The following is a 55199-nucleotide window of genomic DNA, read 5'->3' on the forward strand; positions in this document are numbered from 1 at the left end:
GATCCACAGCAGGCGCGACGGCGATGCCGCATCGAGCCAGTCGGCCAGCAGCAGCGTGGTGGTGTTGTAGGCAGCGTGCAGCGCGATGCACGGAATGAGCGAGCGCGTACGTTCGTAGAGCCAGCCGAGCACCGTGCCCATCACGAGGCCGACCACGAACTGGTAGATGTTCATGTGCGCCGCGCCGAAGAGCAGCGCCGACATGAAGATCGCCTGCCATCGCGGATAGCGCTGCAGGAAGCCGCGCAGCACGATGCCGCGGAACAGCATCTCCTCGAGCAGCGGCGCCATGACGCACACCGCGAGCACGGCGGCGACGCTGCCGTCGGCCATGCGGCTGAACATGGCTTCTTCCCATGCCGAGGGCGGCAGGATGCGCATCATCAGGTTGAGCGCCGAGGTGATCGTCAGCAGCAGCGCGGGCACGAGCAGCAGCGCCGGCGGCACCACCAGCATCAGCGTCGCGCCGGCAGAGGCCCGCGACTGATGGAAGAGCTCGCGGTAGGTGAGCTTCTGCGAGTGCATCAGCACCGCGAACACGCAGCCGTTGCCCAGCACGGCCGCGAGCACGCCGATCTGCATGCTGCTGAGGTCGAGCCATCCGTTGGCGTCGCGCAGCGCGGCGCCGATGACGAGCTCGACCAGGAACAGCGCCACGAACAAGAGGACGGCCTGCGTCGCCGAGGGAAAGGCGGCGCTTTTCGGGGAAGGCATGGGACGGGCGGGAGGGCGCGGAAGGAGGGTGGCGCGGATGTTACGCGACCGGCTGCATCAGGTCGGCTCGACCGCTGCGGCGGTGCTGCGCGCCTGCGCCGCCGGCCGCGTGTAGCGCCACGCGATCAGCACGCCGATGCCCAGGAACACCGCGGCAATGAAGAACGGCGCGCCCGGCAACTGCACTGGCGAGCCAGCGTCGATGAAGTAGCCGAAGCTGCCCGCGAACATCGCGGGCCCGACGATGCCGGCCACCGACACGAGGCTCGTCAGCGCGCCCTGCACCCGGCCCTGCTCGGCGGGCTCGACCTGCCGGGTGACGAGGGCCTGCGCCGCCGGTGCGGCGAAGGTCAGCAGCGTGCCGAAGGGAAGCGCGACCAGGAAGATCCAGGCCACGTCGGCAAAGCCGTAGATCACGAAGCCGAGCACGCCGCAGCCGAGCCCGAACAGCAGGGCGCTTCGCTCGCCGAAGCGCTTCACGCCCGGCCCGATCAGCAGCACGTTGATCAGTACGCTGAGCACGCCCACGAGGCCGAGCACCCAGCCCACGGTGTCTTCCTTCCAGCCGAACTGCCGGTCGGCGAACAGCACGAACACGCTCGGGTACACGTACTGCGCGAGGTTCATGAGGAAGATCACCGCCGCGAGGCCGAACACCTGCGGATAGCGCTTCAGCAGCACCAGCGAGCCTATCGGGTTGGCGTGCGACCAGTCGAACCGGGGGCTGCGCCGCTCAGGCGGCAGCGACTCGGGCAGCACGAACCATCCGTAGCAGACGTTGAGCATCGTCAGGCCGGCCGCGAACCAGAACGGCAGGCGCGGATCGATGTGGCTCAGCTGCCCGCCGAGCACCGGCCCGAGCACCAGGCCCGCGCCGAACGCCGCGCCCACGATGCCGTAGCTTTTGGCGCGCTCTTCCGGCGTCGTCACGTCGGCGATGTAGGCATTGGCCGCTGTGAGGCTGGCCGAGAACACGCCCGACACCACCCGGCCGATGAAGAGCCACGGCAGGCTGTCGGCCAGGGCCATGAACACGAAGTCGATGGCCAGCCCGAGGCACGACAGCAGGATCACCGGCCGCCGCCCGAAACGATCGGACAGGACGCCCTGGATGGGCGAGCAGATGAACTGGATCACCGCGAATGCCGTGCCGAACAACGCGATCCAGTACGCCGCCGTCGCGGTGCTGCCGCCGGCGAGGCGCTCCACCAGGTGCGGCAGGCCGGGAAGAATCAGCCCGAACGCCAGGAAGTCGATCAGGACGGTGACGAAGATGAAGGCGAGCGCGGCGCGGCGTGCTCGTGGTGCTTGAAGGGGCGAGTTCATCGCGGGGTCGTTCGGGCCCGTTGCTCAGCCGTTGTTGCGGCTCAGGTACTCGCCCACGCGGGGACGCGCCTCGCGGATGCCTCCCAGCCGGCCGAGCAGGCCGTCGAGCACGCCGAACATCAGCGCGAGGCTCTTGCGCAGGCGGTCGCGCTCGAAGATCAGCATGGGAAGGATCTGCTTCAGCGTATAGACGTTGATGAACAGGATCGCGGGGAAGGCACGCACATGAGCGAGCGAGAGATCGAGCGCGTTGCGCGTCAGGTAGTAGCGCCGCGCGGCCGGGTAGTTGATGACGTAGATCTTCCAGCCGAACAGCGACCGGGCCTGGAGGTCGCCGATCTGGTGCCGCAGCACGACGGCCGGATTCAGGTAGAGCGGCACTTCGCCGCGCAGCGCGCGCATGCAGTAGTCGGTGTCGACGTGGTCGATCACGTAGCGTTCGTCGAAGCGGCCGATTTGGGTCCACGCAGCGCGCGAAATCAGCGAGCCCGAAGAGATCATGAAGGCGCAGCGGACCAGCGGCTCGGTGAATGGCTTGCGCAGATCGAACTGGTAGACGCGCTTGCCCTCGAGGCCGAATTGCGGAATGAGCGCATCGAGGTTGGTGTCGTACACGAGCGGGCCGATCAGGAAGGCTGCTCCTTCATCTCGTTCGCCGGCTATCGCCGCTGCCTTGCACATGTCGTCGAAGTAGCCGGGCGGCAGCACCGAATCCTGGTCGAGCAGGAAGAAGAGTTCGGCGCGTTGCGCTTCGAGTTCGGCGATGCCGCAATTGAACGCTCCCGCGATGCCGCCGCGGTTGCCGTTGTGCAGCACGGTGATGCCCGGGCCGGCGAGCGCGCCGTGCCAATTGCCTGCTTCGGGTGTGTTGTCGACCACGCAGAGGCGCGGGCACGATTGCGCGAGCGTACGGAGATTGGCCAGCTGCCCGTCGGTGGGGAAGTACGTGACGACGACTGCACCGAACGACAAGGACACCGCGTTTCTCCGGGGAGTGAAGGCTGGGCGTGAGCCTGAACCGACGGCGATTCTAAGCACCGCTACCTGCGTGAAAGAGCGGCTTCAGTAGGGTTTCGGCCCTTGTTCTTGTCCTTGTTGATACGGAAGTGTGAACCCGTGCTGCCCGTGCTTTCCGGCGCTATAGCGAATTCGTATCCATTCGGCGGATATTGCAGGCTGCTAACAGGTCATGAAATTTTTTGATGAGGTTTTCATCGAGCCTGCCGCAGGGTTTGCGACAGCGGCGCAAGCTCGATCCTCCCACTCCCGCCGGCCGCCGCGAGTTGCAACCCGAGCAGCGCCGTGTACTCGCGCTGCCGCGCGCTGCCGTGCGGATCGCCGGACACGATGCCGGTTGAGGGGTGGCACATGAGCACGTCGCCGGTGCGGCAGGCCGACAGCCAGTCCGACAGGCGCTGCTCGTGCTGCTCCATGTCCCCGGAGAAGTCGTAGACCCCCAGGAGCCGGCTGCTGGTGGGAATGCCGCGCTTCGCGGCCAATGCGTTCAGCCGAGAGCCGCCCAGCGAATGGATGACCCGGACCTTCAGCCGATCGGGGCCGTGGCGCCAGCCCGGCGCCGTGCTGCGTATCCACGGCGGCGCGTCCGCATAGCGCCGCACGATCTCTTCCACCAGCAGCTCGCGCACCACCGGGAACTGGTGCACGTGCCGGTGCCCGTCCACGAAGACGGGCGCACGGCCCATGGCGTCCTCGAAGCGTGTCAGCTGGTCGCGTATGTCGGCTTGCAGGCCGGGTGCGAACACCGTGCGCGTGTAGGTCCGCGCGAGCAGTCCGCCCAGTCCGGGCTCGGGGGCGCCGGCACGAGCGGGCCGGGTGAGGTCCAGATGCAGGCCGGCGTCGAACTGTGCAGGGTCGAGGCGCCTGAGCATCCTCGCGCCGGCCAGCCAGGCTTCGCGGCGCACCATGCCGCCGGTCGCGGAGATCTTTCCCTGTTCGGCGAGATCGAGGACGGCCGAGTTGATGCCCGCGCTCATGCCGAAGTCATCGGCGCAGATGCAGAGGTAGCGAGGCGGCTCACTCATCGCCGTGCGTTCCCGGGGACTGTGCCGAAGCGGGTGCCGGCGCGAGCGGTGCATCCAGGCAGTGCGGATCGCCGGTGGGGCTGCCCGCGAAGCGCCAGGCGGCGAGGCCGTCGTTCACCGCCACCAGTTGCGCACGGAAGAGCCAGGGGTTCGCGAGCTGCGCCGTGTTCGAACCGACCAGCCAGGTGGTGCGGGGCACGCACAGCGTGTCCGCGAGCTGCGTGCGATCGACCAGCGTGCGCGCGGCGTGCGCCGGGTCGAACCGGGCGGCATCCGAGATCTCCTTGCGCCAGTTGTCGCGCGTGTCGAGGGCGGCGGCCTTCCAGTCGTCCGACACCAGCACCGGTTCGCGCAGGTTCCAGTAGAAGGGGATCTCGTAGTGGTAGCTGTCGAGCATCAGCACCTGGTCACCCGGTGCCACCGCTTGCCCAGCCGGCAGCTTCAGCCGCGTGCCCGGCGGCGAAGCATACATCGCGACGGCGATCACGCAGCCGATGCACACCACGGCCGCGGCCAGCGTGGTCGCGCGCACCCTTGGCAGCAGAGCCTCCAGCGAGCGGCCCGCCAGCACGCGCTGCGCGATCAGGTACGCCAGCGGCGGCAGCGCGGGCAGCACGTAGCCGACGAGCTTGGAGCGCGGCAGCGAGAAGAACACCACGATCACCGCGAGCCAGATCCACATCAGCCGGTCGATGTCGGGCTGGCGGTGCCGCGCGGAGTCGTCCGCCCCGCGAGGCACGAACACCCATGCGAACCATGGCAGCGTGAGACCGGCGAGCACCGGCAGGTAGAACCAGAAGCCATGCTCGTTGTTGAAGCCCGTGGACGCGAAGCGGCGGAAGTGCTGCGTGACGACGAAGTAGTCGAAGAACTCCGGGTACTTCATCTGCATGGCGACGAACCACGGGCCGGCCACGATCAGCAGGACGGCCCAGCCCGGCAGCCACAGCGCGAGCCGCAGCGCCGCGAGCCTGCGCGTTGCCGCGCACCACGCCGCGATCACCAGGGCGGGCAGCACGAGGCCGATCAGCCCCTTGGCCAGCAGCCCGGCCGCGGCGAACAGGTAGGCGCCGGCCAGCAGTGCCCGCCATGGCTCCTCGCGCTCCCTGGCCAGCGCCGCGCCGGCCGCCAGCAGCACCGTGCCCGAGATGCAGCCCGCCACCAGCATGTCGAGGTTCGCGAACTGCGCGCCGAGAAAGAAGAAGGGCGTGGTCACCAGCACCACCGTGGACAGCAGTGCCAGCCGCGCCGTCGACCACCGGCGCAGGAAGAGGAAGAGCGCCGCCGCCGCCGCGCCCCCGCCGAGGATCGAAGGCAGCCGTGCCGCCCACTCGACCGGACCAGTGACCGCCATCGCGGCCGCGCCGATCCAGTAGAAGAGCGGCGGCTTGTGGAAGAAGGGCAGTCCGTCGAGCCGGGGCACCAGCCAGTCGCCCGAGCGCAGCATTGCCAGGGCGACGCCGCCGTAGCGGCCTTCGTCGGGCGCCATCAGCGGGCGGATCCATGCCGTGGCCAGCAGCCAGGTGAGGAGAGCGACGATGAGCCATGACGGTTGAGGGACAGTCCACGATGCGGAGGTCGACCGTTTCATGTCTTCCCGGTCTCGAGTCCCGTGCCGCGTTCGTGGCGAACCACGTACAGCGGGCGTCCCTTGACCTCCTCGTAGATGCGCGCGATGTACTCGCCCACGATGCCGGTGGAGATCATCTGGATGCCGATGAAGAACATCAGGCTCACGACGATGGTGGTCCACCCCGAGACCTCGTTGCCGAACAGCAGGTAGTCGATGGCCACGTAGGCGCCGTAGGCGAATGCCGGCACCGCCAGCATCAGGCCGGCCACGCTGACCGCGCGCAGCGGCCATGTGGTGAAGGCCGTGAGCCCGTCGATGGCCAGCCGCACCAGGCGGCGCGCGTTGAAGGTGCTCTTGCCTTCGGCGCGCGGCGCGGGCGTGTAGGGCAGCGCCACCGCGCGGAAGCCGACCCAGGCGTACAGGCCCTTCATGAAGCGGCTGCGCTCGGGCAGGCTCATGAGCGCGTCGACCACCTTGCGGTCCATCAGCCGGAAGTCGCCCGCGTCCCTGGGCACGGCGAAGCGGTCCGACGCATTGAGCAGGTTGTAGAAGAGCCTGCTGCCGACCTGCTTGAAGCGGCTTTCGTCGCTGCGTTCCCGGCGCACCGCGTACACCACCTCCGCGCCGGCCGCCCACTGCGCGATCATGGTGTGGATGAGCTCGGGCGAGTGCTGCAGGTCACCGTCGAGCAGTACCACCGCATCGCCCGTGGCGGCGGCGAGGCCGGCGGTGAGCGCGGCTTCCTTGCCGAAGTTGCGCGACAGCGAGATGCAGCGAAAGCCCGAGAGTTCGCACCACGCCTCGGCCACGGCGGCAGTGTCGTCGGTGCTGCCGTCGTCCACCACGATGATCTCCCAGCGCATGTGCGTGGCCCAGAGGATGTCCTCCAGCAGCGGCAGCAGGTGCCGCAGGTTCGCCGCCTCGTTGAAACACGGGATCACGCAGGAGATGCTGCGCGCGCCGGCCGGCGGTGCGGACGCCACGGCGGTGTCCGTGAGCGGCGCGGGGGTGTCGGCCTGCGGCAGGCGGATCGGCGGTCGCGAATGCCTGCTGTTGTCGGTCGAAGAGATCATGGAAGCCTCCATGGCGAAGCGGCCGCGTTCGTGTTGTCGCGAGTGCGGCCGGCTGGCGACGTTGGAAAAGAAACGAATCGGTGCGCGAGCCTTTGCGCGACGGCGGCCAGGCCGGCAATCGCGGCTCCGAGCAACAGCCCGGCCGCGATGTCGATGGGGAAATGCACGCCCACGTAGACGCGTGCCCAGCCAGTGGCGGCGGCCAGCACCAGCAGCGGCACGCTCAACCTGCGCAGGCTCGGGCGCAGCAGGAAGGCCAGCGCCACCATGAACATCACGGTCGCGTGCGTGCTCGGCAGCGAACCACGGCCCGCGTGCTCGATGTACGAGGGAGCCAGCCCCAGCATGAAGGGGCGCGGCGTGTTCAGCGAGGTCGCGATCGCATGCGAGACCATCGACGCGAAGCCCGAGAGGGCCGCGACGATGAACAGATAGGCGCGGTCGGCGCGATGCCGCCACAGCGCGTAGACGAGAACGCCAGCGCACAGCCAGGCGCCCCAGAGCGCGAAGGCCGATGCGATGAAAAGCACCCACGGGGTCGGGTGGCTGCCGGCCGTGAGCCATTGGAAGAGCGAGAGGTTCAGCGCATTCATGACGCCACCTTCGGCGGGTTCTGGAAAACAGAGGACGTGCGATGCCGCGCGGCGCAACGGGCGCAGCAATGGAAACCGGACATGTCGGACCTTTCGACAGGGAAGAGAAAGCCCGCTGCGTGACGCAGCAGACCGCCCGACGCGCGAGGCGTCGTGTCTCAGGTGGCGGAAGGCGGGGCGACGGTCGGCGGCAGGCGCCGCCAGGGTTGCGCCGGAGGCGGTGCACCGCCGTGCGGCGGCACGTGTTCGGGCGCTTCGCGCACGATGGGAACGGCGAGCCGTGAGACAGCCACCGCCAGCGGCAGCAGTGCAAGCACCATTGCCATCAACGCACTCAGCGCAAGGTCGAATGCATCGGGGTGATCGATGCTTGCAGGTGCCTGCGCGAACACGGTGGTCTCGCGGTCCGTCGGATGGTCCGCGCGATCGTCGGCTTCGAACTGCGTGGTGTCGCTCGCGCTGCGTACCCGCAGCATCGGCTCGTCTTCCAGCCCGTCGCAGCGGAAATGCACTGCGATGAAGGGCTGCAGAAAAATCAGCAGGATGCCCGCGACGCACCACGCCTTGTGGTGTGCCTCGACAAAACGGCGAACGCGCGCGAGCAGCAACAGCATGAGGGAATGCTAGGAGGCTCGTGTGAACGGAACCTGATCGTGCGGGTCAGCATCCCGCAAGGTTGAAGATGACGCGCGTATGAAAGGGTCTTCGAGGGCGCTCGTCGGTTGCCTGTCCGGAGGCTGACCGTGCCTCGGCTATTCTTCGCCCCCGCGTGCCCGTGGCCTTCAGTGAGCCGGCGCGCCGTTCATCGATGAACGACAGTCAACCCTGTCCTTTGCCAGAGAGAAAGAACCCGCTCCATGTTCCGTACCCTGCTCAAGTCCAAGATCCATCGCGTCGCAGTGACCGACTGCGAACTGCATTACGAAGGCTCTTGCGCCATCGATGAAGACCTGCTCGATGCCGCCAACATGGCCGAGAACGAGCAGGTCCATATCTGGAACATCAACAACGGCGAGCGCTTCGTGACCTACGCGATTCGCGGCGAGCGCGGCAGCGGCATCATCTCGGTGAACGGATCGGCTGCGCGTCGTGCGTCGGTGGGCGACCTGATCATCATCGCCGCGTTCGGACTGGTGCCAGAGGACCAGGTGGCGAACCACGAGCCCAGGCTGGTGTTCGTCGACGATGCCAATCGCATCAAGGAAGAGCGCTCGCATGTTCCGGTGCAGGCGGCTTCCGGCGAGGCCGTCGTCGCCTGACGGGACCGCACCGTCCGGCAACGGCCCGGTGCGCGCCGCGTTTGGCCTTCGCTTACTGCGAGACCGGCTTCAGGTAGATCTCGACGCGGCGGTTCTGCGTGCGCCCGTCTTCGGTGGCGTTGCTCGCCACGGGCTGGGTCTGGCCTCGTCCCTCGGTCGAGAGGCGCGCGCTCTTCACGCCATGGTCGACCAGGTAGGCGCCCACGCTTTGCGCGCGGCGCTGCGACAGCGCCATGTTGTGCTCGGCATTGCCGGTGCTGTCGGTGTGGCCGACCACGCGCGCATTGATGTTGGGCTCCTGCGCGATCGTCTGGGCCACGCCGTCGAGGACGTTGCGGAACGATGGCTTGATGGTGGCGCTGTCGGTGTCGAAGGTCACCTGGCTGGGAATGTTGAGCTTCAGCGAGCCGTCCGGCTGATCGATGATCTGCGTGCCAGTGTCCGCGGTCTGGTTGCTGAGCTTGTTGCGGATGTTGGTCCAGTTGTAGCCGACGCCCGCGCCGACGGCAGCACCGACCGCCGCTCCGATGGCCGTGCTCTTCTTGTCGCGGCCGATGAGGTTGCCCACACCCGCGCCGACTGCCGCGCCGGCACCGGTGCCTACGGCCGTATGGGTTGCTTGCTCGGATGCGCAGCCTGCGAGGAGTGCGGCGGCGATGGCGAGAGAGGTCAGCGTGATCTTCATGTTCTTCCCTTTTCGATGGTTCGGATCCGGATCGGCAGCGCCTGCGATCTCCCGTACTGGCGCTCGATCCGAAGGGAACAACTCGTGCGCACACGCTTGCGCCGACAGCGAAGGCCTCGCAGAAGCCGCGAAGCCTCATCTCTTCCTTGCATACGTGAAATAGGTCTCGCGCCGTACGGCTCGTCACATATCGGGAGAGACATTCGTCAACTGCGTTGCCGCGGAGGCGTTGGTCGCAACATGCACGTGCTTTCGTGCGATTCACAAGGAGCGATCTTGAAGAAGACCCTTTTCCTGCTGGCGGCCAGTTCCGTCTTTGCCGTCTCTGCTTTTGCACAGCAGCCATCCGCTCCCGCGACGACCAGCCCCGCGGCACCGGCTGCTGCAGCACCTGCTGCCGCTGCGCCTGCTCCGGCAGCGACAAAGCCCGCTGCTGCGCCTGCTGCCGCTGCACCCGCGCCGGCAGCGACCAAGCCAGCCGCCGCGCCTGCTGCCGCCGCTCCCGCAGCGGTGCCCACCGCCGGCCAGGTGTGGGTCAACGGCAAGGTCTATCACTGCGCCAACGACAAGTATTTCGGCAAGACCAAGCGCGGCTCGTACATGTCCGAAGCCGATGCGAAGGCCAAGGGCGCGCACGTCGCCCACGGCAAGGCGTGCTGAGCATCGAGGCAACGTGAAAAGTGCCCCTCGCGGGGCGCTGTCTCTCTGGCGCGGCGGAAGGCCTTGCGCCCCCTTGAATGGGGCGAACAGGCCCTAGAACACGAACGGGATGAAGCGCCGCGTGCCGCGCATGTACGCGCGGTAGTCGTCGCCGAAATGCGCGATGCATTCCTGCTCGTCGCGCAGCGCCGTCATGATCAGCAGCACGGTGGCCGCGAGCACCAGCGCCAGCGTGAGCCAGGTGAACTGCTTGAGAAAGGCGCCCCAGGCCAGCAGCAGCAGAGCCGTGTACATGGGGTGGCGGATATAGCGGAAGGCGCCGCTGCTGACGATGGCCGAGGTCTTCTCGAAGCCGTAGAGCGCCGGGTCGTCGCTGCGTGCATCGCTCGGCTTGCCCTGTGCCTTGAGCAGCCGCACCGCGTGTATCGGCAGCCAGATCGACAGCACGAAGAAGAGCGAGGAAATGATCTGCTTCGGCGAGAACGGGTCGTCATGCCACACGGGCAGGTTGACCACGATCAGCACCAGCATGCATTCCCACGCGAAGAAACGGTAGAAGCCGTGCGAGCCCGGCTGGCTCAGGGGGCCGCGCGACACGTACACCAGCGCGGCCGAGCCGGCGACGAGAAGAAAGAGCTGGATCCAGAAGAGCATGGCGGGCGAATTTACACGGCCCGCGGGCTTCAGCCCGAAATAGAGAAGCCGCCGTCTACGGGAATTGCCGTGCCCGTCACGTAGTCGGAGGCGGCGCTGGCGAGGAACACGGCGGTGCCGGCGATGTCGGCCGGCTGACCCCAGCGGCCGGCCGCGGCGCGGGCCGTGACGCGCTCGTAAAGGCCCGGAACCTGGCTGCGGGCGCCGTCGGTCAGCTCGGTCTCGAACCAGCCCGGCAGGATCGCGTTGACCTGGATGTTGTCGGGCGCCCACGAGAGCGCCGTCGACTTGGTGAGCTGCACGATGCCAGCCTTGCTCGCCGCATAGGCCGGTGCGTAGGCTGCGCCGAAGATCGACATCATCGAGCCGATGTTGATGATCTTGCCGCCGCCAGCGGCCTTCAGGTGCGGGTGCGCGGCGCGGCTGCAGAGGAAGGCGCTGGTGAGGTTGGTGTCCATCACCTTGTGCCACTCGTCCAGCGCGAGCTGGTCGACCGGCTTGCGCACCGTGGTGCCGGCGTTGTTGACGAGGATGTCCAGCCGGCCGCAGCGCGCGGCCGCCTCGTCGAACAGCTTCTTCACCGAGACCTCGTCGCTCACGTCGGCCTCGAGCGCGAAGCTGTCGCTGCCCAGTGCCTTCAATGCCTCGACCGCGGCAGCCGACTTCTGCGCGTTGCGCGCGGCCACGATGACGCGCGCGCCGGCCTTTGCAAGCCCTTGGGCCATGCCGAGGCCGATGCCTCCGTTGCCGCCCGTGACGAGCGCGACTTTGCCGGTGAGGTCGAAGAGGGTGAACATCAGGTGGAGAGCGGTTCGGGCTTCTTGGAAACGAGGGTCAGGATATCGTAGCTGGCGACCAGTTCACCGTCCTGGTTCGTCACTTCCACGTCCCATGCCACCACGCCCTGGCCCTGGCCGCTCGCGTCCTTCTTGTTGCGGTCGATCTTGCGCTTGCAGGTCAGGCGTGCCTGGATGGTGTCGCCGATGCCCACGGGCTTGGTGAAGCGCAGCGTGTCGAGACCGTAGTTGGCCAGTACCGGGCCCGGCGAAGGCGATACGAACAGGCCCGCCGCCGCCGACAGCACGAAGTAGCCATGCGCGATGCGCTTGCCGAAGGGCGACTCCTTGGCCGCCACCTCGTCGAAGTGCATGTAGAAATAGTCGCCCGAGATGCCGCCGAAGGCCACGATGTCGGCCTCGCCCACCGTGCGGCGGTGCGTGAGCAGCGAGTCGCCGATGCGCAGGTCCTCGAAGTAGCGGCGGAAGGGGTGCACCTCGCTCTCGCGCACGGCCGCGCCGCGCACGTGTTCGCCGGTGATGGCAGCCAGCATGGTGGGCGAGCCCTGCACGGCGGTGCGCTGCAGGTAGTGCTTCACCGCGCGCAGGCCGCCCAGCTCCTCGCCGCCGCCGGCGCGCCCCGGGCCGCCGTGCTTGAGCTGCGGCAGCGGCGAGCCGTGGCCGGTCGATTCGGCGGCGGCCTCGCGGTCGAGCACCAGCAGGCGGCCGTGCCATGCGGCGGCCGCGGGAATGGCCTTGGCCGCGGTGGCTGGGTCGCGCGTGACCAGCGTGCCGACCAGGCTGCCCCGGCCGCGTGCGGCCAGTGCCAGCGCCTCGTCGATCCCGTCGTAGGGCATCAGCGTGCTGACGGGGCCGAAGGCCTCCACGTCGTGCGCGGCGTCGTGTTCCAGCGGCTTGCGGCTCAGCAGCAGCGTGGGCGCGAAGAAGGCGCCTTCGCCCACGCCGTCGCCCACCGGCGAGAAGCCGTCGCGCTCGCCGTACACAAGCTCCGCGCCTTTCAGCAGCGTGGCGACGCGCTCGGCCACGTCGGCCTGCTGGTCGCGCGAGGCCAGCGCTCCCATTCGCACTTCCTCGCGCGAGGGGTCGCCCACCACGGTCTTGGCCAGCCGCGCGCGCAGGCGCTCGGCCACCGCGTCCAGGTGCTGGCGCGGCACGATCGCGCGGCGGATGGCCGTGCATTTCTGGCCGGCCTTGATGGTCATCTCGCGCGCCACTTCCTTCACGAAGAGATCGAACTCCTCGTCGTCGGGCGTCACGTCGGGCGCGAGGATCGCGCAGTTGAGCGAGTCGGCCTCGGCGTTGAACGGGATCGACTGGCGCACGATGTTCGGATGCACGCGCAGCTTCGCGGCTGTGTCGGCCGAGCCGGTGAAGGTGACCACGTCGGGGCCTTCGAGCCGGTCGAGCAGGTCGCCCGTGCTGCCGATGACCAGTTGCAGCGAGCCCTCGGGCAGGATGCCCGACTGCACGATGAGCCGCACCAGCGCCTCGGTGAGATAGCTGGTGGCAGTGGCCGGCTTGCCGATGCAGGGCATGCCCGCGAGGAAGCTGGGCGCGAACTTCTCGAGCAGGCCCCACACCGGGAAGTTGAAGGCGTCGATGTGCACCGCCACGCCGCCGCGCGGCACCAGGATGTGCGTGCCCGCGAAGCCGCCCTTCTTGCCGAGCGGGAAGGCCGGGCCCTCATGCACCAGGTTGCCCGAGGGCAGCTCGTTGGTGCCGATGCCGGCGTACGCGCTCAGCGTGCCCGCGCCGCCTTCGATGTCGATCCAGCTGTCGGCGCGCGTCGCGCCCGTGTGGGCCGAGATGGCGTAGAGCGTTTCCTTGTTCGCGGCCAGGTACTTGGCCAGCGCCTTCAGGCGTTCGGCGCGCTGCTGGAAGTCGAGCTTCATGAGCGCCGGGATGCCGGTGCGGCGCGCGTAGGCCAGCGCCTCGGCGAAGTCGATGGCCTCGGCGTGCGTCGCGGCCACGGGCTTGCCGTTGACGGCGCTGCGCAGCTGCTGCGCGGCCTGCTGGCCGATCCAGCGGCCGGCGATGTAGCTTTGGAGAGTGGTGGTCATGGTGCGAGTCCTTTGCGTGTTGCTCCTTCCCCCGCTGGGGGAAGGCTGGGATGGGGGCAGCCCCGTCCTCGAAGGCTGCGCGGCGGTGGAGGCCGCTGTGCCCCCACCCCTGCCCTCCCCCCAGCGGGGGAGGGTGAAAGTCAAGTCACTCCTTCTTGCCGATGCCGAGATAGGTGTCGATGATTCGTTGGTCGTGCAGCAGGTCGCGCGCCTTGCCTTCGAGCGCGACGGCGCCCATTTCGAGCACATAGGCACGGTCGGCCACCTGCAGCGCGGCGCGGGCGTTCTGTTCCACCAGCAGCACCGAGACGCCGTGGCTGCGCAGCTGCGACACCACGCGCAGCACCTCGCGCACCACCAGCGGGGCGAGGCCGAGCGAGGGTTCGTCGAGCATCAGCAGGCGCGGGCGTGCCATCAGCGCGCGGCCGATGGCCAGCATCTGGCGTTCGCCGCCGGAGAGCGTGGAGGCCATCTGCGCGCGGCGTTCCTGCAGGCGCGGGAAGATGGCGAAGATCTCGTCCATGCGTGCGCGCTGGTCGCGCTTGCCCTTGCGCCACTGGTAGAAGCCGCCGAGCAGCAGGTTGTCTTCCACCGACATCTCGCCGAACAGCTCGCGCCGTTCGGGCACCAGCGCGACGCCGCGCGACACCATGGTCTCGACGCTGGGACGCGCGACGCGCTCGCCGTCCAGCAGCAGCTGGCCGGTGGAAGGCAGCAGGCCCATGGCCGCGCACAGCAGCGTGGTCTTGCCGGCGCCGTTGGGTCCGATCACGGTGACGATCTCGCCTTCGTTCACCTGCAGGCGCACGCTGTGCACCGCTTCCACGGTGCGGTAGGCGACGCAGAAGCCGTCGAGTTGAAGCAAGGGGTGGCTCATCGTGCGTCTTCCAGCAGTTCGTCGTCGGCGCCGCCGAGGTAGGCCTCGAGCACGCGCGGGTTGGCCTGCACTTCGGCGGGCGTGCCGGTTGCGATGACGGTGCCGAATTCGAGCACCGTGATGCGGTCGGCGAGGTTCATCACGAACTCCATGTCGTGCTCCACCACGAGGATGCCGAGGCCTTCGGCGCGCAGCTGCGCGAGCAGCTCGGACAGCGCGCGCTTCTCGAGATGGCGCAGGCCGGCGGCGGGCTCGTCGAGCAGCAGCACCGACGGTTGCCCGGCGAGCGCGCGGGCGATTTCCACCACGCGCTGCTGGCCGAGCGAGAGCGACGCGGCGGGCGTGTCGGCATGCGCGCCGAGGCCGCAGCGTTCGATCTGGCGACGGGCTTCGGCCATGAGCGCGGCTTCCTCGGCGCGATCCAGACGCAGCATCGCCGCGAGCCAGCCGCGCTTTGCGCGCAGATGAGCGCCGAGCGCGACGTTCTCCACCACGCTGCGCTGCCCCAGCAGGCGCACGTGCTGGAAGGTGCGGCCAAGGCCCAGCGACGCGAAGGCGCGCGAAGGCTTGCCCGACATGGCCTGTCCCACCAGGCGAACCTCGCCCGTGGTCGGGTCGTCCACGCCCGAGATCATGTTGAAGAAGGTGCTCTTGCCGGCGCCGTTCGGGCCGATCAGCGCATGCACCTCGCCGGCCTTCAGTGTCATCGAGATGTCGTTGTTGGCCACCAGGCCGCCGAAGCGCTTGCTCACGCCGTCGGCCTGCAGCAGCAGGGTGCCGGCTGCTGGCACCGCGCGCTGCGCGAGCTGGGCCGTGGTCGATGCGGCGGGGCCGGCACCAGCAGCGCGGGGCACTTCGCGCACCCAGCGGCGAGCGAGCCGCGCGATCGTGGGCCACAGGCCGTCGGCAAAGCGCTGCAGCACGAAGAGCATCAGCAGGCCGAACACCACCACCTCGAAGTTGCCGCTGGTGCCCAGCAGCGCGGGTAGCACGTCCTGCAGCTTTTCCTTGAGCAGGGTGATCAGCGTGGCGCCGAGCACAGCGCCCCAGAGATGGCCCGCGCCGCCGACCACCGCCATGAACAGCATCTCGATGCCGATGTTGAGGTTGAACGGCGTAGGGTTCACGAAGCGCTGCATGTGCGCATAGAGCCAGCCCGAGATGGCCGCGAGCAGGGCCGCCAGCACGAAGAGCTTGATGCGGTGGCGCGCGGTGTCCACGCCCATCGATTCGGCCATCAGCCGGCCGCCCTTGAGCGCGCGGATGGCGCGGCCTTCGCGCGAGTCGAGCAGGTTGTGCATGGCCCACAGCGCGAGCAGCAGCACGGCCCAGATCACAACGCCCAGCATGCGCGGCGTGGCGAAGGAGACGCCCGCCACCACCAGCGGCGGAATGCCGGTGATGCCGGTCTGGCCGCCGAGGAACTCCATGTTGCCGAGCAGGAAGTACAGGCTCAGGCCCCAGGCGATGGTGCACAGAGGCAGGTAGTGGCCCGAGAGCTTGAGCGTGACCGCGCCGAGCGCCCAGGCCAGCGCGAAGGTCAGCACCAACCCCAGCAGCAGGCCGAGCCAGGGCACCAGTGCCGAGCCGGCGATGCCGCCGAGCCAGCCGGCGGCCGTGGGCGAGGTGCAGATCCATGCGGTGGCGTAGGCGCCCATGCCGACGAAGGCGGCCTGGCCGAAGGAGGTCATGCCGCCCACGCCGGTCAGCAGCACCAGGCCCACCGCCACCAGGGCGTACAGGCCGATGTTGCTGAGCACGGAAACGGTGAACTCGGGCAGCCAGCCCCAGGCCAGCGCGAGCGCGACGATGAAGACGAGGGTGAGCACGCGCGGCGTCACGAGCGGACGGCCCTCGGGCGCCGCGTTAGCGGCAGGGGACGCGGAGGTCGATGAAGACGGGTTCATTCCTCGTCCTCCACATGATGACTGTTCAGCGAGCGCCACAGCAGCACAGGAATGATCAGGGTGAAGACCAGCACTTCCTTGTACGCGCTGGCCCAGAAGGAGGAGAAGGCCTCGAGCAGGCCGACCAGCAGCGCGCCGGCGAGCGCCAGCGGATAGCTCGCGAGCCCGCCGACGATGGCGGCCACGAAGCCCTTCAGGCCGATCAGGAAGCCGGTGTCGTAGTAGACCGTGGTGATGGGAGCGATCAGCAGGCCCGAGATGGCGCCGATCACGGCGGCCAGCGCGAAGCTCAGGTCGCCCGAGAGTTCGGTGGGAATGCCCGACAGACGTGCGCCGACGCGGTTGATGGCGGTGGCGCGAAGCGCCTTGCCGATCATCGAGCGGCCGAAGAACCAGAACATCGCGATCACCAGCACCAGCGTGACGCCGACCACCACCAGCGACTGGCCGCTGACCGGAATGCCACCGAGGTCGAGGCGCAGCTCGGAGAACGCGCTGGTGCGCGAGCCCTCGGCGCCGAAGAAGAAGAGGCCCAGGCCGACCAGCACGCCGTGCAGCGCCACGGAAACGATCAGCAGCATCAGCACGCTGGCATCGGCCAGCGGGCGGTAGGCGACGCGGTAGAGCAGCGGGCCCAGCGGCGCGATCAGCACCAGCGTGGTGAGCGACTGCATCGCGAGCGAGGTGGGCTTGAAGCCGAGCACCAGCACGGCGGCGATGGCAGGGAAGGCCACGCACCAGGTCAGCGCCGAGCGCCAGTCGACCATGGCGCCGCGCTTCCAGCGCCAGGCCTCAACCACCAGCACGATCACAGCCAGCGCCAGCAGCAGCCACAGCGTCGAGGGCGCGCGGCCGCCCTGCAGCGCGGCCATCGACAGCGCACCGAAGGCGACGAACTCGCCCTGCGGGATGAAGATCACGCGAGTGACCGAAAACACCAGCACCAGCGCGAGCGCCATCAGTCCGTAGACCGCGCCGTTCACGATGCCGTCCTGCCCGAGCAACAGGGCGATCTGCAAATCCATAAAACAACCTTCGGGCGTCGCCCGTGACTCAGTTCAGGAACACCGAGGAACCGGCTTTGCCGGGCCTCTGGTGTTGCCCCCGGTAGGGGGTGGGAGAAGCGACACGAAGTGCGCGGAGCCTGGGGGCGAGCCTATGGTTGGTATTTCCAGGTGCCGTTTTCGATCTTGACCATCACGCGTGCGCGCTGGTCCAGACCCAGGTGATCGGCGGCGGTCATGTTGAACACGCCGTGCGCGCCCGACACGTCCTTGGTCTGCTCCAGCGCGTCGCGCAGCGCGGCACGGAACTCGGGCGTGCCCGGTTGTGCCTTCTTCAGCGCGGCCGGCACGGCCGAGCTCATCAGCAGGCCGGCGTCCCAGGCGTGCGCGCCGAAGGTCGAGACCGAGCCCTTGCCGTAGGCGGCTTCGTATGCGGCCACATAGGCGAGGGCGGACTTCTTCACCGGGTTGCTGGCGGGCAGCTGGTCGGCCACGAGCACCGGGCCGGCGGGCAGGAAGGTGCCTTCCACGTCCTTGCCGCCCACGCGCAGGAAGTCGGCGTTGGCCACGCCGTGGGTCTGGTACATCTTGCCGGTGTAGCCGCGTTCCTTCAGCGTCTTCTGCGGCAGCGCGGCCGGCGTGCCGGAGCCGGCGACAAGCACCGCGTCGGGCTTGGCGGCCATGATCTTCAGGGCCTGGCCGGTCACCGAGGTGTCGGTGCGGGCATAGCGCTCGTTGGCCACGACCTTGATCTTCTTCAGGTCGGCGGCCTTGGCGAACTCCTGCGACCAGCCTTCGCCGTAGGCGTCGGAGAAGCCGATGAAGGCGACGGTCTTCACGCCGTTGGCGGCCATGTGCTCGGCGATGGCCAGCGACATCATGATGTCGTTCTGCGGCGTCTTGAACACCCACTTCTTCTTGGCGTCCATCGGCTCGATGATGCGGGCCGAGGCGGCCACCGAGATCATCGGCGTCTGCGCTTCGCTGGCCACGTCGATCATGGCCAGCGATGCCGGCGTGGTGGTCGAGCCCAGGATCACGTCGACCTTGTTCTCGGCGATGAGCTTGCGCGTGTTGTTGACGGCCGCGGTGGTGTCGGAGGCGTCGTCCAGCACGATGTAGTTGATCTTCTGCCCGCCGATCGTCTTGGGCATCAGCGAGATGGTGTTCTTCTCGGGGATGCCCAGCGAGGCTGCCGGGCCCGTGGCCGAGATGGTCACTCCGACGTTGACGTCGGCCCAGGCCGCGAGGGCCGAGGCGCAAAGGGCGGCGGTCAGCAGGGGCTTGAAGAATTTCATGGTTGGCTTGTCTCCGGTTGAAATGAAAAGTTGAGGCCTGAAGTATCTCAGCGCTCGTCGAACGACAGCGTGACGCGTTCGGTCAGGGGGTGCGCCTGGCAGGTCAATACGAAACCCGCGGCCACTTCATTCTTGTCGAGCGCGAAGTTTCTTTCCATGCGGACTTCCCCGTCCACGCACTTCGCGCGGCAGGTTCCGCACACGCCCGAGGTGCACGAGAACGGCACCTCGAGACCGGCGGCCGATGCCGCGTCGAGGATGCTCGGCTGCCCTTCGGTGAAGGTGATCTCGCGCTGCAGGCCGTCGCGCACGATGGTGATGCGCGACTGCTTCGCGTCACCGGGCTGGGCCTCGTGCACCACCGCGCCCACCTGCGTGGCCGAGGGCAGCGCGACGCCGAAGCGCTCGATGTGGATGCGGTCTTCCGGCACGCCCGCCGCCAGCAGCGCGGCCTCGGCCTCGTCGTTCATCTGGAAGGGGCCGCACACGTACACGTGGTCGATGTCCGCTGCCGGCACCACGCTTGAGAGGAACTCGCCGATCTTCTCGCGGTTCATCACGCCGAAGCCCAGGGGCGAATCGGTGTGCTCGTCGGAGAACACGTGCTGCAGCACGAGGCGCGTCATGTAGCGGTTCTTCAGGTCCTCGATTTCTTCCTTGAACATCGTGGACTGCAGCTGGCGGTTGCCGTAGATCAGCGTGAAGCGGCTGTGCGGCTCGCGCGCCAGCACCGTCTTCATGATCGACAGGATGGGCGTGATGCCGCTGCCGCCCGCGATGCCGACGTGGCGGCGCGCCGATGCCGGCTCGATGGGCACGAAGAAGCGGCCCTGCGGCGCCATCACCTGCAGGGTGTCGCCGGGCTTGAGGCTCGCGTTGATCCAGTTGGAGAACACGCCGCCGCGCACCTTGCGCACGCCGACGCGCAGCTCGCCGTCGTCGAGGCCGGCGCAGATCGAATAGGAGCGGCGCAGGTCCTGGCCGTCGATGTCGTGGCGCAGCGTGAGGTACTGGCCCTGCGTGAAGCCGAAGACCTGCTGCAGGTCGGCCGGCACCTCGAAGGAGACGATGACGGCCTCGTGCGTGTCGGGCTCGATGGCCTTCACGCGCAAGGGGTGGAAGAGGGTGCTCATGCCAGGTGCTCCGGATTGCCAAGCGTTTTTCCAGGGTTGCCGTGGAGCCGGCTTTGCCGGGCCACTGGCAACGCCCCCTTGAGGGGGGAGGAGAAGCGACACGAAGTGCGCGAAGCCTGGGGGTGTTTCTTCATATGGGCTTGAAATGTTCGAAGGGCTCGCGGCAGGCCATGCAGCGGTACAGGGCCTTGCAGGCGGTGGAGCCGAATGCGGAGAGGCGCTCGGTGCGCTCGCTTGCGCAGCGCGGGCAGGCGATGCGTTCGCCGGCGATGCGGCCGAAGAGCTTGATCGGCATGGCGGTGTTGGCCGCGACTTCGGGCGTGAGGTGAGCGGGCGGCGCGATGCCGTAGGCCTTGAGCTTGGCTCTGCCTTCGTCGCTGATCCAGTCGCTGGTCCAGGCGGGCGCGCGGCGCAGGGTGGCGCGTGCGCGGCCGAGGCCGGCCTGCTCGACGGCGGCCAGCACGTCGTGCTCGATGGCCTCGGTGGCGGGGCAGCCGGAGTAGGTCGGCGTGAGAACGATCTCCAGTCCGTCGTCGTGCTCGATCACCTCGCGCACGATGCCGAGGTCGCAGACCGACACGGCCGGCACCTCGGGGTCGGGCACCGTGTTCAGCACGGCCCATGCCGCATCGACGCGCGAGGCCAGGGCGTTCATCACCACACGCCTCCGGGGTAGGAGCGCTGCAGGTGCTGCATCTCCGCGAGGATGTAGCCCATGTGCTCGCTGTGCACGCCGTGCTTGCCGGTGCTGCGGAAGGCGGCTTCCTTCGGCATGGCGAGGCCGGCCGCGTCCAGCACCTGCTGCATCTCGGCGAGCCAGGGTTCGCGCAGTTCGCTCCATGCGGGGCCGAGGCCGCTGGCGCTGGCCGCGGCATCCACCTCATCGCTGAAGAAGAGTTCGGGCATGTAGAGCCACAGCTGCTTCAGCGCCTTCTCGGTGCGGCGGCGCGATTCGTCGGTGCCGTCGCCAAGCCGCACCACCCAGTCGCCCGAGTGCTGCTGGTGGTAGCGCGCTTCCTTCAGCGCCTTGCCGGCGATGGCCGCCACTTCGCTGTCGTTGGACGCCGCGAGGCGCTGCCACAGCAGCTTCAGCAGCGTCGACACCATCGTGTTGCGCACGACGGCGAAGGCGAAGTCGCCGCGCGGCAGTTCTGCGATGGTGAGGTTGAAGTAGTCGCGCTCGTCGCGCAGGTAGGCGAGCTGGTCCTCGTCGTGCTCGCGGCCTTCGCCTTCGAGCTTGCCCGCGTGAGTGAGCAGCGCGCGGGCCTGGCCGACGAGGTCGAGTGCGATGTTGGCCATCGCGATGTCTTCCTCCAGCACGGGCGCGTGGCCGCACCATTCGCCCAGTCGCTGCGCGAGCACCAGGCAGGTGTCGCCGATGCGCAGCAGGTATTGCACGGCGGGCGTGCGGTTCAGTTCGATCGATGCTTGCATGACGTTCCGTCCGCTCACATGTGGTCGACGGACTTGGGCAGCGCGTAGAAGGTCGGGTGGCGGTACACCTTGTCTTCGGCCGGGTCGAAGAACATGTCCTTCTCGCCCGGGTCGCTGGCCACGATCTGGTCGGAGCGCACCACCCAGATGCTGCTGCCTTCCTGGCGGCGGGTGTAGACGTCGCGTGCCATCTGGATGGCCATCTTCGGGTCGGCCGCGTGCAGGCTGCCGCAATGCTTGTGGTCGAGGCCGGCCTTGCTGCGCACGAACACCTCCCACAGAGGCCATTCCTGTTTCGTTTCGGTGCTCATGCTGCTTCCTTGATTGGTTGTTGCTTGTTGGCGTGGGCGAGTGCGGCTTCGCGCACCCATGCGCCGTCTTCCCAGGCGTCGACACGGGCCTGCAGGCGTTCGCGGTTGCAGGGGCCGTCGCCGCCGATCACGCGCCAGAACTCGCTCCAGTCGATGGCGCCGAAGTCGTGCGCCTGGCGCTCCTCGTTCCACTTGAGGTCGGGGTCGGGCAGGGTCACGCCGAGGATGCGGGCCTGCTCCACGGTGGCGTCGACGAACTTCTGGCGCAGCTCGTCGTTGCTGAAGCGCTTGATGCCCCAGCGCATCGACTGCGCGCTGTTGGGCGACTGGTCGTCCGGCGGGCCGAACATCATGATCGAGGGCCACCACCAGCGGTTGACCGCGTCCTGCACCATCGCCTTCTGCGCGTCGGTGCCGTGGGTCATCATGGTCAGCAGCGATTCGTAGCCCTGGCGCTGGTGGAAGCTCTCCTCGCGGCAGATGCGGATCATGGCGCGCGCATACGGCGCGTACGAGCAGCGGCAGATCGGCACCTGGTTCATGATGGCCGCGCCGTCCACCAGCCAGCCGATGGTGCCCATGTCTGCCCAGGTCAGCGTGGGGTAGTTGAAGATCGAGCTGTACTTGGCCTTGCCGCTGTGCAGCGCCTCGAACATCTGGTCGCGCGAAGTGCCCAGCGTTTCGGCGGCTGCATAAAGGTAGAGGCCGTGGCCGCCTTCGTCCTGCACCTTGGCCAGCAGGATGGCCTTGCGCTTGAGCGTGGGCGCGCGGCTGATCCAGTTGCCCTCGGGCAGCATGCCGACGATTTCCGAGTGCGCGTGCTGGCTGATCTGGCGCACCAGCGTCTTGCGGTAGTGCTCGGGCATCCAGTCTTTCGCCTCGATGAAGTCGCCGGCGTCGATGTGGGCGTCGAAGCGCTCCTCGAGCTGCATCTCCTCGGCGGAGCGGACGACTTTCTGCTTGCCGTCGCCCGCGTCCTTGCCCATGGTGTCCATTGCCTGGGTGTACATGTGCGTGTCCTTTCGGTGGATGTTGGAAGTGGCCTGGTCAGCGCGGGCGCGTGTCGATCACGCGGCGTGCCTTGCCGGTCTGGGTGCGTTCCATCTCGTCGGGCCCGTGGACCACCACGCGCGTCGAGATGCCGATGAGCGTCTTCACGCGGTGCTGCAGCCAGTCGCCGATGGCGGCGCGGTCGGCCGATGCGACGTCGGCGGGCTTGAGCTCGCAGTGGATCTCGACCTGGTCGAGCTTGTCGGCGCGGCTCACGTGCACCTGGTAGAGGCCCGAGAGCGCCTGGTGCGCGAGCACGATCTCCTCCACCTGCGTGGGGAAGACGTTGACGCCGCGGATGATCATCATGTCGTCGCTGCGCCCGACGATCTTGCCCATGCGGCGGAACGAGCGCGAGGTGGGCGGCAAGAGGCGCGTGAGGTCGCGCGTGCGGTAGCGCACGATCGGCATGGCCTCCTTGCTCAGCGATGTGAAGACGAGTTCGCCTTCCTCGCCGTCGGCCTTCAGCTCGCCGGTCTCGGGGTCGATGATCTCCGGGTAGAAGTGGTCTTCCCAGATGACTGGGCCGTCCTTGCTCTCGACGCATTCGCTGGCCACGCCGGGGCCCATCACTTCGCTGAGGCCGTAGATGTCGACCGCGTCGATGCCGGCCCTGGCCTCGATGTCGCGGCGCATGGCTTCGGTCCACGGCTCGGCGCCGAAGATGCCGACCTTGAGCGAACTGTCTTTCGCGTCGAGGCCCTGGCGCTCGAACTGCTCGATGATCACCTGCATGTAGCTGGGCGTGACCATGATGATGTTCGGCTTGAAGTCCTGGATGAGCTGCACCTGCTTCTCGGTCTGGCCGCCCGACATCGGGATGACGGTGCAGCCCGCGCGCTCGGCGCCGTAGTGCGCGCCCAGGCCGCCGGTGAAGAGGCCGTAGCCGTACGACACGTGCACCATGTCGCCGGGACGGCCGCCCGCCGCGCGGATGGAGCGGGCGACGAGGTCGGCCCAGGTGTCGATGTCCTGCAGCGTGTAGCCCACCACGGTCGGCTTGCCGGTGGTGCCCGACGAAGCATGGATGCGTGCCACCTTCTCGCGCGGCACGGCGAACATGCCGAAGGGGTAGTTGTCGCGCAGGTCGCTCTTCACCGTGAACGGGAACTTCGACAGGTCGGCCAGCGACTTCAGGTCGTCGGGGTGCACGCCCTTGGCATCGAAAGCCTTGCGGTAGTGGGGCACGTTCTCGTAGGCGCGCTGCAGCGTGGTGCGCAGGCGGGCGAGCTGCAGCGCCGCGATCTCGTCGCGGCTGGCGGTTTCGATGGGCTCGAGTTCGCCGGGGGCGGGGCGTTTGACTGTCATGGTGTGTTGTCTCCTCAGGCGGCTGCGGCGTTCGGAACGGCCGGGCGGCCCTTGGCCGTGTAGGAGCGGCCGCGGAAGATCGCGATGCGCTCGCCGCGCTGGTTGGTGATTTCGGTGTCGTACACGCCGGTGCGCCCGGCCTTCGACACCTCGTGGCAGCGCGCGGTGAGCACGTCGCCTTCGCGTGCCGGCGCGATGAAGTCGATGGCGAAGCCCGAGGCCACGGTCAGCTCGTCGTAGGAGTTGCAGGCGAAGGCGAAGGTCGAGTCGGCCAGCGTGGCCATGAAGCCGCCGTGGCAGATGGCGTGGCCGTTGAGCATGTCGGTGCGCACGCGCATCTCGATGGTGGCCTGGCCGGGGCCGACCTCCACGATGCGCATGCCCAGGCCCTTGCTGGCGTTGTCGTTGGCGAACATGCCGTCGCGGACGTACTCGGCCGTCTGCTGGGGCGTGCGGGAAGAAGAAACGGTGTCGGCCATGGCTCAGCGGTCCTTGAAAACGGGGGCGCGCTTGGCGCGGAATGCCTCGACGCCTTCGCGGTAGTCGGCTGCGTTGCCCATGTCGCGCTGGATGCGGGCTTCCTCGGCGAGGGCCGCGCCCAGGTCCATGTCCTGTGCGGCGGCCATGGCCTCGCGCGTGGCGACCAGGGCGCGCGTGGGCATGCCGGCGAGCTTCGATGCGAGGGCGGCTGTGGTTTCGGCGAGCGCTGCGTCGTCCACGCACTGCCAGATCAGGCCGATGCGCTCGGCTTCCTCGGCGGGCAGCTTGTCGCCGAGCATCGCGATGCCCAGCGCGCGCGCCGAACCCACGAGGCGCGGCAGCAGCCAGGTGCCGCCGGTGTCGGGCACGAGGCCGATCTTGGTGAAGGCCTGGATGAAGCTCGCCGAGCGGGCGGCCACCACGAGGTCGCAGCACAGCGCGAGATTCGCGCCGGCGCCCGCGGCCACGCCGTTGACGGCGGCGACCACCGGCACGGGCATCGAGCGCAGGCGCGAGACCAGCGGGGCGTAATAAGTGGAGATGACGTGCCCCAGGTCCTTTGGTGCGGCGCCGGGTATCGGGTCGGGCGCGACCGACGGGTCGGCCAGGTCCTGCCCGGCGCAGAAGGCGCGGCCGGCACCGGTGAGCACTACGCAGCGCACGCTCGCATCGGCCGCCGCGGCTTCCAGCTCCGCCATCAGCGCTTCGTGCAATTGCGTCGTGAAGCTGTTAAGGGCGGCCGGCCTGTTGAGGCTCAGCGTGCGGACGGCGCCGGCGTTGCTGGTGAGTACCAAAGGCTCAGTCATCGAGTGTCTCTTTCATCCTTTGTGGGTACGGGTCGGCGTGCAAACACTATTGACCGACCGTTCGGTTGATTTTAGGATCGACCCAGACGACGACACAAGCAGGGTTGATTCAGGGCAAACCCTGATACCCGCGAGAAGTCAGGCAAAGAGTCAGGCAAAGAAGGAGACAGAGCGAATGCCCAGCTATTCCATCGACGGCGTGATCCCGGTCGTCGACCCGAGCGCCTACGTGCATCCCAGCGCGGTGCTGATCGGCGACGTGATCGTCGGCCCCAACTGCTACGTGGGCCCCTGCGCCAGCCTGCGCGGCGACTTCGGCCGCATCGTGCTGGAGGAGGGCTCCAACGTGCAGGACCACTGCTGCATTCACGGCTTTCCCGACCACGACACGGTGGTCGAGGTCAACGGCCACATCGGCCACGGCGCGATCCTGCACAGCTGCATCGTGCGGCGCGACGCGCTGGTGGGCATGAACGCGGTGGTGATGGACGAGGCCGAGATCGGCGAGAAGGCCATCGTCGCGGCCTGCGCCTTCGTACCGGCCGGCATGAAGGTGCCGGCGCGCTCGCTGGCGGCGGGCATTCCGGCGAAGGTGAAGCGCGAGCTGAGCGAGGACGAGATCGCCTGGAAGCTCGAAGGCACGCAGACCTACCAGGCGCTCACGGTGCGCAGCCTCGCGAGCCTGCGCGAGGTGGAGCCGCTTTCCAGCGTGGAGAAGAACCGCCCGAGCCTGCCGGCCACCGACGTGCGCTCGCTCATCGCCACCAAGCGGGGCTGACGACCGCCTTCGCGCTTCGTGCAAGATCGCCCGTTTCCTTCAACCGAACAACAACCGAGGAACAGCAACCGATGCCGCGTGGAAGATCCGCCACCTACGAGGACCAGCGTGAATTCATCCTCGCGCAGGCCGCCCAGCTGTTCGCGCGCAGCGGCTATCCCGCCACCTCGATGAACCAGGTGGCCGAGGCCTGCGGCCTCTCGAAGGCCACGCTGTACCACTACTACAAGGACAAGAGCAGCCTGCTCATCAGCATCGCGGAGACGCACGTCTCCAAGCTCGCCGCGCTGGTGGCCGAGGAAGAGGCCTCGCCGCACACCGACGAGGAGCGCCTGCGTCGCTTCATCTACCGCATCGTCGAGGAATACGCCGGAGCACAGGACGCGCACCGCGTGCTGACCGACGACGTGCGCTTTCTCGAAGAGGCCGATCGCGAGCGCGTGCTGGACAAGGAGCGCGAGGTGGTCGCGGGCTTCGCGCGCGCGGTGTCGGCGCTGCGCCCGGGCGCGCCCAGCGACGACCTGGCCAAGCCGCTGACCATGCTGCTGTTCGGCATGATCAACTGGATGTTCACCTGGATGAAGCCCGACGGCCGGCTCGACCACGCGGCCATCGCGCCGATCGTGGCCGACCTGTTCCTGGGCGGGATCGGCGCGGTGAGGTCGCCCGAGGCGGCCGCCGCCCCGCGAGGCGCTAGAGAATCCGGTTGAACCAGAGCAGCGAGAGGCCCGCCGACAGCAGCGTCAGCACGGCAGCGCACAGCGCGAAGAGCGCGGAGATCTCGGTTTCCTTCTTCTCCACCGTGAGCTTGGAGCTCAGCGTCTCGTAGACCTTCTTCAGGTCGTTCGCGGTGCCTGCGTAGAAGTATTCGGCGTTGGTCTTGTTGGCGATGGCCTTGAGCGTCTCCTCGTCGAGCCGCACGCGCATCGACCAGCCTTCGAAGCCGATGGTCTCGCCGTCGACCGTACCCACGCCCACCGTGTAGATGCGCACGCCGCGGTCGGCGGCTGCCTTGGCCGCGTCGAGCGGATCGACGCCGGTGGTGCGCTGGCCGTCGGTCAGCATGATGACCGCCGCCGAGGTGAACGAGCCGGGCGCCACGGGCGTGAACTCCTTGAGCTTCTTCTCGTTCTGGTCGATGGCCGCACCGCGCTGGCGGCTGGGCGAGCTGAACTGCTCGACGTCGATGCCCGCATCGGGGAACAGCGTGGCCAGCGACACCACGATGGCATTGCCCGTGGCGGTGGCGCGCTGCAGCTGGAAGCTGTCGATGGCGGTCACCAGGTCTTCGTGGTTGGTGGTGGGCAGCTGAGCCACCTGCGCGCTGCCCGCGAAGGCGACGATGCCCACCTTCACGGTGCGCGGCAGGTCCTTGATGAAGCTCTTGGCCGCCTCCTGCGCCGCCACGAGCCGGTTGGGCTGCACGTCGGCCGCGCGCATGCTGCCGGACACGTCCATCGCCAGGATGATGGTCTGCTGGTTCGACGGCAGCACCACCACCGCCATCGGCCGTGCCGCGGCCACCAGCATCGCGGCCATGGCAAGCAGGAACAGCAGGGGCGGCAGGTGCCGTCGCACGCTCTGCCCGGCGCCCATGGCCTCGCGCACGATCGACAGGCTGGCGTAGCGCACCGCCAGCTTCTTCTTGCGGCGCAGCAGCCAGAGATAAAGCAGGATCAGCAGCGGCAACGCCGCCAGCAGCCAGAGGAATTGGGGCCAGAGAAAAGTCATGCTGCCACCGCCTTCAGACCAGCCTGGCCGATGCGCGCGCGGCGCTTGCGCAGATCGGCGAAACGGACGATGGCTTCCACCAGGTCGTCATCGGTAGAGAGTTCGAGCGCGTCCACGCCGGCCCGGGCCAGCGCCTCGCGCAATGCGGTCTCGCGCTCGGCCGCCAGACGGGCGAAGCGCTTGCGGAAGCCCGCGTCATGGGTGTCGACCCACAGCTGCTCGCCGGTTTCGGCGTCGCGCAGCGGCACCAGGCCGAGGTCGGGCAGCTCGAGTTCGAGCGGATCGAAGAGGCGCACGGCGACGACCTCATGGCGCTGCACCAGCTGGCCCAGCGGGCGTTCCCATCCGGGCTCGCTCAGGAAGTCGGAAACCACGAACACGGTGGAGCGCCGGGGCATCAGCGTGGCGGCCGACTTGAGCAGGTCGGCCAGTCGCGTCATGCCTTTCTGCGTGGGCGCGGACTCGGTCTTGCCGGCGCGCTTTTCCATCGCGTGCAGCAGATGCAGCACATGGCGCCGTCCGCTGCGCGGCGGGATCACGGCTTCGAGGTCGCTGCCGTAGACCAGCGCGCCCACCCGGTTGCCGTGCCGCGTGAGCAGCCGAGCCAGCACGCCGACGAAGCCCGCCGAGATCTCTCGCTTCGCCTTCAGCCCCGAGCCGAAGTCGACCGAGCGGCTCAGGTCGAGCACGAACCAGGCGGCCATCTCGCGGTCTTCGGTGAACACGCGCACGTGCGGCGTCTGCAGTCGTGCGGTGACGTTCCAGTCGATGTGGCGCACGTCGTCGTTGTGCTGGTACTCGCGCAGGTCGGCCAGGTCGAGCCCGGCACCGCGCATCAGCGTGCGGTAGTCGCCCTGCAGCAGGCCGTCGAGGCGGCGGATCACGGTCCACTCGAGCCGGCGCAGCGCGCGTTCGGCCCCGCCGGCTTCAGCGGCGAGCCGTTCGTCGTTCGCGGCCGAGGGGGCCTTACGCCACCAGCTTTTCATGCGATTTCAGGGAACACCGCGGAACCGGCTTTGCCGGGCCGCTGGTGTTGCCCCCTGCAAGGGGGTTGGCGAAGCGACACGAAGTGCGCGAAGACTGGGGGTGTGCTCATTTCAGGCCACCAGCTTTTCATGTTCGAGCGGTTTCGGTGGAGCGGGGACTGCGCGCATGATCTTCTCGACCAGGCTGTCGGGTGTCAGGCCTTCGGACAAGCCTTCGTAGGAAAGCGTCACGCGATGGCGCAGCACGTCGGGCACCAGTGCCGTCATGTCTTCCGGCAGCGCGTAGCTGCGGCCGCGCAGCAGCGCCAGGGCGCGCGCGCCCTCGGTCAGGCTGATGCTGGCGCGCGGGCTGGCGCCGAAGGTGATGAATCGGCGCAGGTCTTTCAGCCCGTGCTTCTCGGGCGTGCGCGTGGCCGACACCAGCTTCACCGCGTACTGGATCAGCGAAGGGTCGACGTACACGCGCCGGGCTTCGGCCTGCAGCGCGGCGAGCTGCTCGGTGGTGGCGACCGGCGTGGCGTTGACCGCCGGGCCGATCACGCGCTGGACGATGACGAACTCTTCCTCGTCGCTCGGATAGTCGACCAGCACCTTCATCATGAAGCGGTCGACCTGCGCCTCGGGCAGCGGATAGGTGCCCTCGGTCTCGATGGGGTTCTGCGTGGCCATCACGAGGAAGGGGCGGGGCACCTTGTGCGTCTCGCCGGCAATGGTGACCTGGCGCTCCTGCATCACCTCGAGCAGCGCGCTTTGCACCTTGGCCGGCGCGCGGTTGATTTCGTCGGCCAGCAGCAGGTTGGCGAACACCGGGCCCAGCGAGGTGCTGAACTCGCCCGTCTTCTGGTTGTAGATGCGCGTGCCCACCAGGTCGGCCGGCACCAGGTCGGGCGTGAACTGGATGCGCTTGAACTGGCCGCGCACGGTGTCGGCCAGCGTCTTCACGGTGAGCGTCTTCGCCAGGCCCGGCACGCCTTCGACCAGCAGGTGCCCGCCCGCGAGCATGGCGACCATCACGCGCTCCAGGAAGCGGTCCTGGCCCACGACCACGCGCTTCACCTCGTAGAGGATCTGCTCCATCAGTTCGGCGGTGCCGGCGGGCGTGGGGTTGACGGTCTCTGTGCTCATGCGAAGGACTTTCGAAGGAGGATCGATCAGAACGGTGGCGAGCCCGCGGCGGACGCGGCGTTCTCGATGGGCACCGCGAAGCCGATGCCGATGAAGGTGCGCTGCTGCGTCGGGTTGAGGATGGCGGTGACGATGCCGAGCACCTCGCCGTCCATGTTGATCAGCGGTCCGCCCGAATTGCCGGGATTGGCGGCCGCGTCGAACTGGATCAGGTTGCCCAGCTCCTGCTTGCCCTCGGGCGAGCGGAACGAGCGCTTCAGGCCCGACACCACGCCGGCCGACACCGAAGGCCCGATGCCGAACGGAAAGCCCACGGCCGCCACCTGGTCGCCGGGGCGCAGGTCGGCGGTGGAGCGCATGGTGGCCGGGATCAGGTCGTCGGGAATCTTCTGCGCCTGCAGCACCGCGAGGTCGTTCTCGGGCTGCACGCCGGTGATGGTGGCGGCGGCTTCCAGGCCGTCGTAGAAGGTGACCTTGATCTTGTCGGCACCTGCGACCACGTGCAGGTTGGTGAGGATCACGCCCTTGTCGACGATCACCACCCCCGTGCCCACGCCGCGCTCGACTTCACCCGGCGCCACGCCGTCATTGGGTGCTTCCGGTGGCTTGCCCTTGGCCATGTTGCGGCCGCGCTTCTGGGTCTTGGCTTCGGGCGTGTTCTTCTCCTCGCCGTAGCTCACCACCCGCACGACCGAGGGGCGGATGATGTCGGCCGCCTTGGCCGCCGGAGAGGGCAGGGTGTTGGTCTGCAGCGAGCGCAGCACGGCCGCGTCGATGTCTTTCTGCGTGAGGGCCTTGGCGCCCGGGCGGGGCATCCAGAACGCGGTGCCCGCGACCAGCGCGGCCGAGAGCACGATGAGCACCGCGAAGCTGCGGCGGCCGGGCTGCCAGCCGGTCTTGCCTGCGGGAGCGGCTCCGGGTGGCTGGTCCGCGCCGGCGGCTTCGGGCGATGCCGGCGCATCCGCCCGTTCGGCCGCCTCGTCTGCGGCCGGCGGCAGCGTGCGGGGCGAGCGGCTGTAGAAGGCGGGCCTGCGCATCGGAGTACCTCCGGCTAAAAAATCGCAAATCGCGTGTACAGGAGTTCACAGTAGCACGCTTTCCGCGCCTGCGCATCCCATCGGGCATCATCGAGCGATGGCTACCTTCATCGATACCCACTGCCATCTGGACGCGCCCGAATTCGGTGCGGAGATGCCCGTCCTGCGCGCCCGCGCCGCCGAACGAGGGGTGGCGATGTGCGTGATCCCGGCGGTGGCCGTCTTCAACTTCTCCATCGTGCGCGAGCTGGCCCACGCGCAGGGCGATGCCTACGCCCTGGGCATCCATCCGCTGTGCACCGGCGAGGCGAAGGACGAGGACCTCGAGGCGCTCGATGCCGAACTGGCCGCGCGGCGCGACGACCCGAGGCTGGTGGCTGTCGGCGAGATCGGCCTCGACTACTTCGTCGAGGGGCTGGACGGCGAAAAGCAGGAGCGGTTCTTTCACACTCAGTTGCAACTGGCACGCAGGCACGGGTTACCCGTGCTTATCCACGTACGGCGCTCGGTCGACAAGGTGCTCAAGCATCTGCGGCAGACGGCGGGCGGGAAACCGTGGCAGGGCATCGCCCACGCCTTCAACGGCAGCGAGCAGCAGGCCGGCGCCTGCATCGAGCTCGGATTGAAGCTGGGCTTCGGCGGCGCGGTGACCTTCGAGCGCGCCCTGCAGCTGCGCCGGCTCGCCTCCACGCTGCCGATGGAATCGATCGTCATGGAGACCGACGCGCCCGACATCCAGCCGCACTGGATCTACCGCACGCAGGTCCAGCGCGATGCCGGCGAGCCGCAGGGCCGCAACGAGCCGGCGGAGCTGCCGCGCATCGCGGAAGTGGTGGCGCAGCTGCGGGGCATCGCCATCGATGCGCTGGCCGAAGCGACCACTGGCAATGCGGTCTCGGCCCTGCCGAAGCTCCAAAGTCTGCTGTCCGCGTCGGATGGCCGGAAGCCCTCCGCGTAGGCCGATTTCCCGAGTTGCGCCCAAGCGTGCCGCCGGGCCTTTTTTGCTGTCATCCTTGAAGTTCGAAGTGGCGTTGGTTGTGCAGTGGCACATCCGTCACTCCCATACTTCACTCAAAAAAGGAGTCTTTCGATGACCAAATCCTTCGTACGCACCGTTCCCGTCGTGGTCGCCCTGGCGCTCGCATCCGTCGGCCTGTCGGCCGTCGCGCAGACCGCCGCCACCACCGAACCCTCCACCACCGAGAAGGTGAAGGAAGCCGGCAAGGACGCAGTGAACGCCACCGAGCGCGGAGCGGAAAAGGCCTGGGACGCCACCAAGAGCACCACCAAGAAGGCCGTTAACGCCACCGAGCGCGGTAGCAAGAAGGCCTGGAACGCGACCAAGCGCACCACCAAGAAGGCGACCACCGCCACCAAGAACGCAGCCGCGAAGACCGGCGACGCCGTCGAGAACGCCGGCCACAAGACGGCCGACGGCATGCGCAGCACCGGCAAGGCCATTGGCGAGAAGATTCCCGGCACGGCCGAGAACGAAGCCGCCAAGAAGTAAGCAGTTCAGCTGACCCGGCGATGCCGGGCCGGCTGTTCCGCCCCTCCCCAGGAAACCCGCCTCGGCGGGTTTTTTCATGGGCGGTCCGGATGCGGACGGGACGGTGGCACGATTGCCGCCCATGAATCCACCCGCCGCATCCGCCACCGCCGCGAGCCCGATGCTCACGGGGCTCGCGCCCGTCGTGTCGCCGGGCACCGTCTTGCTCGTCCTCGGCAGCTTCCCCGGGGTCAGGTCGCTCGAACTGCAGCAGTACTATGCACACCCCCAAAACCAGTTCTGGAAGATCTTGCAAGCCGTCTGGCCCGAAGTCCCCTTGCCGTCGGGCGTAGACAGCTACGCGCAGCGCTGCCGCTGGCTGCTCGACCGCGGCCTGGGCGTGTGGGACGTGTACGCGTCCTGCGAGCGCGAGGGAAGCCTCGATTCGGCCATCCGCGCGCCGGTGGCGAACGACATCGCCGGCCTGCACCTGCCGAAGCTCGCGGCCATCGCGCACAACGGCGGCGAGAGCTTCAAGCATGCGCGCCACACGCGCACCCTCGGCGTGCCGGTCTACCAGCTGCCTTCCACCAGCCCCGCCAACGCGTCGTGGAGCTTCGAGCGCAAGCTCGCGGCCTGGCGCGAGGTGCTGGCGGCCCACAAACTAGTCGTCTGACGGCATCGATGGCATCGAGCAAAACTCCTATTTCCCTACCCGAAGTCAATTTCTCCGACTGGGGCGACATCCGCTACCTGCACCTCGGTACCGAGTGGGTCCAGGGCTCGATGAAGCTCGACGCGCCCTTCGAGATCGAGCTCGAATACGTGCAGCGGATGATGGCCTGGCTGCTCTTCGCCGACCCGAAGACCGTGGCCAGCCGCCACGCGATGCAGCTCGGCCTGGGCGCGGCCACGCTCACCAAGTTCAGCCGCAAGATCCTGCGCATGCGCACCACCGCGATCGAGCTCAATCCGCAGGTGGTGTCGGCCTGCCGCGGCTGGTTCAAACTGCCGCCGGACGACCCGAAGCTGCGCGTGGTCATCGCCGATGCCGCAGCCGAGATCCGCAAGCCCGAATGGCACGGCACGGTCGATGCGCTGCAGGTCGACCTGTACGACCACGAGGCCGCCGCGCCCGTGCTCGACAGCGAAGACTTCTATGCCGACTGCCGAACGCTGCTCACCGATGACGGTTGCATGACCGTCAACCTTTTCGGCCGCTCGTCGAGCTACGAGCGCAGCCTCGAGAAGATCTCCTCCGCGTTCGGCGCCGATGCGGTCTGGGCCTTCAAGCCGACGCGCGAAGGCAACACGGTGGTGCTCGCCCAGCGCACACCGGGCCGCCCGAAGCGCGAGGCGCTTGCCGAGCGCGCCCAAACGATCCAGACTCGCTGGGGCCTGCCCGCGCCGAAATGGCTGCGGGTCTTCAAGCCACAGAACCCGACACTCACCCGAACGACCTCCGGCTCATGAGCGCTGTATCCGCTGCTTCCGCCCCCGCCCCGCTGGCCGCGCGCCACGAAGGCCCGCTCGACCTGCGGCGCCTGATCGAATGGCTCGCCTCCGACGGCGTGATTTCCCCGGTCGAGGCCAAGCGCACCATCGCCCGCTGCGCGCAGGCCGAGAGCCGGCAGGCCCCGCTGGTGCGGCTGGCCAACGTGGCCATGACGCGCGAGAGCGACAACAAGCCGCTCGATCTCGAAACCCTCACGCAATGGCTCGCGGGCCGCGCGGGCCTTTCCTACCTGCGCATCGATCCGCTCAAGGTCGACGTGGGCAAGGTGGCCGACACCATGAGCGCGGCGTACGCCGAGCGCCACAAGGTGCTGCCGGTGCAGGTGCTGCCCAATGAAGTGGTGGTGGCCACGGCCGAGCCCTTCCTCACCGACTGGATCGCCGAGGTCGAACGGCAGGCGCGCCGCTCGGTGCGGCGCGTGGTCGCCAACCCGGCCGACATCCAGCGCTACACGGCCGAGTTCTTCGCGCTCGCGAAGTCGGTGCGCGCCGCGCAGAAGGCCGGCGGCAACGCCAGCACCACGAGCTTCGAGCAGCTGGTCGAGCTCGGCAAGAGCAACAAGCAGCTCGACGCCAACGACCAGAGCGTGGTGCAGGTGGTCGACTGGCTGTGGCAGTACGCCTTCGACCAGCGCGCGAGCGACATCCACCTGGAGCCGCGCCGCGAGCAGGGCGTGATCCGCTTCCGCATCGACGGCATCCTGCATCCGGCCTACCAGATGCCCATGGGCGTGATGAACGCGATGGTCGCGCGCATCAAGCTGCTGGGCCGCATGGACGTGGTCGAGAAGCGCCGTCCGCTCGACGGCCGCATCAAGACCCGCAACATGCGCGGCGACGAAGTCGAAATGCGCCTGTCGACCCTGCCCACCGCCTTCGGCGAGAAGATGGTGATGCGGATCTTCGACCCCGACACCGCGGTGAAGGACCTCGACGCGCTGGGCTTCGCGCAGCACGACGCGCAGCGCTGGGAGCAGCTCGTCACCCGGCCCAACGGCATCATCCTGGTGACCGGCCCAACGGGCTCGGGCAAGACCACCACGCTGTATTCCACGCTCAAGCGCGTGGCGACCGAGGAGGTCAACGTGAGCACGGTGGAGGACCCGATCGAAATGATCGAGACCTCCTTCAACCAGACGCAGGTGCAGCCGCAGCTCGACTTCGGCTTCACCGAAGGCCTGCGAGCGCTGATGCGGCAGGACCCGGACATCATCATGGTCGGCGAAATCCGCGACCTCGCCACCGCCGAAATGGCGGTGCAGGCGGCGCTCACCGGCCACCTGGTGTTCAGCACACTGCACACCAACGATGCGCCGAGCGCCATCACGCGGCTGATGGAACTGGGCGTGCCCTCGTACCTCATCAACGCCGTGATGCTGGGCGTGCTCGCGCAGCGCCTCGTGCGCACGCTGTGCCCCAACTGCAAGCAGCCCGACGACACCGTCACCCGCGAGAAGCTCGAGGCCATCGTCAAGCCGTGGCAGATCACGGGCTCGGTGCGCGCCTACAAGCCGGTGGGCTGCGTCGATTGCCGCATGACCGGCTACATGGGGCGCATGGGGCTCTACGAGCTGCTGAGCGTCAGCGAGCCGTTCAAGAGCCAGGTCACGAAGGAGCCCAACCTCGCCGGGCTGCGCCGCCAGGCCGTGATCGACGGCATGCGGCCGCTGCGGCTGGCCGGCGCGCTGCGCGTGGCAGAAGGCGTGACCACCATCGAAGAGGTGCTCAGCGCCACGCCTCCGCTGGAATGACCTGCGCTGCGTTCCAGCCACCCCGGGAGCGATGAATACTCCCGGGTTATCCCTAGGACTTTGGTTAGTGGAATCCACATCGGCCTGACCGGAGGCTGACTCGACAATCCCGCATCGAAATTTGTTCGAGGAGACTGTTCGTGAAGATCAAGAGTCAGAAAGACTTTTTCTCGGGTCTGATGTTCACGGTGGTGGGTGTGGCGTTCGCATGGGGCGCCACCACCTACACCGTGGGCACCGGGGCCCGGATGGGACCGGGTTACTTCCCGTTGATGCTCGGCATCCTGATGGCCCTCATCGGCCTCGGGATCATGTTCAGCGGGCTCACCGTCGAGACCACCGACGGCGAGAAGATCGGCAAGTGGGCCTGGAAGCAGGTGGTGTACATCCTCGGCGCCAACCTGGCGTTCGGCATCCTGCTCGGCGGCCTGCCGAGCGTCGGCATCCCGGCCATGGGCATGATCATCGCCATCTACGCGCTGGTGATCATCGCCAGCCTCGCGGGCCACGAATTCAAGCTGCCCAGCGTGCTGGTCCTGGCCACCGTGCTGGCCGTCGGCAGCTACGTCGCGTTCATCTGGGCGCTCAAGCTCCAGATCCAGGTCTGGCCGACCTTCATCACCGGTTGAGACGAAAGCCGATTCCACCATGGACCTGATCCACAACCTTTCCGTCGGTTTTGGCGTCGCCTTTACCTTCACCAACCTGCTGTACTGCCTGATCGGCTGTATCTTGGGCACGCTGATCGGCGTGCTCCCGGGCATCGGCCCGGTCGCGACCATCGCGATGCTGCTGCCGGCAACCTACGCGCTGCCGCCGGTCTCCGCGCTGATCATGCTGGCCGGTATCTATTACGGCGCTCAGTACGGCGGCTCCACCACCGCGATTCTTGTCAACCTGCCCGGTGAGTCTTCATCAGTGGTGACAGTGATCGACGGCTACCAGATGGCGCGCAAGGGCCGCGCAGGCCCGGCGCTCGCCGCCGCAGGCCTGGGCTCGTTCTTCGCTGGCTGCGTGGGCACGCTGATCCTGGCCGCCTTCGCGCCGCCGCTGACCGAGCTGGCCTTCAAGTTCGGCCCCGCCGAATACTTCTCGCTGATGATCCTGGGCCTGATCGGCGCCGTGGTGCTGGCTTCGGGCTCGCTGCTCAAGGCCATCGCGATGATCGTGCTGGGCCTGCTGATGGGTCTGGTCGGCACCGACGTGAATTCGGGTGTCGCGCGCTACAGCTTCGACATTCCGGAGCTCACCGACGGCATCGGCTTCGTGGCCATCGCCATGGGCGTGTTCGGCTACGGCGAAATCATCGCGAACCTCTCGCGTCCCGACGACGAGCGCGAAGTGTTCACCGCCAAGGTCTCGGGCCTGTTCCCGACCAAGGAAGACTTCAAGCGCATGCTGCCCGCAGTGCTGCGCGGCACGGCCCTGGGCTCCGCACTGGGCATCCTGCCCGGCGGCGGCGCGCTGCTGGCTGCCTTCGCTGCCTACACGATCGAGAAGAAGACCAAGCTGAAGCCGGGCGAAGTGCCCTTCGGCAAGGGCAACATCCGCGGCGTGGCGGCTCCCGAGTCGGCCAACAACGCCGGTGCGCAGACCTCCTTCATCCCGCTGCTGACGCTGGGCATTCCGCCCAACGCGGTGATGGCGCTGATGGTGGGCGCGATGACCATCCACAACATCCAGCCGGGCCCGCAGGTCATGACCAGCAACCCCGAGCTGTTCTGGGGCCTGATCGCCTCGATGTGGCTGGGCAACGCGATGCTGATCATCCTGAACCTGCCGCTGATCGGCATGTGGATCAAGCTGCTGTCGGTGCCGTACAAGTACCTGTTCCCGGCGATCGTTCTCTTCTGCGCGATCGGCGTGTACTCGACCAACAACAACACCTTCGATATCTGGATGGTGGGCATCTTCGGTCTGGTGGGCTACACCTTCTTCAAGCTGGGTTGCGAGCCTGCGCCGCTGCTGCTGGGCTTCATCCTGGGCCCGATGATGGAAGAGAACCTGCGCCGTTCGCTGCTGTTGTCGCGCGGCGACTGGAGCGTGTTCGTCACGCGTCCGATCTCGGCGAGCCTGCTGGCTGCCGCGGCCCTGCTGCTGATCATCGTGCTGCTGCCGGCCGTGAAGTCGAAGCGCGAAGAGGCTTTCGTCGAGGACTGACCACCGGTCCCGGTTCTGCCTCCTTCCTTGAAAACGGCGCCTTCGGGCGCCGTTTTCCTTTTCTAGCTCTTGCCTGCCCGCGGCGGCTTCATGTGCTGCCGGGCCATCGCCAGGAAGGCCATCGCCGCCGGGCTCAGCGGATGCTTGGCCAGCCGGATGGCGACCACCGGGTACTCCAGCACGGGCCGCGTCACGCCCACGGCGCGCAGGTTGGCCGGCATCAGCACTTCCACGTAGCGCGGCGCGAGCGCCACGCCCGCGCCGGCCTGGATGAGCCCGAAGGCGGTCGACAGCATCGACACGTGGTGCACCACTTGCGGATACACGTTGGCCACGCTCGCCAGCTGACGGCTCACGGCGCGCCAGACGTTGGCGTCGGGGTTGACGTGGATGAAGGGCAGGCCTTCGAGGTGCCTGGCCTCGACCGAGTCGTGCTGCGCCAGCGGGTGGTCGTCGCGCACGAAGAGCGCCATGCGCTCGGTGAAGAGCGGCTCGGTCGCCAGTTCGGAATGCTTCTGGCCGATGTCGGAACCGAAGCCCAGGTCCGCCTCCTGCGAGAGCACGCGCGAGATCATCTGCTCGGCCGTGCTGTCGAGCAGCGTCGCCGCCAGCGTCGGATGCTTCTGCGAGAAGCGACCGAGCAGCGGCGGCAGCAGGGCGCCCGCGGTCAGGTGGCCCACGGCCAGCACGATGCGACCCTCGCGCAGCTGCGACTGCGAGCGGCAGGCGCCGACCGAATCGTCGATCAGCCGCAGCGCGCGCACGGCGGTGTCGACCATCATCTGGCCCGCGTTGGTCATGCGGATGCGGCGCCCGCGCACCACCAGCGGCTGAGCCAGCTCTTCCTCGAGCCGCTTGATCAGGTGGCTGATGGCGGGCTGGGTGAGCTGCAGTGCCTCGGCCGCCAGCGTGAAGCTGCCCGTTTCGGCCACCGCCGCCAGCGCCCGCAGCTGCTGCAGCGAGATTTCTTCGGCGGGGGCTCTGGTCATAAACGGTGTTGATAGTTGAATAAGCCGAATTATCTGGCTTGATGCGCCAGCGGTGCATAGCATGCTTGTCCCGTCCACAGGCACAGAATTCCCGCAAATGAAACGCCTCCAGTTCCTCCAGGCGCTCGCCATCGCATTCGGCATGGCCGCCTCGTCCGCCAGCCTGGCGCAGGGCTACCCGAACAAGCCGATCCGCCTGATCGTGCCGTTCCCGGCGGCAGGCGCCACCGATCTCTTCGCCCGCACGCTGGGGCAGAAGATGGGCGACAAGCTGGGCACCACGCTGGTGGTCGACAACAAGCCCGGCGCCGGCGGCGCCATCGGCTCCGATCAGGCCGCCAAGGCCGCGCCGGACGGCTACACCATCCTGCTGGCCACCACGAGCACGCACTCCATCGGCCCCGCCATCAGCAAGCTGCCCTACGACACGGTGCGCGACTTCACGCCCATCGCTCACGTGGGCGACGCCGCCAGCATCATGCTGGTGCCGGTCAATTCGCCGGCGAAGACGGTGCGCGAGTGGATCGACTACGCGAAGAAGAACCCCGGCAAGCTCAACTACGCATCGAGCGGCAACGGCACCATCGTGCAGCTCACGGCGGAGCTCTTCAAGGCGCAGGCCGGCGTGTTCGTCACGCACATCCCGTACAAGGGCACGGCGCTGGCCATCCCCGACCTGATCAGCGGCAAGGTCGACGTGCTGTTCGACTCGCTGCCCACCGGCATGCCGCACGTGCGCGACGGCCGCCTGCGCGCGCTGGGCGTCACCTCGCTCAAGCGCAGCCCGCTGGCGCCCGAGCTGCCGGCCATTGCCGACACGCTGCCGGGCTACGAGTCGAACACCTGGTTCGGCTTCTATGGTCCGAAGAACCTGCCGGCGGACATCGTCGCGAAGATCAACAAGGCCGCCAACGAGGCGCTGGCCGATCCCGAGGTGAAGGAAAAGCTCGCGCGACTGGGCATCGAGCCTGCCGTGCCCGGCACGCCGGACCAGTTCGCGAAGATGGTGGCTGTCGATGCCGCCAAATGGAAAAAGATCGTCGTCGACCGCAAGATCACCAACGAGTAATAGGCTCGCCCCCAGTCTTCGCGCACTTCGTGTCGCTTCGCCAACCCCCTACCGGGGGCAACACCAGAGGCCCGGCAAAGCCGGTTCCTCGGTGTTTCCCGAATTGTTCACGCCATCCCTGAAAGCACGGTATGAAGTTTGACTACGCCAACCCCTATCTCTCCACGCGCATTCCCATCTTCGCGCGCAACGTGGTCTCGACCTCGCATCCGCTGGCCTCGCAGGCCGGGCTGCGCATCCTGCAGCAGGGCGGCAACGCGGTCGACGCGGCCATCGCCACCGCTGCCGTGATGACGCTGGTCGAGCCGGTGAGCAACGGCCTGGGCAGCGACGCCTTCTGCATCCTGTGGGACGGCGAGAAGCTGCACGGCCTCAACGCTTCCGGCCCCGCGCCGAAGGCCTGGACGCCCGAGTACTTCAAGGCCAAGTACGGCGCCGACGCGGCCAATCCGCCGATGCGCGGTATCGATTCGGTCACCGTGCCTGGCGCGGTGCGCGGCTGGGTGGCGCTGAGCGAGCGCTTCGGCAAGCTGCCGTTCGCCGACCTGCTGGCGCCAGCCATCGACATCGCCGAGCGCGGCTACCTGGTGCCGCCGGTGGTGCAGGGCAAGTGGGCGGCGGCCACGCCGATCCTGCAGTCGCAGCCGGGCTTCGCCCAGACCTTCCTGCCGTGGGGCCGTGCGCCCGAGGTGGGCGACATGTTCCGCTTCACGGCCGCCGCGCGCGCGCTCAAGGCCATCGCCCGCACCAAGGGCGAGGCCTACTACAACGGCGAGATCGCCGAGGCGCTGGCGAAGTTCTCCACCGAGCAGGGCGGCGCGCTCACCGTGGCCGACCTCGCGGCCTACCAGCCCGAGTGGGTCGAGCCCCTCTCGCGCGACTATCGCGGCCACACGCTGCACGAGATTCCGCCGAACGGCCAGGGCATCGCCGCGCTGATCGCGCTGGGCATCCTGGAGAAGTTCGACATCGCCTCGCTGCCGGTCGACTCGGTGCAGTCGCAGCACCTGCAGATCGAGGCCATGAAGCTGGCCTTTGCCGACGTGTACCGCTACGTGTCGGAGCGCAGGACCATGGAAGTGACGACCGAGCAGATGCTCGACGACGCCTACCTGGCCTCGCGCGCCCGCCTGATCGACGTGAAGAAGGCGCAGGACTTCAAGGCCGGCAACCCCGTGAAGGGCGGCACCATCTACCTCACGGCCGCCGACGAGAGCGGCATGATGGTCAGCTTCATCCAGAGCAACTACATGGGCTTCGGCTCCGGCTGCGTGGAGCCCGAGTACGGCATCAGCCTGCAGAACCGCGGCCACGGCTTCAGCCTGAAGGCCGAGAGCCCGAACGTGGTGGCGCCGGGCAAGCGCCCGTTCCACACCATCATCCCGGCCTTCCTCACGAAGAACGGCCAGCCTGTGATGAGCTTCGGCGTGATGGGCGGCAACATGCAGCCGCAGGGCCACATGCAGACGCTGGTGCGCATGCTCGACTACGGGCAGAACCCGCAGGCCGCATGCGACGCGCCGCGCTGGCGCTTCAATGCGGGGCTGGAGATCAACGTCGAGGCCGCGATGAACCCGGCCACGGTGCAGGGCCTGCGCGAGCTGGGCCATCACCTGGAAGTGATCAACGACTCGTACCAGGACTTCGGCGCCGGCCAGTTCATCTGGCGCGCGGGCGATCCCTCGGTGGAGGGCTACGTGGCCGCCAGCGACCCGCGCCGCGACGGCGCGGCAGCGGGGTACTGAGCCGGCGCCCGGACAGGGGTTTGCGGTTGCCGCGATGATCGGGGGATGAACAAGACAGCCGCGACGGCCGGCGATTCCCTCCAGCCTGCCCCGCAACCCTCCCGCGATGCCGCCAGGAAAGGCATCGCCACCGGTCTCGTCCTCGCCACCCTGGGCGCCATCGCGTTCAGCGGCAAGGCCATCATCGTCAAGCTGGCGTACCGCTACGGCGTGGACGCGGTGACGCTCATCATGCTGCGCATGCTGTTCGCGCTGCCGCTCTTCGCGCTGATGGCGTGGTGGGCCGGGCGCGGCAAGCCCGCGCTCACCGGGCGCGACTGGATCGGCGTGATCGGCCTGGGCTTCTCGGGCTACTACCTCGCGAGCTTTCTCGACTTCGCTGGGCTGGCCTACATCTCGGCCAGCTTCGAGCGGCTGATCCTCTATCTCAACCCGACTCTGGTGCTGTTCTTCGGCTGGCTGCTCTACCGGCGCCACCCGACGCGCCCGCAGGTGCTGGGCATGATCGTGAGCTACGCCGGCGTGCTGCTGGTATTCGGCCACGAGCTGTGGACCGGAGGCGGCGGCAAGGGCGGCGGCGCGGCGGCCTGGGGCGCCTTCCTGGTGTTCCTGAGCGCGGTGAGCTATGCGGGCTACCTCGTCTACAGCGGCGAATTCGTCAAGCGGCTGGGGTCGCTGCGGCTCGTGGGGCTGGCCACCACCGTGGCCTGCGTGCTGTGCATATTGCAGTTCGTGCTGACGCGGCCGATGAGCGTGGCCATGGATGTCGCGCCCGAGGTGATCTGGCTGTCGGTGCTCAACGCCACGCTGTGCACGGCGGTGCCCGTGCTCATGGTGATGATGGCCATCGAGCGCATCGGCCCTGCCATGGCCGCGCAGACCGGCATGATCGGGCCGCTGTCGACCATCCTCATGGGGGTGGTCATACTTGGCGAGCCGTTCACGCCGTGGATCGCGGCCGGCACCGTGCTCGTGATCGCGGGCATTTTCGTTTTCACGCGCAAGGGGCGCTGAGCCCCTTGCCGGTTTGTTTCACTGGAGCAAAGACATGGATCTGGGTATTGCAGGCAAGACCGCGCTGGTGTGCGGCGCGAGCAAGGGGCTGGGCTACGGCTGCGCCGAGGCGCTGGTGCGCGAGGGCGTCAACGTGGTGATCGTGGCGCGCGGCGCAGAGGCGCTGGAAGCCGCCGCGAAGAAGCTGACGGAGGCGGCCGGTGCATCGGGTCCCTTCGTGAAGCACGTGGCCGCCGACATCACCACCGAGGCCGGCCGCGCCGCTGTGTTCGCGCTGGGCCATGACTTCGACATCGTCGTCACCAACGCAGGCGGCCCGCCGCCCGGCGACTTCCGCAACTGGGACCGCGAGGCGTGGATCAAGGCGGTCGACGCCAACATGCTCACCCCCATCGAGCTCATCAAGGCCACGGTGGACGGCATGGCCAAGCGCGGCTACGGCCGCATCGTGAACATCACCTCGAGCTCGGTGAAGTCTCCCATCGACATCCTGGGTTTGTCGAACGGCGCGCGCAGCGGCCTCACCGGCTTCGTGGCCGGCGTGGCGCGCACGGCCGTCGCGGCGCAGGGCGTGACCATCAACAACCTGCTGCCGGGCTCCTTCGACACCGATCGCCTGAAGGGCACGATGGCCGGCGCCGCGCAGAAGTCGGGCCAGGACTTCGACACCGTGTGGGAAGCCCGCAAGAAGAACATTCCGGCCAAGCGCTTCGGCACGCCGGCCGAGTTCGGCGCCATCTGCGCCTTCCTGTGCAGCATGCAGGCCGGCTACATGACCGGCCAGAACATCCTGGCCGACGGCGGCGCCTACCCAGGCACCTACTGAGCGCGGTTCACGAGAGCGACGGGAGGCGCATCGTGAGCAGGGAGTCATTCGAAAAAATTACGCTGGTCTCGGTCACGGGGCTGCCCGATGCGCGCGGCGCGGCGCTGGCCCTGCAGCACAGCCAGGCGCAGATGCCCGGCGCGCGGGCCCTGCTGTGCAGCCCGCAGGCGCCCGGCGGCCTTGCACCCGGCATCGAACATCTGCGGATCGCACCGCTGAACTACCACGAGTACAGCTGGTTCATGATGTTCGCGCTCTGGCGCGCGGTGCGCACGGAGTTCGCTCTGGTCGTGCAGGAAGACGGCTGGGTCGTCAACGCGACCAACTGGAGCGACGAATTCCTGGGCTGCGACTACATCGGCGCGCCCATCCATCTCGCAAAGATCGATGCCCCGCAGGGCACGTACTGGCGCAACAGCTTCGAGTGGGCGGAAGAGCTGGCGAAGCCCGGCCACGTCGTCACGCCGATCCAGAACGGCGGCTTCAGCCTGCGCAGCATGCGCTTCATGCGGGCGCTGGTCGACCATCCGCACATCCGCGTGGAGATTCCGCCGCCCGATGCAGTGGGCGGCGATCCTCTGCGGATGCACTGGGACCACAACGCGCTGCTCGAAGACGTGCAGCTCAGCGGCGTGCTGCGCCCCGCGCTGGAGGCCGTCGGCATGCGCTTCGCGCCGCTGGAGCTGGCGCGCAGCTTCGCCATCGAGCATGCGGGGCCGCAGCTGCACCATGGCTACAACGCGATGCTGCTGTTCGGTCATCACGCGAAGGTGCGGCAGCTGGCGAGCCTGTCGCCGCTCACGCTGCGTTCGATGATCCCGCTGTCGCAGCTCGACAGCTGGTATGGCGAGCGCGACATCCTGCAGATGTTCGAGCGCAACGGCTATCGCATCGAGTTCGCGCCGGAACCTGGGGCTCCCGTCGCAGCCGCAACGCGCAAGGTCTACGACTGCATCACCTACAACGGCGAGGCCGACATCCTCGCAGTGAGGCTGCACGAGTTGTCCGACGTGGTCGATTGCTTCGTGATCGTCGAGGCCGACCGCACCTTCAGCGGCGAGCCGAAGGCGCTTCGCTTCGATGCTGCAGACCCGCGCATCGCGCCGTTCCTGCCGCGCATCCGCTACATCGCCGTGCACGACATGCCGGTGATCGACGAGGCAGCCGACGCCGCGCCCGTGGTGGGCGACTGGCACTCCGACGCGCCGAAGTCGGGCTTCTGGATACGCGAGAAATTCCAGCGCAACCAGGTCATGCGCGGGCTGCACGATGCGGCACCGCACGACCTGGTGATGATCTCCGACGCCGACGAGATCCCGCGCGCCGAGGTGGTCCGCGCGATGCGCGACGACCGCCGGCATGAAGCCTTCGGCCTGTGCCTGGCCTTCTATTACTTCTATGCGAACTACCGCAATGTCGAAGGGCCCGAGGCCTCTTCGGTATGGACGGTGGCGGTCAGGCGCTCGCAGCTCGACAGCCTCACGCCCGACCAGCTGCGCATGCGCGTTCGCAACGGCGCACAACCCGCGCTGATCCTCGCCGATGCCGGCTGGCACTTCTCGTACCTCGCGATGGACGAGGACGCCGTGCGCGCCAAGATCCGCGGCTTCGCGCACCAGGAATACAACTCGCGGGAGTTCCTCGATGCCGTCGACATTCCCGCGCTGCTGGCTTCGGGGCGCGATCTCTACGGTCGCCCGGGCTACGTCTGGCGGCTGGTGGACAAGGCCGAGGCGCCGGGCTGGATGCGAGAGAGTCCCGAACTGGCCAGGCTCTTCGCCTGAGAGCCGTCAGCGCCGGGACGCCACCACGATCCCGCCCACGATCAGCAGGAATGCAGCGCCGTGGTACCAGTGCGGCGGCTCCCTCAGGAAGGCCGCCGACAGCACTGCCGCGAAGAGCGGCGTGAGGTTCATGAAGATGCTCGCCGCCTGCGGCCCGGCGCGCTGCACGCCGGTGCCCCAGCAGCGGTAGGCCACCACGGCGGGGCCGATGCCGATGAACAGCATCGCCGCAATGAGCGGCCAGCCGAGGTCGATGTGGGCAGGCGTCAGCGTCCATTCGCCCGCGGCCAGCGCGCCCGACCATGCGATGCCGAACACCAGCTGCGCCATCAGGAACGAGGCCCAGTCCTGCCGCACCGCGCGGGGCTCGTGCGTGCGCGCCAGCAGCCAGCTGTAGAAGGCCCAGGCGATGGTGCCCGCGATCATGTACAGGTCGCCCGGCACCAGCCGCAGCCCGAGCAGCTGTTGCCATTCGCCGCGGCTGAGCACCAGCAGCACACCCACCATCGACAGCAGCGCGCCGCCGATCTCGCGCGAGCTGACGCGCGCGCCGAAGAAGAGGGCGCCCACCGCGAGCATCCACAGCGGCAGGCTCGATCCGACCAGCGTCACGTTGATGGGCGTGGAGGTCTGAAGCGCCAGGTACTGGAAGGCGTTGTACAGGCCGATGCCCAGCAGCCCGAGCACGGCGTAGCGCTTCCAGTGCGCCCAAAGCGGGCTGCCGCGACGCAGCACCGGCACGGCCAGCGGAAGCAGCAGCGCGAACGCGATCACCCAGCGCACGAAGTTCAGCGTGAGCGGCGACACCAGTTCGCGCACCAGCCTGCCGACGACGGCGTTGCCGGCCCACAGCAGCGGCGGAACGACGAGCAGGAAGACGGTGAGAGGGGCGAGGCGCTGCGGCTGTGTCTGCATGGGCGCCGACTCTACCGGGCAATGATTCCCCGCGCCGTCGCGGGAAGCTCAAACATGGCAGGATGCCTTTCCCTTCTTCTTTCCCTTCTTTCCCTTCTTTACTTTCCAGAGCTTGGAGACAGCAACGATGAAGAGCAAAGCCGTCCGTATCGACCGTCATGGCGGTCCCGAAGAACTGAAGATCGTCGAGGTGGAGGTCGGCGAGCCCGGCCCGGGCGAGATCCGCATCCGCCACAAGGCCGTGGGCCTGAACTTCATCGACACCTACCAGCGCAGCGGGCTCTATCCGTTCCAGATGCCGCTGCAGCTCGGGATGGAAGCCTCGGGCGTGGTCGAGGCGGTGGGCGAGGGCGTCACCCACCTGAAGGCGGGCGACCGCGCGGCCTACGCGAGCCAGCCGCCCGGCGCCTACAGCGAGCTGCGCGTGATGCCGGCGAAGAACGTGTGCAGGCTGCCCGACGACATCTCCTTCGAGACCGGCGCCGCCATGATGCTCAAGGGCCTGACCACGCAATACCTGCTGAAGAAGACGCTGCCGGCCGAAGGCCTGCAGGCCGGCGACTTCATCCTGTTCCATGCCGCCGCCGGCGGCGTCGGGCTGATCGCCTGCCAGTGGGCCAAGGCGCTGGGCCTGCAGCTGATCGGCACGGCCGGCAGCGACGCCAAGTGCAAGCTCGCGCTGGAATACGGTGCGGCGCACGCCATCAACTACAGCACCGAGAACTTCGCGGCCCGCGTGAAGGAGATCACCGGCGGCAAGGGCGTGAAGGTGGTGTACGACTCGGTGGGCAAGGACACCTTCGAGGGCTCCATCGACTGCCTGCGCCCGTTCGGCCTGCTGGCGATCTTCGGCAACGGTTCCGGTCCGGTGCCGCCGGTCAACCTCGGCATGCTGGCCTCCAAGGGCTCGCTCTACATCACCCGGCCCACGCTCTTCACTCACATGGCGACGCGCGAAAGCACGCAGGCGATGGCCGACGACCTGTTCGCGGTGGTGCGAAGCGGCGCGGTGAAGATCCCCATCGAGCAGCGCTATCCGCTGGCCGACGTGCAGCAGGCGCACCGCGACCTGGAAGCGCGCAAGACCACGGGCTGCACGATCCTGACGCTCTGAGCCTTTGGTTGTACGGGCGCCAGTCTTGTCCTACCGGCGCAGGGGTGTCATGCCTTCGACTTGTGCAAAGCGCACTTTGTAGCCTGTGGGCACAGTACAGAGGCAAGCCACTCCATGACCACCGTTCGCACTTTCATCGTCGAGGACAACCCCACCATCCGCAGGAACCTGGCGGGCACGCTGCGGGAGGTGGCGCGGGTCGATCCCGTCGGCGAGGCCGAGTCCGAGGAAGAGGGCTCGCGCTGGCTGACCCGGAACCTGTCGCAGTGGGACCTGGCCATCGTCGACCTGTTCCTGAAGGACGGCACCGGCTTTCGCGTGCTCGAGGCCTGCCGCGACCGCAGCCCGTGGCAGAAGATCGTGGTGCTCAGCAACTACGCCACGCCCGAGATGCGGCGCAAGTGCGTGCACCTCGGCGCCGACGCGGTGTTCGACAAGGCCACCGAGATCGACGACCTGATCGACTACTGCCTCAGCCGCCGTCAGGCGCAGTTCAGTTCGTCCGCGGCACACTGAAGCGCTGAGGTAGGGCATTTTCCGGCTGCCCGGCAGCGATGCCGGAATTCGCCGAAAATCCACCCTCGAATGGCGCGAGGAGCACGCGCCGGGCTCCGCAAAGTGGCGACGAGATTCATGCGCGGAAATCACACATTCCCCTGCTGAGTCGGCCTGCGCGCCTGCAACGCGCGTGGCGTTCGTCCCGAGTTGCTACATGTCCCGCCCCCGTTTCCTTCCCGACAACTTCACCCTCGCGCTTCTTTCGGTCGTGACCCTCGCAAGCCTGCTGCCGGCCAGCGGGCAGGTCGCGCATTTCTTCGAGGGGCTGACCACGGTCGCCATCGGCCTGCTGTTCTTCCTGCACGGGGCCAAGCTGTCGCGCGAGGCGATCGTGAACGGGCTCATGCACTGGCGGCTGCACCTGCTGGTGTTCGGCAGCACCTTCGTGCTGTTTCCGGTGCTCGGGCTGGCGCTCAAGCCCTTCCTGCTGCCGCTGGTGACGCCCCAGCTCTACACCGGCGTGCTGTACCTGTGCGTGCTGCCCGCCACGGTGCAGTCGGCCATCGCCTTCACCGCGATGGCTCGGGGCAACATGCCGGCGGCCATCTGCAGCGCTTCGGCGTCCACCCTGCTGGGGGTGTTCATCACGCCGGTGCTGGTCAACCTGGTGGTCCTGCCCGACGGCGGCCATGCGACCTCGTCGCTGGACTCCATCGGCCGCATCCTGCTGCAGCTGATGGTGCCGTTCGCGGCCGGGCATCTGCTGCGCCCGGTGATCGGGAAGTGGATCCAGCGCCGCGCCGCGGTGCTGAAGTTCGTCGACCAGGGCTCGATCCTGCTGGTGGTCTACACCGCGTTCAGCGCGGCCGTGATCGAGGGGCTGTGGCGGCAGGTGCCGGCGCATGCGCTGGTCGGCCTGCTGGTGGTGTGCGCGGTGGTGCTGGGGCTGGCCCTGAGCCTCACGACCCTGCTGGCGCGCAAGCTGGGCTTCGACACCGAGGACGAGATCACCATCGTGTTCTGCGGCTCCAAGAAGAGCCTGGCCAGCGGCATCCCGATGGCGAAGGTGCTGTTCGCCTCGCACGCCGTGGGGGCCATCGTGCTGCCGCTGATGCTGTTCCACCAGATGCAGCTGATGGTCTGCGCGGTGCTGGCGCAGCGCTATGCGCGGCGGGGGCGCGAGACTTCCCTGCTGAAGACGGCCGAGTAGCCCGCAGGCAGCCGCAGGCCGTTCAGCCTTCGATGTTGCCCAGCCGCGATTCCCGCAGCCGGCTGGGCGCCAGCGCCCCGGCCGACTCCAGGATCGGGTATGCGATCGAGCAGATGTGCGAGTTGATGCGCTTCAGGTCGCTGATCAGGTCGATGTGCAGCGAGCTGGTCTCGATGCTCAGCGTGGTGCGGTCCGACAGCCGGTCGAGGTGTGTGGTGGCGTAGGCTCGCTCCAGGTCGCGGAAGCGCGCCTTTTCCTCCAGCAGCTTCTGCGCGTCGCGCACGTTGCCGTTGAGGAACACGCTCATGCTCAGCCGCAGGTTGGCCACCAGCCTCCCGTGCAGCTCGACGATCTCGGCCATGCCGGCCTCGGAGAAGTTGCGCTGCGGTTTGATCTTCTTGTCTTCCACGTCGATGATCACGCGCTCGATGATGTCGCCGATCTGCTCCATGTTGATCGTGAAGCTGATGATGTCGGTCCAGCGCCGGCTTTCCTCCTCGCCCAACGCCTCGCGCGAGATGCGCGTCATGTAGTACTTGATGGCCGAGTAGAGCTGGTCCACCGTGTCGTCGAGCTGCCTGAGCTCCTGCGCCAGCCGCAGGTCGTTGTTGCGGATCACGTCGAGCGTGCCGATCAGCATGGTTTCCACCACGTCGGCCTGGTGCAGCGCCTCGCGCGCGGCGTTGGAGATCGCGAGCGAGGGCGTCGACAGCGCAGACGGGTCCAGGTGATGCGGCCGGGTCGTGCCGGCCGGCTGCTGCGGCTCCGGCAGGATGTGCGTCACCAGCTTGGCGACCCACTGCGTGAGGCCGATGAAGCCCACGCTGATCACGACGTTGAACGCCAGGTGGAACAACACCACGCCATGGGTCTGGTTCGGCAGCTGGGGCTGCACGTAGCGGATCCACAGCCCGACGAAGGGTGCCACGATGGCCACGCCCAGCACCTTGAAGAGCAGGTTGCCGATGGTCACCTGCCGCACCGACACCGCCGACTTGGCAGTGGTCAGCACCGCCAGCAGGCCGCTGCCGAGGTTGGCGCCGAGCACGAGCCCGAGCGCGACGTCCAGCGGCACCACGTTCGAGGTGGCCATGGCCGCCACCAGCAGCACCACCGCGAGGCTCGAATAGGCCACGATGGCCAGCACGGAGCCGATGGTGATCTCGAGCAGCACGTCGCTGTTGATCGATGCGAGCAGCGCGCGGATCGCCGGCGAGGAGAACAAGGGCTCGGTGGCTTCCACCACCAACTGCAGCGCCAGCAGCATCAGCCCGAGCCCGATCAGCACCCGGCCGACGCGCCCCGCCACCGTGGCCGAGCGCGTGATGAAGAGCACCACGCCCACGAAGATGAACATCGGCGAAAGCCACGAGAGGTCGGCCGAGAACAGCACCGAGATCAGCGCCGTGCCCACGTCGGCGCCCCGCATCACCGCCAGCGCCGCCGGCAGCGTGACCAAGCCCTGCCCGACGAAGGACGAGGTCATGAGCGAGGTGGCGGTGCTCGACTGCACCAGCGCCGTCACGCCGATGCCCGAGAGGGCGGCCGTGAACCGGTTGCGCATGCTCTGCACGAGGATCTTGCGCAGGTTGGCGCCGAACACGCGCAGCACGCCGGTGCGGACCAAGTGCGTGCCCCACACCAGCAGGGCCACTGCCGCCAGCAGATTCAGGAGATGCTTCATGGGTGTCGGGTTCTATCCTTTTCGTTTTGGTTCGTTTTCGACCCCATTTTCCACAAGTGAGCGTCCAGGGCTAGGGCCTGTTCACACTATTGAAGGGGTCGCGTTGCTGCGCAAAGGGGCTGAATGCAAGGCGCCCGCGCGCAGCAAGGCTGATGCCTTGCAAGCGCGGGCAACGCCGCAGACAGCCCCTTTGCGCAGCAACCCGAAGGGAAGCCCGCCACAGCCCGCCCCTGCGCGTTGCGCTCCTTGAGCGTGTGGACACACGCACTGCGTCACGCGCCTTCAGGGGCGGGCTGTGGCGGGCTTCGCGACCCCTTCAATAGTGTGAACAGGCCCTAATCGATCAGTGCTCCGTTGTCGTGGAAGGGGTAGGGGCCCTCGAAGCTGCCCGATGCCGCGAGGTGGGTGACCAGCCGTCGCCCGCGCGCGGACCAGGCATGTACCCGGAATGAGGGCGGCTCCAGCGTCCAGGCCGAATCGGCGTCAGGAGCCAGGTCGAGGCAGACCTGGTGGGCCTGTGCCGGCGAGGTGGAGGCGATGGTGCCGCCGAAGCGCACGTCGATCGCCCGGTGCAGGTGGCCGCAGATGATGCGCTCGACGTTCGGATAGCGCGAGACCAGCGCTTCCAGCGCGTCGGCGCCCTCCAGCAGGCCGATTTCGTCCATGTGGCCGATCAGCGTCTCGAAGGGCGGATGGTGCATGGCGATGACGACGGGCTCGTCGCGACAGGCGTCGAGCTGCGCTTCGAGCCAGCCCAGCCGCTTCTCGCACAGCGAGCCGTGGCTGGCGCCGGGCACGCAGGTGTCGAGCGTGAGCAGGCGCAGGTCGCCGACCCGTACCGAATACTGGACGAAGCCGTCGCTGTTCGTGCCGAGGTGGGCGTGGCCGGGGAAGCTGCGGCGCAGCTGATCGCGGTCGTCGTGGTTGCCGGGCATCAGGTAGACCGGCATGGTCAGCGGGGCGAGCAGGCGGGCGAGATGCTCGTACTCGGCGGCGCGGCCGAAGTCGGTCAGGTCGCCGGTGACGACCACCGCATCAGGCTGCTGGCGCAGGGCCAGCACCGACTGGACGGCGCGCTCCAGGTACGGGGCCGTGTCGATGCGGCCATAGGCCAGGCGGCCCGGCTCGCGGATGTGCAGATCGGTCAGCTGGACCAGGATGGTGTTGCGGAGTGCTTGTGTGGTCATGCGCTGGTTTCCTGCGACGTCATCAGCCGGTCGGGGTGGATGCGCAGGCCCACCGCGTCGCCCGGTCCGAAGGGATTGTCGCGCCCCACATCGGCCACAAGCATGGGCTGGTCTTGCGCGCGCAGGTGCAGTTGCACGCGGTCGCCGAGGAAGGTGCGGCGCTCGACGACGGCGGCGGCCCAGTCCAGCTGGGGCACGCCGACCTCGATGTCCTCGGGCCGTACCAGCAGCGTCGCATGGCCCTGCCAGGCGCCGGGGCAGGGCATGGTCGTTCCTCCGAGTCGGACAACGCCCTGCGCGATGGCGTCCTGCCCTCGCTCCAGCCGGTTGACCCGGCCCAGGAACTCCGCAACGAAGGGATGCGAGGGCGAGCGGTACAGGTCTTCGCCACGGCCCACCTGCACGATGCGGCCGGCGCGCATCACCGCGAGCCGGTCGGCGATGGCCAGCGCCTCCTGCTGGTCGTGCGTGACGTGGATGGCCGTGATGTGCAGCCGGCGCAGCAGTTCGGCCAGCTCGTCGCGCAGCGATTCCTTGAGCTTGGCGTCGAGCGCGGCCAGCGGCTCATCGAGCAGCAGCACGCGCGGGCGCACGGCCACGGCACGCGCCAGGGCCACGCGCTGGCGCTGACCGCCGGAGAGCTCGGCGGGGCGCTTGTTCTCCAGGCCGCCCAGGCGCACCAGGTCGACCAGCTCGCCGACGCTGCGCTTCTCTTCCTCGGGCGACACGCCGCGGATGCGCAGGCCGTAACCGATGTTGGCCGCCACCGTCATCTGCGGAAAGAGCGCGTAGCTCTGGAACACCATGCCCACGCCACGGTGCTCCACGGGGCGCTGCGTGACGTCCTGGTCGCCGAACACGATGCGGCTGCCCGCGTCGGGCGATTCCAGCCCGGCGATCAGCCGCAGCAGCGTGGTCTTGCCGCAGCCCGAGGGGCCGAGCAGCGCCAGTACCTCGCCGGCTTCCACCCGCAGGCTGGTGGGCTGCAGGCCGCGCGTGCCGTCGGCGTAGGTCTTCGCGCAGTTGGCGATGTCGATGGGGATGCGTTCAAGTTCCATGGTGTTTCTGGATCAGGTTTGCAAGGTGCTGCAGGCCCCACAGCACCGGAAGGATGACGGCGAAGAAGACCAGCGTGTAGGCCGATCCGATCTCGATGCGCATTGAGGCATAGCTGTCGGCCAGGCCCACGGGCAGCGTGCGGGTGAGCGGGGTGTGCAGCATCCAGGTGAGGTTGAATTCGCCCACCGAGAGCGTGAACACCATCAGGCTGCCGGCCACGATGGCCGGGAACACCGCGGGCACCAGGATGCCCATGAAGCGCTGGCGGAAGTTCGCGCCCAGCGATCGCGCGGCCTCCTCGAGCGCGAGCAGTTCGTCGCGCTGGAAGGCCGAACTCACGGTGCGAACCATGAAGGGCAGCGTGAAGACGATGTGCCCCACGAGGATGAAGGCGAAGCTCTGGCGGAAGGCCGTGAGCTGGCCGTAGGCGAGGATCAGCGCCAGCGCCGTCGCGAGGCCCGGTACGGCGACCGGCAGGGTCAGCAGCTCCTCGAAGATGCGTGCGGCGCGCGAACGGCTGCGTGCCAGCGCATAGGCGCAGGGCACGCCCAGCAGCACGGTGCCGGCGACGCAGGCCACGGCCAGCGCGAGCGACCAGCCCACGGTGCCGCCGTAGTTCTCCCACACCTCGCCGAGCCAGCGCAGCGTGAGGCCGCTCTTCAGGCCGGTGCTGTAGTTGTTGACGAGGCCCGCCATCACCGACAGCAGCATCGGCGCGATCATGAAGAGGCTCACGATCACCGTGACGGCGAGCAGGAAGGGGGCCTTGGCCTGTGTGTTCTTTCGCATGGTGTGTGCCTCAGCGCGCGACGGGGCTCGCGCCGAAGCGGCGCGCGACGAACAGCACCAGCCAGGTCACGACGCCCAGCGAGATCGACAGCGACGCGGCGAGCGCGAAGTTGGCGTAGTTGGTGAACTCGTTGTAGATGGTGATCGGGATCACCTCGAACTTGCTGGCCAGCGTGAAGGCCGTGCCGAAGGCGCCCATCGAGGTGGCGAACAGGATGGCGCCGCAGGCCAGCGTGGTGGGGGCCAGCTCGGGCAGCCACACGTCGCGCGCCACCCGCAGCCGCGAGGCGCCCAGCGAGCGCGCCGCTTCCTCGAGCTGCGTGTTCATCGATTCCGCCGCCGCCGCGTAGGTGGCGATGGCGCGCGGCAGCGAGAAATACAGGTACGCCAGGAACAGCCCGAGCAGGCCGTAGGCGAAGGTGATGCGCTCGCTGAACAGGCTGTCGCCGATGCTGGCCACCACGCCTTGACGTCCGCCGAGCAGGATCACGAAGAAGCCGATGATCACTCCCGGAAAGGACAGTGGCAGCGTGAGCAGCGACAGCAGCATGCGCTTGCCGATGAAGGAGTGGCGTGCGAGGTAGATGCCCACCGCCGCGCCCAGCACCAGCGTGGCCAGCGTCACCGCCACCGAGAGCGCGACGGTGTTGGCCATGCTCGTCAGGTAGCGCGAATCCGTCAGCACGGCGAAGTAGGTCGACCAGCCCTTGTCCGCCGGCAGCGCGAGCAGGCGCACCACCGGCAGCAGCCAGAAGGCCGCGAAGAAGACGGCCGCGGGCGCGACGCAGGCCAGCAGGCGCCAGCGCGGGTTCCAGGCGTTCGGCACGTCGGAGGCGCTGGAGGCGTTCGTGGAAATGGCTTGCGTCATCGCGCGCGGCATCCGCTCAGCGGACTTCCTTCAGGTACTCGTCGGAGAAGGCCTTCTGCGCGGCGGCCATGCGGCCGTAGTCCACGCTCTTGGCGCGGGCGTATTCGCTCGCGGGCAGGAACTGCGCCTCGATGTCCTTGGGCATCGCGCTGGCGCGCACCGGGCGCAGGTAGGCCTTGGCCCAGATCGCCTGGCCTTCGTCGGACAGCGTGAAGTCGAGCACCTTCTTCGCGTCGGCCGCGTGCGGGGCCTTGGCGACCAGGCTCATGACGTAGGGCACGGCCAGCGTGCCTTCGCTCGGGATCACGAAGGCGACGTTGGCCTTGTCCTTGTACTTCGCGCGGTAGGCATTGAAGTCGTAGTCGAGCAGGATCGCGATCTCGCCCGAGAGCACGCGCGCGTACGAGGTCTGCTTCGGCACGATGGGCTCGTTCTTCTGCAGCGCCTTGAAGTAGTCGATGGCCGGCTTGAAGTTGTCGAGCGTGCCGCCGCGCGCCTCGTTCACCGCCACCGCGCCGACGTAGCCGACGAAGGCCGAGGCCGGGTCGAGGTAGCCGATCAGGCCCTTGTACTCGGGCTTGAGCAGGTCTGCCCACGACTTCGGAACAGGCTTGCCCTTGAGCGCGTCGACGTTGACCATGAAGCCGAGCGTGCCCGAGTGGATGGTGAACCAGTTGCCGGCCGGGTCCTTCAGACCGTCGGGAATGTCTTTCCAGGCGGCGGGCTTGTAGGGCTCGACCACGCCGTCCTTGGCGGCCTGCACCGCGAAGGTCACGCCGAGGTAGGTGACGTCGGCCACGGGGCTGGCCTTTTCGGCAACCAGCTGCGCGAG

55 protein-coding genes (2 of these 55 cut by a window edge) are annotated in these 55199 nt (G+C 68.1%); 19 read left to right on the forward strand and 36 right to left on the reverse strand.

Annotated features, from left to right (window positions below):
• From EJP69_RS11565 to EJP69_RS11600, 8 genes are all read right to left on the reverse strand, one after another.
• Positions 1-714 carry the 5' portion of a CPBP family intramembrane glutamic endopeptidase gene (locus EJP69_RS11565; RefSeq protein WP_126470191.1) on the reverse strand. Its footprint begins 93 nt before the window's first position, so the window shows 714 of its 807 coding nt (coding positions 1-714); its start codon is at positions 712-714; its stop codon lies beyond the left edge, outside the window.
• A gap of 57 nt (positions 715-771) precedes the next feature.
• Positions 772-2040, reverse strand: a complete 1269-nt coding sequence (locus EJP69_RS11570; RefSeq protein WP_126470193.1) for a TCR/Tet family MFS transporter — start codon at positions 2038-2040, stop codon at positions 772-774.
• Between the two features lie 24 nt (positions 2041-2064).
• Entirely contained in the window at positions 2065-3018 is a 954-nt protein-coding gene (locus tag EJP69_RS11575) for a glycosyltransferase family 2 protein (RefSeq protein ID WP_126470195.1), read from the reverse strand.
• A 233-nt stretch (positions 3019-3251) separates the two neighbouring features.
• A complete protein-coding gene (locus EJP69_RS11580; protein WP_126470197.1) occupies positions 3252-4082 on the reverse strand; it encodes a ChbG/HpnK family deacetylase in 831 nt (276 codons plus the stop codon).
• Positions 4075-5673: an ArnT family glycosyltransferase gene (locus tag EJP69_RS11585; protein ID WP_126470198.1), complete on the reverse strand. Its 1599-nt coding sequence runs from the start codon at positions 5671-5673 to the stop codon at positions 4075-4077. Before EJP69_RS11585 ends, EJP69_RS11580 begins: the two co-directional genes overlap by 8 nt.
• Positions 5670-6728, reverse strand: a complete 1059-nt coding sequence (locus EJP69_RS11590) for a glycosyltransferase family 2 protein (protein WP_126470200.1) — start codon at positions 6726-6728, stop codon at positions 5670-5672. The genes EJP69_RS11585 and EJP69_RS11590 overlap by 4 nt, the downstream gene beginning before the upstream one ends.
• A complete protein-coding gene (locus EJP69_RS11595; RefSeq protein ID WP_126470202.1) occupies positions 6725-7321 on the reverse strand; it encodes a phosphatase PAP2 family protein in 597 nt (198 codons plus the stop codon). The genes EJP69_RS11590 and EJP69_RS11595 overlap by 4 nt, the downstream gene beginning before the upstream one ends.
• A 158-nt stretch (positions 7322-7479) precedes the next feature.
• Positions 7480-7935 carry a hypothetical protein gene (locus EJP69_RS11600; RefSeq protein ID WP_240652119.1) on the reverse strand — a complete coding sequence of 152 codons (456 nt, stop codon included), beginning with the start codon at positions 7933-7935 and terminating at the stop codon, positions 7480-7482.
• A 243-nt stretch (positions 7936-8178) separates the two neighbouring features.
• On the opposite strand from EJP69_RS11600, the gene panD reads away from it, so the two are divergent.
• Complete coding sequence (gene panD, locus EJP69_RS11605; protein WP_093196227.1) at positions 8179-8580, forward strand: aspartate 1-decarboxylase; 402 nt, start codon at positions 8179-8181, stop codon at positions 8578-8580.
• 52 nt (positions 8581-8632) lie between these two features.
• Here panD and EJP69_RS11610 read toward each other — a convergent pair whose 3' ends face one another.
• Positions 8633-9265 (reverse strand): YiaD family glycine zipper/OmpA-like lipoprotein, encoded by a 633-nt coding sequence (locus EJP69_RS11610; RefSeq protein ID WP_093196226.1) that lies wholly within the window; start codon positions 9263-9265, stop codon positions 8633-8635.
• A 276-nt stretch (positions 9266-9541) separates the two neighbouring features.
• On the opposite strand from EJP69_RS11610, the gene EJP69_RS11615 reads away from it, so the two are divergent.
• Positions 9542-9925 (forward strand): hypothetical protein, encoded by a 384-nt coding sequence (locus EJP69_RS11615; RefSeq protein WP_093306051.1) that lies wholly within the window; start codon positions 9542-9544, stop codon positions 9923-9925.
• A 93-nt stretch (positions 9926-10018) separates the two neighbouring features.
• Here the strand turns inward: EJP69_RS11615 and EJP69_RS11620 are convergent, their stop codons facing one another.
• From EJP69_RS11620 to EJP69_RS11690, 15 genes are all read right to left on the reverse strand, one after another.
• The gene (locus tag EJP69_RS11620) at positions 10019-10579 is read right to left on the reverse strand and encodes a methyltransferase family protein (RefSeq protein WP_093196224.1); all 561 of its coding nucleotides are present in this window, start codon (positions 10577-10579) and stop codon (positions 10019-10021) included.
• A 29-nt stretch (positions 10580-10608) separates the two neighbouring features.
• Positions 10609-11376, reverse strand: coding sequence for an SDR family NAD(P)-dependent oxidoreductase (locus EJP69_RS11625; protein ID WP_126470204.1), 768 nt, complete (start codon positions 11374-11376; stop codon positions 10609-10611).
• A complete protein-coding gene (paaZ, locus tag EJP69_RS11630) occupies positions 11376-13436 on the reverse strand; it encodes a phenylacetic acid degradation bifunctional protein PaaZ (protein WP_126470206.1) in 2061 nt (686 codons plus the stop codon). The genes EJP69_RS11625 and paaZ overlap by 1 nt, the downstream gene beginning before the upstream one ends.
• 145 nt (positions 13437-13581) lie before the next feature.
• The gene (locus tag EJP69_RS11635) at positions 13582-14313 is read right to left on the reverse strand and encodes an ABC transporter ATP-binding protein (protein ID WP_126470208.1); all 732 of its coding nucleotides are present in this window, start codon (positions 14311-14313) and stop codon (positions 13582-13584) included.
• Positions 14310-16220, reverse strand: a complete 1911-nt coding sequence (locus EJP69_RS11640) for a branched-chain amino acid ABC transporter ATP-binding protein/permease (RefSeq protein ID WP_126470210.1) — start codon at positions 16218-16220, stop codon at positions 14310-14312. Before EJP69_RS11640 ends, EJP69_RS11635 begins: the two co-directional genes overlap by 4 nt.
• Positions 16217-17245: a branched-chain amino acid ABC transporter permease gene (locus tag EJP69_RS11645; RefSeq protein WP_093306046.1), complete on the reverse strand. Its 1029-nt coding sequence runs from the start codon at positions 17243-17245 to the stop codon at positions 16217-16219. Before EJP69_RS11645 ends, EJP69_RS11640 begins: the two co-directional genes overlap by 4 nt.
• A gap of 131 nt (positions 17246-17376) precedes the next feature.
• Entirely contained in the window at positions 17377-18522 is a 1146-nt protein-coding gene (locus EJP69_RS11650; protein ID WP_093196218.1) for an ABC transporter substrate-binding protein, read from the reverse strand.
• Positions 18523-18569: 47 nt separating this feature from the next.
• Positions 18570-19655: a 1,2-phenylacetyl-CoA epoxidase subunit PaaE gene (paaE, locus tag EJP69_RS11655; RefSeq protein WP_126470212.1), complete on the reverse strand. Its 1086-nt coding sequence runs from the start codon at positions 19653-19655 to the stop codon at positions 18570-18572.
• A 130-nt stretch (positions 19656-19785) separates the two neighbouring features.
• Positions 19786-20310, reverse strand: a complete 525-nt coding sequence (paaD, locus tag EJP69_RS11660) for a 1,2-phenylacetyl-CoA epoxidase subunit PaaD (protein ID WP_126470214.1) — start codon at positions 20308-20310, stop codon at positions 19786-19788.
• On the reverse strand, positions 20310-21089 hold the full coding sequence (gene paaC, locus EJP69_RS11665) for a 1,2-phenylacetyl-CoA epoxidase subunit PaaC (protein WP_093196215.1): 780 nt from the start codon (positions 21087-21089) through the stop codon (positions 20310-20312). Before paaC ends, paaD begins: the two co-directional genes overlap by 1 nt.
• Positions 21090-21103: 14 nt before the next feature.
• Complete coding sequence (gene paaB / locus EJP69_RS11670; protein ID WP_093196214.1) at positions 21104-21400, reverse strand: 1,2-phenylacetyl-CoA epoxidase subunit PaaB; 297 nt, start codon at positions 21398-21400, stop codon at positions 21104-21106.
• Positions 21397-22410, reverse strand: coding sequence for a 1,2-phenylacetyl-CoA epoxidase subunit PaaA (paaA, locus tag EJP69_RS11675; protein WP_126470216.1), 1014 nt, complete (start codon positions 22408-22410; stop codon positions 21397-21399). Before paaA ends, paaB begins: the two co-directional genes overlap by 4 nt.
• 37 nt (positions 22411-22447) lie before the next feature.
• Positions 22448-23758, reverse strand: a complete 1311-nt coding sequence (paaK, locus tag EJP69_RS11680) for a phenylacetate--CoA ligase PaaK (RefSeq protein ID WP_126470218.1) — start codon at positions 23756-23758, stop codon at positions 22448-22450.
• A gap of 14 nt (positions 23759-23772) precedes the next feature.
• Entirely contained in the window at positions 23773-24237 is a 465-nt protein-coding gene (gene paaI, locus EJP69_RS11685) for a hydroxyphenylacetyl-CoA thioesterase PaaI (RefSeq protein WP_093196211.1), read from the reverse strand.
• A gap of 3 nt (positions 24238-24240) precedes the next feature.
• Positions 24241-25044, reverse strand: a complete 804-nt coding sequence (locus EJP69_RS11690; protein ID WP_126470220.1) for an enoyl-CoA hydratase-related protein — start codon at positions 25042-25044, stop codon at positions 24241-24243.
• 175 nt (positions 25045-25219) lie between these two features.
• Between EJP69_RS11690 and EJP69_RS11695 the strand changes: the two genes are divergently transcribed.
• Together EJP69_RS11695 and EJP69_RS11700 are read left to right on the forward strand one after the other, a co-directional pair.
• Positions 25220-25822: a phenylacetic acid degradation protein PaaY gene (locus EJP69_RS11695; RefSeq protein ID WP_126470222.1), complete on the forward strand. Its 603-nt coding sequence runs from the start codon at positions 25220-25222 to the stop codon at positions 25820-25822.
• A gap of 71 nt (positions 25823-25893) precedes the next feature.
• Positions 25894-26532, forward strand: coding sequence for a TetR/AcrR family transcriptional regulator (locus EJP69_RS11700; protein ID WP_093196208.1), 639 nt, complete (start codon positions 25894-25896; stop codon positions 26530-26532).
• Here EJP69_RS11700 and EJP69_RS11705 read toward each other — a convergent pair.
• The 4 genes from EJP69_RS11705 to EJP69_RS11725 form a co-directional block, all read right to left on the reverse strand.
• Positions 26516-27553 carry a VWA domain-containing protein gene (locus tag EJP69_RS11705; RefSeq protein ID WP_093196207.1) on the reverse strand — a complete coding sequence of 346 codons (1038 nt, stop codon included), beginning with the start codon at positions 27551-27553 and terminating at the stop codon, positions 26516-26518. The genes EJP69_RS11700 and EJP69_RS11705 overlap by 17 nt on opposite strands.
• Positions 27550-28539, reverse strand: a complete 990-nt coding sequence (locus EJP69_RS11710) for a DUF58 domain-containing protein (RefSeq protein WP_093196206.1) — start codon at positions 28537-28539, stop codon at positions 27550-27552. Before EJP69_RS11710 ends, EJP69_RS11705 begins: the two co-directional genes overlap by 4 nt.
• Before the next feature lie 111 nt (positions 28540-28650).
• Entirely contained in the window at positions 28651-29664 is a 1014-nt protein-coding gene (locus EJP69_RS11720; protein ID WP_093196205.1) for an AAA family ATPase, read from the reverse strand.
• Positions 29665-29690: 26 nt separating this feature from the next.
• On the reverse strand, positions 29691-30701 hold the full coding sequence (locus tag EJP69_RS11725; protein WP_126470224.1) for a S1C family serine protease: 1011 nt from the start codon (positions 30699-30701) through the stop codon (positions 29691-29693).
• Between the two features lie 97 nt (positions 30702-30798).
• On the opposite strand from EJP69_RS11725, the gene EJP69_RS11730 reads away from it, so the two are divergent.
• The 7 genes from EJP69_RS11730 to EJP69_RS11760 all read left to right on the forward strand — a co-directional run bounded on the left by EJP69_RS11730 (position 30799) and on the right by EJP69_RS11760 (position 37616).
• Positions 30799-31659, forward strand: coding sequence for a TatD family hydrolase (locus EJP69_RS11730; protein WP_126470226.1), 861 nt, complete (start codon positions 30799-30801; stop codon positions 31657-31659).
• A gap of 132 nt (positions 31660-31791) precedes the next feature.
• Positions 31792-32211, forward strand: a complete 420-nt coding sequence (locus tag EJP69_RS11735; protein ID WP_126470228.1) for a hypothetical protein — start codon at positions 31792-31794, stop codon at positions 32209-32211.
• Positions 32212-32332: 121 nt separating this feature from the next.
• Positions 32333-32866: a DNA-deoxyinosine glycosylase gene (locus EJP69_RS11740; protein WP_093306025.1), complete on the forward strand. Its 534-nt coding sequence runs from the start codon at positions 32333-32335 to the stop codon at positions 32864-32866.
• An 8-nt stretch (positions 32867-32874) separates the two neighbouring features.
• Entirely contained in the window at positions 32875-33663 is a 789-nt protein-coding gene (locus EJP69_RS11745; RefSeq protein WP_093196200.1) for a class I SAM-dependent methyltransferase, read from the forward strand.
• Positions 33660-35456 carry a type IV pilus assembly ATPase TfpB gene (gene tfpB, locus EJP69_RS11750; protein WP_093196199.1) on the forward strand — a complete coding sequence of 599 codons (1797 nt, stop codon included), beginning with the start codon at positions 33660-33662 and terminating at the stop codon, positions 35454-35456. The genes EJP69_RS11745 and tfpB overlap by 4 nt, the downstream gene beginning before the upstream one ends.
• Positions 35457-35596: 140 nt before the next feature.
• Positions 35597-36085, forward strand: coding sequence for a tripartite tricarboxylate transporter TctB family protein (locus tag EJP69_RS11755; RefSeq protein WP_093196198.1), 489 nt, complete (start codon positions 35597-35599; stop codon positions 36083-36085).
• Positions 36086-36104: 19 nt separating this feature from the next.
• Positions 36105-37616: a tripartite tricarboxylate transporter permease gene (locus tag EJP69_RS11760; protein WP_093306018.1), complete on the forward strand. Its 1512-nt coding sequence runs from the start codon at positions 36105-36107 to the stop codon at positions 37614-37616.
• A gap of 62 nt (positions 37617-37678) precedes the next feature.
• Here EJP69_RS11760 and EJP69_RS11765 read toward each other — a convergent pair whose 3' ends face one another.
• Entirely contained in the window at positions 37679-38605 is a 927-nt protein-coding gene (locus EJP69_RS11765; RefSeq protein ID WP_093205492.1) for a LysR family transcriptional regulator, read from the reverse strand.
• A 97-nt stretch (positions 38606-38702) separates the two neighbouring features.
• Between EJP69_RS11765 and EJP69_RS11770 the strand changes: the two genes are divergently transcribed.
• The 5 genes from EJP69_RS11770 to EJP69_RS29460 all read left to right on the forward strand — a co-directional run bounded on the left by EJP69_RS11770 (position 38703) and on the right by EJP69_RS29460 (position 45043).
• Entirely contained in the window at positions 38703-39674 is a 972-nt protein-coding gene (locus EJP69_RS11770) for a Bug family tripartite tricarboxylate transporter substrate binding protein (protein WP_093306014.1), read from the forward strand.
• A gap of 131 nt (positions 39675-39805) precedes the next feature.
• Complete coding sequence (locus EJP69_RS11775) at positions 39806-41419, forward strand: gamma-glutamyltransferase family protein (RefSeq protein ID WP_126470230.1); 1614 nt, start codon at positions 39806-39808, stop codon at positions 41417-41419.
• Between the two features lie 45 nt (positions 41420-41464).
• The gene (locus tag EJP69_RS11780; protein WP_240652120.1) at positions 41465-42433 is read left to right on the forward strand and encodes a DMT family transporter; all 969 of its coding nucleotides are present in this window, start codon (positions 41465-41467) and stop codon (positions 42431-42433) included.
• 34 nt (positions 42434-42467) lie between these two features.
• A complete protein-coding gene (locus EJP69_RS11785; protein ID WP_126470232.1) occupies positions 42468-43259 on the forward strand; it encodes an SDR family oxidoreductase in 792 nt (263 codons plus the stop codon).
• A gap of 32 nt (positions 43260-43291) precedes the next feature.
• Complete coding sequence (locus tag EJP69_RS29460; protein WP_170217094.1) at positions 43292-45043, forward strand: DUF5672 family protein; 1752 nt, start codon at positions 43292-43294, stop codon at positions 45041-45043.
• 6 nt (positions 45044-45049) lie between these two features.
• Here the strand turns inward: EJP69_RS29460 and EJP69_RS11795 are convergent, their stop codons facing one another.
• Positions 45050-45958, reverse strand: a complete 909-nt coding sequence (locus EJP69_RS11795; RefSeq protein WP_126470234.1) for a DMT family transporter — start codon at positions 45956-45958, stop codon at positions 45050-45052.
• Positions 45959-46085: 127 nt separating this feature from the next.
• On the opposite strand from EJP69_RS11795, the gene EJP69_RS11800 reads away from it, so the two are divergent.
• The 3 genes from EJP69_RS11800 (at position 46086) to EJP69_RS11810 (ending at position 48780) form a co-directional block, all read left to right on the forward strand.
• Positions 46086-47072, forward strand: a complete 987-nt coding sequence (locus tag EJP69_RS11800; protein ID WP_093205474.1) for a quinone oxidoreductase family protein — start codon at positions 46086-46088, stop codon at positions 47070-47072.
• Positions 47073-47186: 114 nt separating this feature from the next.
• Entirely contained in the window at positions 47187-47588 is a 402-nt protein-coding gene (locus EJP69_RS11805) for a response regulator (protein ID WP_093205471.1), read from the forward strand.
• A 196-nt stretch (positions 47589-47784) separates the two neighbouring features.
• Positions 47785-48780 (forward strand): bile acid:sodium symporter family protein, encoded by a 996-nt coding sequence (locus tag EJP69_RS11810; protein WP_093205469.1) that lies wholly within the window; start codon positions 47785-47787, stop codon positions 48778-48780.
• A 22-nt stretch (positions 48781-48802) separates the two neighbouring features.
• On the opposite strand, the gene EJP69_RS11815 is transcribed toward EJP69_RS11810, so the two are convergent.
• The 6 genes from EJP69_RS11815 to EJP69_RS11840 form a co-directional block, all read right to left on the reverse strand.
• Positions 48803-50464 (reverse strand): Na/Pi cotransporter family protein, encoded by a 1662-nt coding sequence (locus EJP69_RS11815; protein ID WP_093205467.1) that lies wholly within the window; start codon positions 50462-50464, stop codon positions 48803-48805.
• A gap of 335 nt (positions 50465-50799) precedes the next feature.
• Positions 50800-51651, reverse strand: coding sequence for a phosphodiesterase (locus tag EJP69_RS11820; protein WP_126470236.1), 852 nt, complete (start codon positions 51649-51651; stop codon positions 50800-50802).
• Complete coding sequence (locus tag EJP69_RS11825) at positions 51648-52709, reverse strand: ABC transporter ATP-binding protein (RefSeq protein ID WP_093306001.1); 1062 nt, start codon at positions 52707-52709, stop codon at positions 51648-51650. Before EJP69_RS11825 ends, EJP69_RS11820 begins: the two co-directional genes overlap by 4 nt.
• Positions 52699-53499 (reverse strand): ABC transporter permease, encoded by an 801-nt coding sequence (locus EJP69_RS11830; protein ID WP_093205462.1) that lies wholly within the window; start codon positions 53497-53499, stop codon positions 52699-52701. Before EJP69_RS11830 ends, EJP69_RS11825 begins: the two co-directional genes overlap by 11 nt.
• A 10-nt stretch (positions 53500-53509) precedes the next feature.
• Positions 53510-54367, reverse strand: coding sequence for an ABC transporter permease (locus EJP69_RS11835; RefSeq protein ID WP_126470238.1), 858 nt, complete (start codon positions 54365-54367; stop codon positions 53510-53512).
• 16 nt (positions 54368-54383) lie between these two features.
• Positions 54384-55199 carry the 3' portion of an ABC transporter substrate-binding protein gene (locus EJP69_RS11840; protein WP_093205458.1) on the reverse strand. It continues 195 nt past the right edge of the window, so 816 of the gene's 1011 nt are visible here — the last part of the coding sequence; its start codon lies beyond the right edge, outside the window; the stop codon is at positions 54384-54386.

Origin of the sequence: Variovorax gossypii (assembly GCF_003965815.1) — a bacterium.
GTDB classification, from domain to species: Bacteria; Pseudomonadota; Gammaproteobacteria; order Burkholderiales; family Burkholderiaceae_C; genus Variovorax; species Variovorax gossypii.

Bases quoted from the DNA above. Each gene is read 5' to 3' on its own strand.
- EJP69_RS11570 (WP_126470193.1), bottom strand. From the start codon at position 2,040: ATGAACTCGCCCCTTCAAGCACCACGAGCACGCCGCGCCGCGCTCGCC.
- EJP69_RS11580 (WP_126470197.1), bottom strand. From the start codon at position 4,082: ATGAGTGAGCCGCCTCGCTACCTCTGCATCTGCGCCGATGACTTCGGC.
- EJP69_RS11585 (WP_126470198.1), bottom strand. From the start codon at position 5,673: ATGAAACGGTCGACCTCCGCATCGTGGACTGTCCCTCAACCGTCATGG.
- EJP69_RS11590 (WP_126470200.1), bottom strand. From the start codon at position 6,728: ATGATCTCTTCGACCGACAACAGCAGGCATTCGCGACCGCCGATCCGC.
- EJP69_RS11595 (WP_126470202.1), bottom strand. From the start codon at position 7,321: ATGAATGCGCTGAACCTCTCGCTCTTCCAATGGCTCACGGCCGGCAGC.
- EJP69_RS11600 (WP_240652119.1), bottom strand. From the start codon at position 7,935: ATGCTGTTGCTGCTCGCGCGCGTTCGCCGTTTTGTCGAGGCACACCAC.
- panD (WP_093196227.1), top strand. From the start codon at position 8,179: ATGTTCCGTACCCTGCTCAAGTCCAAGATCCATCGCGTCGCAGTGACC.
- EJP69_RS11610 (WP_093196226.1), bottom strand. From the start codon at position 9,265: ATGAAGATCACGCTGACCTCTCTCGCCATCGCCGCCGCACTCCTCGCA.
- EJP69_RS11620 (WP_093196224.1), bottom strand. From the start codon at position 10,579: ATGCTCTTCTGGATCCAGCTCTTTCTTCTCGTCGCCGGCTCGGCCGCG.
- EJP69_RS11625 (WP_126470204.1), bottom strand. From the start codon at position 11,376: ATGTTCACCCTCTTCGACCTCACCGGCAAAGTCGCGCTCGTCACGGGC.
- paaZ (WP_126470206.1), bottom strand. From the start codon at position 13,436: ATGACCACCACTCTCCAAAGCTACATCGCCGGCCGCTGGATCGGCCAG.
- EJP69_RS11635 (WP_126470208.1), bottom strand. From the start codon at position 14,313: ATGAGCCACCCCTTGCTTCAACTCGACGGCTTCTGCGTCGCCTACCGC.
- EJP69_RS11640 (WP_126470210.1), bottom strand. From the start codon at position 16,220: ATGAACCCGTCTTCATCGACCTCCGCGTCCCCTGCCGCTAACGCGGCG.
- EJP69_RS11645 (WP_093306046.1), bottom strand. From the start codon at position 17,245: ATGGATTTGCAGATCGCCCTGTTGCTCGGGCAGGACGGCATCGTGAAC.
- EJP69_RS11650 (WP_093196218.1), bottom strand. From the start codon at position 18,522: ATGAAATTCTTCAAGCCCCTGCTGACCGCCGCCCTTTGCGCCTCGGCC.
- paaE (WP_126470212.1), bottom strand. From the start codon at position 19,655: ATGAGCACCCTCTTCCACCCCTTGCGCGTGAAGGCCATCGAGCCCGAC.
- paaD (WP_126470214.1), bottom strand. From the start codon at position 20,310: ATGAACGCCCTGGCCTCGCGCGTCGATGCGGCATGGGCCGTGCTGAAC.
- paaC (WP_093196215.1), bottom strand. From the start codon at position 21,089: ATGCAAGCATCGATCGAACTGAACCGCACGCCCGCCGTGCAATACCTG.
- paaB (WP_093196214.1), bottom strand. From the start codon at position 21,400: ATGAGCACCGAAACGAAACAGGAATGGCCTCTGTGGGAGGTGTTCGTG.
- paaA (WP_126470216.1), bottom strand. From the start codon at position 22,410: ATGTACACCCAGGCAATGGACACCATGGGCAAGGACGCGGGCGACGGC.
- paaK (WP_126470218.1), bottom strand. From the start codon at position 23,758: ATGACAGTCAAACGCCCCGCCCCCGGCGAACTCGAGCCCATCGAAACC.
- paaI (WP_093196211.1), bottom strand. From the start codon at position 24,237: ATGGCCGACACCGTTTCTTCTTCCCGCACGCCCCAGCAGACGGCCGAG.
- EJP69_RS11690 (WP_126470220.1), bottom strand. From the start codon at position 25,044: ATGACTGAGCCTTTGGTACTCACCAGCAACGCCGGCGCCGTCCGCACG.
- EJP69_RS11695 (WP_126470222.1), top strand. From the start codon at position 25,220: ATGCCCAGCTATTCCATCGACGGCGTGATCCCGGTCGTCGACCCGAGC.
- EJP69_RS11700 (WP_093196208.1), top strand. From the start codon at position 25,894: ATGCCGCGTGGAAGATCCGCCACCTACGAGGACCAGCGTGAATTCATC.
- EJP69_RS11705 (WP_093196207.1), bottom strand. From the start codon at position 27,553: ATGACTTTTCTCTGGCCCCAATTCCTCTGGCTGCTGGCGGCGTTGCCG.
- EJP69_RS11710 (WP_093196206.1), bottom strand. From the start codon at position 28,539: ATGAAAAGCTGGTGGCGTAAGGCCCCCTCGGCCGCGAACGACGAACGG.
- EJP69_RS11720 (WP_093196205.1), bottom strand. From the start codon at position 29,664: ATGAGCACAGAGACCGTCAACCCCACGCCCGCCGGCACCGCCGAACTG.
- EJP69_RS11725 (WP_126470224.1), bottom strand. From the start codon at position 30,701: ATGCGCAGGCCCGCCTTCTACAGCCGCTCGCCCCGCACGCTGCCGCCG.
- EJP69_RS11730 (WP_126470226.1), top strand. From the start codon at position 30,799: ATGGCTACCTTCATCGATACCCACTGCCATCTGGACGCGCCCGAATTC.
- EJP69_RS11735 (WP_126470228.1), top strand. From the start codon at position 31,792: ATGACCAAATCCTTCGTACGCACCGTTCCCGTCGTGGTCGCCCTGGCG.
- EJP69_RS11740 (WP_093306025.1), top strand. From the start codon at position 32,333: ATGAATCCACCCGCCGCATCCGCCACCGCCGCGAGCCCGATGCTCACG.
- EJP69_RS11745 (WP_093196200.1), top strand. From the start codon at position 32,875: ATGGCATCGAGCAAAACTCCTATTTCCCTACCCGAAGTCAATTTCTCC.
- tfpB (WP_093196199.1), top strand. From the start codon at position 33,660: ATGAGCGCTGTATCCGCTGCTTCCGCCCCCGCCCCGCTGGCCGCGCGC.
- EJP69_RS11760 (WP_093306018.1), top strand. From the start codon at position 36,105: ATGGACCTGATCCACAACCTTTCCGTCGGTTTTGGCGTCGCCTTTACC.
- EJP69_RS11765 (WP_093205492.1), bottom strand. From the start codon at position 38,605: ATGACCAGAGCCCCCGCCGAAGAAATCTCGCTGCAGCAGCTGCGGGCG.
- EJP69_RS11770 (WP_093306014.1), top strand. From the start codon at position 38,703: ATGAAACGCCTCCAGTTCCTCCAGGCGCTCGCCATCGCATTCGGCATG.
- EJP69_RS11775 (WP_126470230.1), top strand. From the start codon at position 39,806: ATGAAGTTTGACTACGCCAACCCCTATCTCTCCACGCGCATTCCCATC.
- EJP69_RS11780 (WP_240652120.1), top strand. From the start codon at position 41,465: ATGAACAAGACAGCCGCGACGGCCGGCGATTCCCTCCAGCCTGCCCCG.
- EJP69_RS11785 (WP_126470232.1), top strand. From the start codon at position 42,468: ATGGATCTGGGTATTGCAGGCAAGACCGCGCTGGTGTGCGGCGCGAGC.
- EJP69_RS11795 (WP_126470234.1), bottom strand. From the start codon at position 45,958: ATGCAGACACAGCCGCAGCGCCTCGCCCCTCTCACCGTCTTCCTGCTC.
- EJP69_RS11800 (WP_093205474.1), top strand. From the start codon at position 46,086: ATGAAGAGCAAAGCCGTCCGTATCGACCGTCATGGCGGTCCCGAAGAA.
- EJP69_RS11805 (WP_093205471.1), top strand. From the start codon at position 47,187: ATGACCACCGTTCGCACTTTCATCGTCGAGGACAACCCCACCATCCGC.
- EJP69_RS11810 (WP_093205469.1), top strand. From the start codon at position 47,785: ATGTCCCGCCCCCGTTTCCTTCCCGACAACTTCACCCTCGCGCTTCTT.
- EJP69_RS11815 (WP_093205467.1), bottom strand. From the start codon at position 50,464: ATGAAGCATCTCCTGAATCTGCTGGCGGCAGTGGCCCTGCTGGTGTGG.
- EJP69_RS11820 (WP_126470236.1), bottom strand. From the start codon at position 51,651: ATGACCACACAAGCACTCCGCAACACCATCCTGGTCCAGCTGACCGAT.
- EJP69_RS11825 (WP_093306001.1), bottom strand. From the start codon at position 52,709: ATGGAACTTGAACGCATCCCCATCGACATCGCCAACTGCGCGAAGACC.
- EJP69_RS11830 (WP_093205462.1), bottom strand. From the start codon at position 53,499: ATGCGAAAGAACACACAGGCCAAGGCCCCCTTCCTGCTCGCCGTCACG.
- EJP69_RS11835 (WP_126470238.1), bottom strand. From the start codon at position 54,367: ATGACGCAAGCCATTTCCACGAACGCCTCCAGCGCCTCCGACGTGCCG.